This window comes from Paraburkholderia sp. RL17-347-BIC-D (assembly GCF_046027915.1).
Lineage (GTDB): Bacteria > Pseudomonadota > Gammaproteobacteria > Burkholderiales > Burkholderiaceae > Paraburkholderia.
The window spans coordinates 1-57,671 of record NZ_JARESS010000007.1 but is presented as its reverse complement, the minus strand read 5'-3'; the positions used below and the strand labels follow the sequence as shown (position 1 = coordinate 57,671).

General features: G+C 62.0%; 51 protein-coding genes and 3 pseudogenes (1 of these 54 running past the window's edge). 30 read left to right on the top strand and 24 right to left on the bottom strand.

The window, feature by feature from the left end:
• The 4 genes from P0D96_RS11900 to P0D96_RS11885 form a co-directional block, all read left to right on the top strand.
• A protein-coding gene (locus P0D96_RS11900; protein ID WP_408177443.1) for an MGH1-like glycoside hydrolase domain-containing protein crosses the window boundary here: on the top strand, positions 1-1,961 show its 3' portion. The gene continues 847 nt to the left of window position 1, outside the view; only the last 1,961 of its 2,808 coding nucleotides appear in the window; its start codon lies beyond the left edge, outside the window; it ends in the stop codon at positions 1,959-1,961.
• A gap of 149 nt (positions 1,962-2,110) precedes the next feature.
• Positions 2,111-3,721 carry a glucose-6-phosphate dehydrogenase gene (gene zwf / locus P0D96_RS11895; RefSeq protein ID WP_408313540.1) on the top strand — a complete coding sequence of 537 codons (1,611 nt, stop codon included), beginning with the start codon at positions 2,111-2,113 and terminating at the stop codon, positions 3,719-3,721.
• A 152-nt stretch (positions 3,722-3,873) separates the two neighbouring features.
• Positions 3,874-4,653 (top strand): ROK family protein, encoded by a 780-nt coding sequence (locus P0D96_RS11890; RefSeq protein ID WP_408313538.1) that lies wholly within the window; start codon positions 3,874-3,876, stop codon positions 4,651-4,653.
• A 39-nt stretch (positions 4,654-4,692) separates the two neighbouring features.
• The gene (locus P0D96_RS11885) at positions 4,693-5,262 is read left to right on the top strand and encodes a YbhB/YbcL family Raf kinase inhibitor-like protein (RefSeq protein WP_408177440.1); all 570 of its coding nucleotides are present in this window, start codon (positions 4,693-4,695) and stop codon (positions 5,260-5,262) included.
• Positions 5,263-5,293: 31 nt separating this feature from the next.
• On the opposite strand, the gene P0D96_RS11880 is transcribed toward P0D96_RS11885, so the two are convergent.
• A complete protein-coding gene (locus P0D96_RS11880) occupies positions 5,294-6,289 on the bottom strand; it encodes an aldo/keto reductase (RefSeq protein WP_408313536.1) in 996 nt (331 codons plus the stop codon).
• Positions 6,290-6,743: 454 nt separating this feature from the next.
• Here P0D96_RS11880 and P0D96_RS11875 point away from each other — a divergent pair, with 454 nt between their 5' ends.
• From P0D96_RS11875 to P0D96_RS11850, 6 genes are all read left to right on the top strand, one after another.
• Positions 6,744-8,945 carry a TonB-dependent receptor gene (locus tag P0D96_RS11875; RefSeq protein WP_408313534.1) on the top strand — a complete coding sequence of 734 codons (2,202 nt, stop codon included), beginning with the start codon at positions 6,744-6,746 and terminating at the stop codon, positions 8,943-8,945.
• A gap of 67 nt (positions 8,946-9,012) precedes the next feature.
• The gene (locus P0D96_RS11870; RefSeq protein ID WP_408177438.1) at positions 9,013-9,696 is read left to right on the top strand and encodes a Fe2+-dependent dioxygenase; all 684 of its coding nucleotides are present in this window, start codon (positions 9,013-9,015) and stop codon (positions 9,694-9,696) included.
• A complete protein-coding gene (locus P0D96_RS11865) occupies positions 9,693-10,415 on the top strand; it encodes a PepSY-associated TM helix domain-containing protein (RefSeq protein WP_408313533.1) in 723 nt (240 codons plus the stop codon). The genes P0D96_RS11870 and P0D96_RS11865 overlap by 4 nt, the downstream gene beginning before the upstream one ends.
• 329 nt (positions 10,416-10,744) lie before the next feature.
• Positions 10,745-15,688 (top strand): response regulator, encoded by a 4,944-nt coding sequence (locus P0D96_RS11860; protein ID WP_408313532.1) that lies wholly within the window; start codon positions 10,745-10,747, stop codon positions 15,686-15,688.
• A gap of 106 nt (positions 15,689-15,794) precedes the next feature.
• Complete coding sequence (locus P0D96_RS11855; protein WP_408313530.1) at positions 15,795-16,484, top strand: nitroreductase; 690 nt, start codon at positions 15,795-15,797, stop codon at positions 16,482-16,484.
• Between the two features lie 51 nt (positions 16,485-16,535).
• Complete coding sequence (locus P0D96_RS11850) at positions 16,536-16,847, top strand: high-potential iron-sulfur protein (RefSeq protein WP_408313709.1); 312 nt, start codon at positions 16,536-16,538, stop codon at positions 16,845-16,847.
• 35 nt (positions 16,848-16,882) lie between these two features.
• Here the strand turns inward: P0D96_RS11850 and P0D96_RS11845 are convergent, their stop codons facing one another.
• Entirely contained in the window at positions 16,883-17,233 is a 351-nt protein-coding gene (locus P0D96_RS11845) for a DOPA 4,5-dioxygenase family protein (protein WP_408313528.1), read from the bottom strand.
• A gap of 35 nt (positions 17,234-17,268) precedes the next feature.
• Positions 17,269-17,725, bottom strand: a pseudogene (locus tag P0D96_RS11840) (GNAT family N-acetyltransferase).
• Positions 17,726-18,102: 377 nt separating this feature from the next.
• Between P0D96_RS11840 and P0D96_RS11835 the strand changes: the two are divergent.
• The 9 genes from P0D96_RS11835 (at position 18,103) to P0D96_RS11795 (ending at position 24,331) form a co-directional block, all read left to right on the top strand.
• Complete coding sequence (locus tag P0D96_RS11835) at positions 18,103-18,387, top strand: hypothetical protein (RefSeq protein WP_408177434.1); 285 nt, start codon at positions 18,103-18,105, stop codon at positions 18,385-18,387.
• Positions 18,388-18,531: 144 nt separating this feature from the next.
• Entirely contained in the window at positions 18,532-18,804 is a 273-nt protein-coding gene (locus P0D96_RS11830) for a DUF1488 family protein (protein ID WP_095421882.1), read from the top strand.
• Between the two features lie 1,030 nt (positions 18,805-19,834).
• A complete protein-coding gene (locus P0D96_RS11825; protein ID WP_132379168.1) occupies positions 19,835-20,308 on the top strand; it encodes a hypothetical protein in 474 nt (157 codons plus the stop codon).
• 164 nt (positions 20,309-20,472) lie between these two features.
• Entirely contained in the window at positions 20,473-20,823 is a 351-nt protein-coding gene (locus P0D96_RS11820) for a hypothetical protein (protein WP_408177432.1), read from the top strand.
• A 238-nt stretch (positions 20,824-21,061) separates the two neighbouring features.
• Positions 21,062-21,415, top strand: a complete 354-nt coding sequence (locus P0D96_RS11815) for a YciI family protein (protein ID WP_132379166.1) — start codon at positions 21,062-21,064, stop codon at positions 21,413-21,415.
• A gap of 150 nt (positions 21,416-21,565) precedes the next feature.
• Positions 21,566-21,979: a YciI family protein gene (locus tag P0D96_RS11810; protein WP_408177431.1), complete on the top strand. Its 414-nt coding sequence runs from the start codon at positions 21,566-21,568 to the stop codon at positions 21,977-21,979.
• 44 nt (positions 21,980-22,023) lie between these two features.
• On the top strand, positions 22,024-22,551 hold the full coding sequence (locus P0D96_RS11805) for an SRPBCC family protein (protein WP_408177430.1): 528 nt from the start codon (positions 22,024-22,026) through the stop codon (positions 22,549-22,551).
• Between the two features lie 93 nt (positions 22,552-22,644).
• Positions 22,645-23,052, top strand: coding sequence for a VOC family protein (locus tag P0D96_RS11800; RefSeq protein WP_408177429.1), 408 nt, complete (start codon positions 22,645-22,647; stop codon positions 23,050-23,052).
• Positions 23,053-23,056: 4 nt separating this feature from the next.
• Positions 23,057-24,331: an RNA polymerase sigma factor gene (locus P0D96_RS11795; protein WP_408313525.1), complete on the top strand. Its 1,275-nt coding sequence runs from the start codon at positions 23,057-23,059 to the stop codon at positions 24,329-24,331.
• 119 nt (positions 24,332-24,450) lie between these two features.
• On the opposite strand, the gene P0D96_RS11790 is transcribed toward P0D96_RS11795, so the two are convergent.
• The 5 genes from P0D96_RS11790 to P0D96_RS11770 all read right to left on the bottom strand — a co-directional run bounded on the left by P0D96_RS11790 (position 24,451) and on the right by P0D96_RS11770 (position 28,464).
• Positions 24,451-25,029: a DUF4337 domain-containing protein gene (locus P0D96_RS11790; RefSeq protein ID WP_132379156.1), complete on the bottom strand. Its 579-nt coding sequence runs from the start codon at positions 25,027-25,029 to the stop codon at positions 24,451-24,453.
• Between the two features lie 182 nt (positions 25,030-25,211).
• Positions 25,212-25,388, bottom strand: a complete 177-nt coding sequence (locus tag P0D96_RS11785; RefSeq protein ID WP_132379154.1) for a DUF1427 family protein — start codon at positions 25,386-25,388, stop codon at positions 25,212-25,214.
• 55 nt (positions 25,389-25,443) lie between these two features.
• Positions 25,444-26,409 carry a quinone oxidoreductase family protein gene (locus P0D96_RS11780; RefSeq protein WP_408313522.1) on the bottom strand — a complete coding sequence of 322 codons (966 nt, stop codon included), beginning with the start codon at positions 26,407-26,409 and terminating at the stop codon, positions 25,444-25,446.
• Between the two features lie 146 nt (positions 26,410-26,555).
• Complete coding sequence (locus P0D96_RS11775; RefSeq protein WP_408313520.1) at positions 26,556-27,386, bottom strand: AraC family transcriptional regulator; 831 nt, start codon at positions 27,384-27,386, stop codon at positions 26,556-26,558.
• A gap of 133 nt (positions 27,387-27,519) precedes the next feature.
• Positions 27,520-28,464, bottom strand: a complete 945-nt coding sequence (locus P0D96_RS11770) for an AEC family transporter (RefSeq protein WP_408313518.1) — start codon at positions 28,462-28,464, stop codon at positions 27,520-27,522.
• 137 nt (positions 28,465-28,601) lie between these two features.
• On the opposite strand from P0D96_RS11770, the gene P0D96_RS11765 reads away from it, so the two are divergent.
• Complete coding sequence (locus P0D96_RS11765; protein WP_408313516.1) at positions 28,602-29,468, top strand: LysR family transcriptional regulator; 867 nt, start codon at positions 28,602-28,604, stop codon at positions 29,466-29,468.
• A gap of 9 nt (positions 29,469-29,477) precedes the next feature.
• On the opposite strand, the gene P0D96_RS11760 is transcribed toward P0D96_RS11765, so the two are convergent.
• On the bottom strand, positions 29,478-30,146 hold the full coding sequence (locus P0D96_RS11760; protein WP_408313514.1) for a VC0807 family protein: 669 nt from the start codon (positions 30,144-30,146) through the stop codon (positions 29,478-29,480).
• Between the two features lie 191 nt (positions 30,147-30,337).
• On the opposite strand from P0D96_RS11760, the gene P0D96_RS11755 reads away from it, so the two are divergent.
• On the top strand, positions 30,338-30,871 hold the full coding sequence (locus P0D96_RS11755; RefSeq protein ID WP_408177423.1) for a GNAT family N-acetyltransferase: 534 nt from the start codon (positions 30,338-30,340) through the stop codon (positions 30,869-30,871).
• A gap of 75 nt (positions 30,872-30,946) precedes the next feature.
• Here the strand turns inward: P0D96_RS11755 and P0D96_RS11750 are convergent, their stop codons facing one another.
• Entirely contained in the window at positions 30,947-31,687 is a 741-nt protein-coding gene (locus P0D96_RS11750; RefSeq protein WP_408177422.1) for a GNAT family N-acetyltransferase, read from the bottom strand.
• Positions 31,688-31,795: 108 nt separating this feature from the next.
• On the opposite strand from P0D96_RS11750, the gene pdxR reads away from it, so the two are divergent.
• Together pdxR and P0D96_RS11740 are read left to right on the top strand one after the other, a co-directional pair.
• Positions 31,796-33,319, top strand: a complete 1,524-nt coding sequence (gene pdxR / locus P0D96_RS11745) for a MocR-like pyridoxine biosynthesis transcription factor PdxR (RefSeq protein WP_408313511.1) — start codon at positions 31,796-31,798, stop codon at positions 33,317-33,319.
• Positions 33,320-33,546: 227 nt separating this feature from the next.
• Positions 33,547-33,879, top strand: a complete 333-nt coding sequence (locus tag P0D96_RS11740) for a hypothetical protein (protein ID WP_132379516.1) — start codon at positions 33,547-33,549, stop codon at positions 33,877-33,879.
• Between the two features lie 48 nt (positions 33,880-33,927).
• Here P0D96_RS11740 and P0D96_RS11735 read toward each other — a convergent pair whose 3' ends face one another.
• A complete protein-coding gene (locus tag P0D96_RS11735; RefSeq protein ID WP_408313509.1) occupies positions 33,928-34,734 on the bottom strand; it encodes an aminoglycoside phosphotransferase family protein in 807 nt (268 codons plus the stop codon).
• A gap of 186 nt (positions 34,735-34,920) precedes the next feature.
• Here P0D96_RS11735 and P0D96_RS11730 point away from each other — a divergent pair, with 186 nt between their 5' ends.
• Entirely contained in the window at positions 34,921-35,508 is a 588-nt protein-coding gene (locus tag P0D96_RS11730; protein WP_132379140.1) for a flavin reductase family protein, read from the top strand.
• 16 nt (positions 35,509-35,524) lie between these two features.
• Here P0D96_RS11730 and P0D96_RS11725 read toward each other — a convergent pair.
• Both P0D96_RS11725 and P0D96_RS11720 read right to left on the bottom strand, forming a co-directional pair.
• Positions 35,525-35,611: pseudogene (locus P0D96_RS11725) on the bottom strand (phosphotyrosine protein phosphatase); the annotation flags it as partial.
• 7 nt (positions 35,612-35,618) lie between these two features.
• Positions 35,619-36,104, bottom strand: a complete 486-nt coding sequence (locus tag P0D96_RS11720; protein WP_408313506.1) for a GNAT family N-acetyltransferase — start codon at positions 36,102-36,104, stop codon at positions 35,619-35,621.
• Between the two features lie 366 nt (positions 36,105-36,470).
• Between P0D96_RS11720 and thrS the strand changes: the two genes are divergently transcribed.
• The gene (gene thrS / locus P0D96_RS11715) at positions 36,471-37,685 is read left to right on the top strand and encodes a threonine--tRNA ligase (protein WP_408313504.1); all 1,215 of its coding nucleotides are present in this window, start codon (positions 36,471-36,473) and stop codon (positions 37,683-37,685) included.
• A gap of 264 nt (positions 37,686-37,949) precedes the next feature.
• On the opposite strand, the gene P0D96_RS11710 is transcribed toward thrS, so the two are convergent.
• From P0D96_RS11710 to P0D96_RS11675, 8 genes are all read right to left on the bottom strand, one after another.
• Positions 37,950-38,681, bottom strand: coding sequence for a maleate cis-trans isomerase family protein (locus P0D96_RS11710; RefSeq protein WP_408313502.1), 732 nt, complete (start codon positions 38,679-38,681; stop codon positions 37,950-37,952).
• Between the two features lie 24 nt (positions 38,682-38,705).
• Positions 38,706-40,085 (bottom strand): isoxanthopterin deaminase, encoded by a 1,380-nt coding sequence (locus P0D96_RS11705; RefSeq protein ID WP_408313707.1) that lies wholly within the window; start codon positions 40,083-40,085, stop codon positions 38,706-38,708.
• Positions 40,086-40,165: 80 nt separating this feature from the next.
• Positions 40,166-41,506 carry a nucleobase:cation symporter-2 family protein gene (locus P0D96_RS11700; RefSeq protein ID WP_408313500.1) on the bottom strand — a complete coding sequence of 447 codons (1,341 nt, stop codon included), beginning with the start codon at positions 41,504-41,506 and terminating at the stop codon, positions 40,166-40,168.
• An 89-nt stretch (positions 41,507-41,595) separates the two neighbouring features.
• On the bottom strand, positions 41,596-42,684 hold the full coding sequence (locus P0D96_RS11695) for a CobW family GTP-binding protein (protein ID WP_408313498.1): 1,089 nt from the start codon (positions 42,682-42,684) through the stop codon (positions 41,596-41,598).
• Between the two features lie 40 nt (positions 42,685-42,724).
• Complete coding sequence (locus P0D96_RS11690) at positions 42,725-43,315, bottom strand: UbiX family flavin prenyltransferase (RefSeq protein ID WP_408313496.1); 591 nt, start codon at positions 43,313-43,315, stop codon at positions 42,725-42,727.
• Positions 43,312-44,706 carry a UbiD family decarboxylase gene (locus P0D96_RS11685; protein ID WP_408313495.1) on the bottom strand — a complete coding sequence of 465 codons (1,395 nt, stop codon included), beginning with the start codon at positions 44,704-44,706 and terminating at the stop codon, positions 43,312-43,314. The genes P0D96_RS11690 and P0D96_RS11685 overlap by 4 nt, the downstream gene beginning before the upstream one ends.
• A 75-nt stretch (positions 44,707-44,781) precedes the next feature.
• Complete coding sequence (locus tag P0D96_RS11680; protein WP_012428924.1) at positions 44,782-45,708, bottom strand: amidohydrolase family protein; 927 nt, start codon at positions 45,706-45,708, stop codon at positions 44,782-44,784.
• Positions 45,708-46,664, bottom strand: coding sequence for an amidohydrolase family protein (locus P0D96_RS11675; RefSeq protein ID WP_408313493.1), 957 nt, complete (start codon positions 46,662-46,664; stop codon positions 45,708-45,710). Before P0D96_RS11675 ends, P0D96_RS11680 begins: the two co-directional genes overlap by 1 nt.
• A gap of 241 nt (positions 46,665-46,905) precedes the next feature.
• Between P0D96_RS11675 and P0D96_RS11670 the strand changes: the two genes are divergently transcribed.
• On the top strand, positions 46,906-47,793 hold the full coding sequence (locus P0D96_RS11670; protein WP_408313491.1) for a LysR substrate-binding domain-containing protein: 888 nt from the start codon (positions 46,906-46,908) through the stop codon (positions 47,791-47,793).
• Here the strand turns inward: P0D96_RS11670 and P0D96_RS11665 are convergent.
• Complete coding sequence (locus tag P0D96_RS11665; RefSeq protein ID WP_408313490.1) at positions 47,780-48,676, bottom strand: LysR substrate-binding domain-containing protein; 897 nt, start codon at positions 48,674-48,676, stop codon at positions 47,780-47,782. The two genes, P0D96_RS11670 and P0D96_RS11665, sit on opposite strands and share 14 nt — an antisense overlap.
• A 148-nt stretch (positions 48,677-48,824) precedes the next feature.
• On the opposite strand from P0D96_RS11665, the gene P0D96_RS11660 reads away from it, so the two are divergent.
• The 4 genes and pseudogenes from P0D96_RS11660 to P0D96_RS11645 all read left to right on the top strand — a co-directional run bounded on the left by P0D96_RS11660 (position 48,825) and on the right by P0D96_RS11645 (position 53,000).
• Positions 48,825-49,352, top strand: a complete 528-nt coding sequence (locus tag P0D96_RS11660; RefSeq protein WP_408313488.1) for a (2Fe-2S)-binding protein — start codon at positions 48,825-48,827, stop codon at positions 49,350-49,352.
• The gene (locus tag P0D96_RS11655) at positions 49,353-51,611 is read left to right on the top strand and encodes a xanthine dehydrogenase family protein molybdopterin-binding subunit (protein WP_408313486.1); all 2,259 of its coding nucleotides are present in this window, start codon (positions 49,353-49,355) and stop codon (positions 51,609-51,611) included.
• Positions 51,612-51,830: 219 nt separating this feature from the next.
• Positions 51,831-52,133: a hypothetical protein gene (locus P0D96_RS11650; protein ID WP_408313484.1), complete on the top strand. Its 303-nt coding sequence runs from the start codon at positions 51,831-51,833 to the stop codon at positions 52,131-52,133.
• 421 nt (positions 52,134-52,554) lie between these two features.
• Positions 52,555-53,000: pseudogene (locus tag P0D96_RS11645) on the top strand (VOC family protein).
• A gap of 422 nt (positions 53,001-53,422) precedes the next feature.
• Here P0D96_RS11645 and P0D96_RS11640 read toward each other — a convergent pair.
• Together P0D96_RS11640 and P0D96_RS11635 are read right to left on the bottom strand one after the other, a co-directional pair.
• Positions 53,423-54,874 (bottom strand): hypothetical protein, encoded by a 1,452-nt coding sequence (locus P0D96_RS11640; protein ID WP_408286253.1) that lies wholly within the window; start codon positions 54,872-54,874, stop codon positions 53,423-53,425.
• Positions 54,875-55,409: 535 nt separating this feature from the next.
• Positions 55,410-57,671: SdiA-regulated domain-containing protein (locus P0D96_RS11635; RefSeq protein WP_408313482.1), on the bottom strand; the 2,262-nt coding region annotated here is incomplete at its 5' end.

Genomic DNA, 57,671 nt, shown 5'->3' with positions numbered 1-57,671 from the left:
CGTTCAAAGACGGCTTCAACGATTACCTCGTGCACGGCGATGAACAGGCGATTCGCCGCGACGCGGGCACCAAGGCCGGCGCGCATGCGGCGATCGAGCTCGAACCATATGGACGCGCCGTGGTGTACATGCGCTGGCGTCCGCAGTCGAGTCCTGACGACGTGCAGCTCGATGCCGACGCGATCTTCGCGCACCGCATCGCCGAGGCTGACGAATTTTATGGCGCGCTGCAACACGAGATCACCGACCCCGATGCGCGGCTCGTGCAGCGCCAGGCACTCGCCGGCATGCTGTGGTCGAAGCAGTACTACCAATACGACGTGCAGCGCTGGCTCGACGGCGATCCGCTTCAGCCGACCCCGCCCGCCGGCCGCAAACGCGGCCGCAATATGGACTGGCGGCATCTGTGCAATGCGGACATCGTGTCGATGCCCGATAAGTGGGAATACCCGTGGTACGCGTCGTGGGACCTGGCGTTTCATGCGGCCGCATTCGCGCTGATCGACCCGGCGTTCGCGAAACGGCAGTTGCTACTGCTGGTAAAGGACCGCTATCAGCATCCGAACGGTCAGATCCCCGCCTATGAATGGGCGCTCGGCGACGCCAATCCGCCTGTGCATGCGTGGGCCGCGTGGCGCGTGTATGAAATCGACCGCGCGCTCACCGGCAAGGCGGATCGCGATTTTCTGGAACTCGTGTTCCATAAGCTGTTGCTCAATTTCACATGGTGGGTGAACCGCAAAGACGCCGACGGCCACAATATTTTCCAGGGCGGTTTTCTCGGGCTAGATAACGTCGGGATCTTCGACCGCTCGTCGCCGCTGCCGACCGGCGGCCACATCGATCAGTCCGACGGTACAGCGTGGATGGCCGCGTACGCGCTCGACCTGATGCGTATCGCGCTGGAACTCGCGTACGCTAATCATGTGTTCGTCGACATCGGCGTGAAGTTCTTCGAGCACTTTCTGTATATCGCCGAGGCCGTGAGTTGCGACGACGGCTGCGAAACGGGCCTGTGGGACAACGAGGACGAGTTCTTCTACGACAAGCTGCACCTGCCGGACGGCAGCAGCATTCCTATGCGGTTGCGCTCGATCGTGGGTCTGATTCCGCTATTTGCGGTGCACGTGCTCGAAGAGCGTCTGCATGGCGGCTTGCCGTGTTTGCGCGAACGGCTTGTCTGGTTCCTCGAACATCGTCCCGATCTGGCGAAGCTGGTTTCGCGCTGGAACGAGCCGGGCAAGGGCAATGCGCTGCTGCTCTCGCTATTGCGCGGGCATCGCATGAAAGCGTTGTTGCGCCGCGCGCTCGACGAAAGCGAATTTCTTTCCGATCATGGCGTGCGGGCACTGTCGCGGTACCACCGCGATCATCCGTTCGTGTTCAATCACAACGGCGACAGTTTTACCGTGAAGTATTTGCCGGCCGAATCCGATACGCGTGTGTTCGGCGGCAATTCGAACTGGCGCGGTCCGGTGTGGATGCCGGTGAACTATCTGTTGATCGAGTCGCTATACGAATTTCACCGCTATTACGGTGAGGATTTCAAAGTCGAGTATCCGACCGGCTCGGGCGAGAAGTTCTCGCTGAGCCACATCGCCGACGAACTGGCGCGCCGCTGCACTACGCTGTTTCTTAAGAACAAGGACGGCGAGCGTCCGGTCATGGGCGCTTATCCGCTGTTGCAGGCCGACCCGCGTTCGCGCGATCTGATCCTGTTCCATGAGTATTTCCATGGCGATAGCGGACGCGGCGTGGGCGCTTCGCATCAGACCGGCTGGACCGGGCTGGTCGCGTTGCTGTTGCAGCCGCGCGCGATGAGCGCGTCGGGCAATGTGCCGCTGGCGGGTGAACCGGATCAGGCGCCGATTCCGACTTCACCTTCGGCGCAGGCCACAGCGCCTGCGCGCCCGGCGGAGCCCGCGTCTGTCCCCGAGCCGGCGCACGCATCGGCGAAGTAGTGCGCGGCGGCGCAAGCGAGTGAGGTTGCACAAGCCATACAACGTCGCATAGTGAACAGGTTGCGTGGCTGTTTTTGAACTGTGTGCGTTCAAGCGTGGTCTTTCATGTACCGCCACGTCCGTTCCATTGGTTTCCAAAAGTGAATCCCATGTCGACTACATCGAATACCCCAGCAGCCGATCGCCCCGCCGCCAGTCAACAACCGAGCTGCAAAGTCAGCGCGAGCCCGCAGGAAGCGCCCGCCTCGCCGCCCGGCAAGCGGCCCGCGCCGCCGTGTACGCTGGTGATCTTCGGCGCCGGCGGCGACCTGACCAAGCGGCTTTTGATGCCGGCGATGTACAACCTCGCGGTGGATGGCCTGCTCGACGACGGCATGAAAATCATCGGTGTGAATCATGGCGAGCGCGAGACGAGCGTGTGGCGCGAAGATCTGCACAAGTCGCTCGAACAGTTTGCCGCCGACAAAGCCAGCACTTTCCACGCCGGCAAGCTCGACGACAAGGCTTGGGACTGGGTCGCGCAACGCCTCGAATACATGGCCGGCGAATTTGAAACCGACGATGTCTTCACGAAGCTCAAGCAAAAGCTCGAGCAGACGCCCGGCGCCAACGTGATCTTCTATCTCGCGGTCAGCGCGCGCTTTTTCAAACCGATCGTCGAGCATCTCGGCAAAGCCGGTCTACTGAAAGAGGGCGACAGCGGCGGCGGTTTCCGCCGCATCGTGATCGAGAAACCGTTCGGCACCGATCTCGCCTCGGCGCGCGATCTGAACGCGCATATCCTGTCGTACGCGAAAGAGACGCAGGTGTATCGCATCGATCACTTTCTCGGTAAGGACACCGTGCAGAGCATTCTCGCAGTGCGCTTCGCCAACGCGCTGTTCGAACCGATGTGGCGGCGCGAATATATCGACAGCGTGCAGATCACAGCGGCGGAAACCATCGGCGTGGAAGGGCGCGGCAAGTTCTACGAACAGACCGGCGCGTTCCGCGACATGCTGCCGAACCATCTGTTCCAGCTGCTCGGCATGGTCGCCATGGAGCCGCCCAATTCGTTCGACGCCGAAGCCGTGCGCGACAAGAAGGCCGAAATCTCCGACGCGATCAAGCCGCTGACGCCGGACGATGTCGTGTTCGGTCAATACGAAAAGGGTCCGGCCGGTGTCGGCTATCGCGAGGAACCGGACGTCGCGCCGGACAGCACGACGGAAACGTACGCCGCGGCGCGCGTGTTCGTCGAGAACTGGCGCTGGGCCGGCGTGCCGTTTTATCTGCGCACCGGCAAACGGTTGGCCGCGCGTCGCACGGAAATCTCGGTGCAACTAAAGCCGGTGCCGTTTCGCCTGTTCCGCGACACACCCGTCGATGCGCTCACGCCGAACGTGCTGACCTTGCGCATCGATCCGGCTCACGGCACGAGCTTCGACTTCAACGTTAAAACGCCGGGGCCGGTCATGCAGATCGGCGCGGTGCAGTCGTCGTTCGACTATGCCGACTTCTTCGCGGAACGCGCCAACGTCGGCTATGAGACGTTGCTCTACGACTGCATGCTCGGCGACGAGACGCTGTTCCAGCGCGCCGACAGCATCGAAACGAGCTGGTGCGCGGTGGACGACGTGCTGCATCCGAAAGCCGTCGGCGCGATGCCGGTGCATGGTTATGCGGCCGGCAGCGAAGGCCCCGCGGAAGCAGACGCGCTATTGGCGCGCGACGGTCACGCATGGCGGCCGTTGAAAAGGGATGCTGTGCAGAAGAAGTAATTCAACGAGTCGCACCAACACAATCGGGGGACACCGTGGTGACACGCAAGACGACACCTAAGACGGCAAGCAAGACGGCTAGCAAGACGACCCGCAAGGCACCAGGCAAGACGCCAAGCAAGACGACACGCAAAACGTCAAGTAAGACGAAAGTGACCACCAGCACCGAGCGGATTCTGGCAATCGACGTCGGCGGTACCGGCCTGAAAGCCGCGATCATAGACGCCGACGGTAAGATGAAAACCGAGCGCCTGCGGGTGGCGACGCCACATCCGTGCACGCCGGATCAACTCGTCGACGCGCTGGCGAAGCTGGTTGCGCCGCTCGTCGAACAGGAGCCGCCTACGCTGATGTCGATCGGCTTTCCGGGCGTGGTGCGCAACAACCGCATTCTGACCGCGCCGCACTTCGGCGTGGAAGGCTGGCACGACATTCCGCTCGCCGATTCGCTGGCGCAGCGCCTGGGCGGCTTGCCGGTGCGCATGATCAACGACGCCGAAATGCAGGGCTTCGCCGCGATAGAAGGCCACGGCCTCGAATTCGTGCTGACGCTCGGCACGGGCGCGGGCACGGCGATGTTTCGCGACGGCGAGCTGATGCCCCATCTGGAGCTCGCGCATCATCCGGTCAGCAAGAAGGGCGTGGCGTACGACGAATACATCGGCGACGCGGCACGTGAAAAAGCCGGGAATAAACGGTGGAACCGGCGCGTTGAGAAGGTGATCGGGATTCTGGACGCGCTGGTGAACTACGACAAATTGTGGATCGGCGGCGGCAACGCGGCGCGCCTCACGATCGATCTGCCAGCGAACACGGCCACCGTTTCGAACGATGCGGGTATCGAAGGCGGCGCGCGTTTATGGCATCCGAGGTCCGTGCGTGAGACGCGGCAATTGCCGGAAGCGAATGAGCGGACGGGCCGCTTCAAGTGAGGTTGGACCACCACTGAACCCTAGCCGGAGTAACAAACGATGATTCGCAGCAGTCGCTTCAGCGTCGCACGACGCCTGTTATCGGTCGGCGTGTCTGCCGCGCTGGCGCTTGCCGCGGTGCATGCCCGAGCGGCAGAAGTCTTCGTGGTGACGTCACCGGGTTTGGCCGACGGCGGCACGCTGGATTCGAGCCACGCGGCGAGCGCGAACAATTGCGGCGGCGGCAATGTGTCACCGGCTCTGCAATGGCGGAATGCGCCAGCCGGCACGAAGAGTTATGCGGTGACCCTGTTCGATCCCGACGGCGGAAAGGGTCTGGGAATCGTGCACTGGGTGCTATATGGCGTCGCGCCCTCGACGACTTCGCTTGGCGCGGGCGGCAGCCAGCCGCCCGGCAGCGTCGCCGGCACGAATCGGACGGGCGGCACGGGATATTACGGACCATGCCCGCCGGTGGGGGACAACCCGCATCACTACGTCGCGCAGGTCTATGCGCTCGATCTGCCGCCGGATGCGCTGCCGCCCGGTTTGACGCGGGACGCGTTGTTCGCCGCAATCAAGGACCACGTGATTGCGGCGACGAGTACGGTGCTGCGTTACGGGCGATGAACGCGGCGGCCGTCGCGACAGGCGACTACGCTTATCGCGCCGCGTCACCCCAACGGTATTCAATGCTGGTTTCATCGAGCTGCGTCTTGATCTGCTCATCGAGCACGAGCTCGGACGCAGCGAGCGTGTCGCTCAATTGCTCGGCGCGGCTCGCGCCGATAATCGCCGACGTGACGAGCGGATTCGCCAGCACCCAGGCGAGCGAAACGCGCGTCAGCGATTCGCCGGTCGGCGCCACGATCGCTTTCAATTGCTCGATCGTCTCGAACTCGCGCTTGTGCCAATACCGTTGCTGATACATCGCGCCGGCCTTGCCGACGGTTTCGGTGAAACGGCCGGACGTCGGCGCGGCATCCAGTTGGTGCTTGCCTGTGAGCAGGCCGCCCGCGAGCGGGTTGTACGGCATCACGGCCAATTGCTCTTCGGCCGCGAGCGGCAACAGTTCGCGCTCGATCTGGCGGAACAACAAGTTATAACGAGGTTGCACGGAGACGAAGCGCGCCGCGCGCAACACATCGGCGCGGCCCAAGGCGCGCGCCAGCCGGTAAGCGAGAAAGTTCGATACGCCGATATAGCGCGCCTTGCCTGATCGCACGATCACGTCCAGCGCCTCGAGCGTTTCGTCGAGCGGCGTATGCGCGTCGTCGGAGTGGAGCTGGTAGAGGTCCACGTAATCCGTGCCGAGACGTTGCAACGAGGCGTCGATTGCATTCAGCAGATGTTTGCGCGACGCGCCTTGGTCCCACGCCGATGGTCCCATCTTGCCCACCGCTTTCGTCGCCAGAATGAAGTGCTCGCGCTTGCCCTTCAGCCAGCGCCCGACGATCTCCTCCGTGCGGCCGGCAATGTTCTCGCCGCCACCGAGCGGATACACATTCGCGGTGTCGATGAAGTTCACGCCGGCATCCGCCGCCGTATCGAGAATGCGATGGGAAACATCTTCTTCGGTCTGCAAGCCAAAGGTCATCGTGCCGAGACACAGGCGTGACACGGTCAGGCCGGTGCGGCCGAATTTGCGGTATTGCATGGTCAACTCCGGGAATGAACGGAACAGTTCGATAGGCAGTGTTGCAAAAAGGATAAACGGAGTCGGGATTTAGTGCCGGCAGCGGACACTGGCAGACGTTATTAAATTGAAAGCTTTCCGGCAGCGTCTTTTTTACTTTCGAGCTCAAAAGCCTTTCGTTTCAACATACAAGACATTACAGAAATGTAATAAATAGGCCTGGCAAAGGCCTGAAAAATTACAAATGCCATACATCCGTAAAAAATAGAAACAATTCTGTTACTAGGGGTAAGGCGTGTCGCGATTGATGCGGTTTTATGCGTGTGGAATGATAGCGATTCTCATTTAACCAATAGCCAGCCATCCCGTCGTTTGTGCCTTGCGCACGAGACCGGCAGCCAGCCAATTGCGACTTTGTCATCGATTCCATCTCAGGTATGCGAATCCGGCAAGCGCATCTCCGACGGGAATTCCCATGTTCAACCACACGCCGCTTGCGACTGCGTTAGCGTTAGCTTTTGCCGTTCCCTTTGCGACTCCGGCGGTCGCACAGACTGCTCCGCAAACCACTTCGCAGCCGCCGGCCGCGAATGCAAATGCGACGACGACGACCACCGCGACCGACAGCGGCACCTTGCCGACCATCGGCGTGGCGGCGCAGGCTGAACAACAGGACTTCCAGGCGGAGCGTTCGACGGTGGGCGCAAAGACGCCCACGGCGCTGCGCGATATTCCGCAGACCGTCACCGTCATCAACAAGGCCGTGCTGCAATCGCAAGGCGCCACTTCGTTCCAGGACGCGCTGCGCAATGCGCCAGGCGTGACGATCGGCGCGGCTGAAGGCGGCCAGATCGGCAACAACATCAACCTGCGCGGCTTCACCGCGCAGAACGACATCTATCTGGACGGCTTCCGCGATCGTAACCAGTACTATCGCGACACGTTCGACCTCGACCAAATCGAAGTGCTGTACGGGCCGTCTTCGATGCTGTTCGGCCGCGGCTCGACGGGCGGCGTGATCAACCAGGTCAGCAAGAAGGCGAACCTGCATGACTCGGCCGAAGTCACGGGCATGATCGGCACCGATGACAAATATCGCAGCACTGTCGACGTGAACCATAAGCTGACGGATACCTCGGCGATTCGCCTGAACGCGTTCGGCCAAAGCCTCGGTTCGACGCGCGACGAGATGAAGAACAAGGACTACGGCATCGCGCCGGAAGTGCGCTTCGGAATCGGCACGCCGACCGAAGTGACGATCTCCGCGCTGATCCAGCACAACTACGACATGCCGGACTACGGCGTGCAGGCGTTGAACGGCCGCCCGTCGCCGGTGCCGAAGAACACGTTCTACGGCTTGACGACCGACCGCACGATCCAGGACGTGCAGACCGTCACTGCCGCGATCAAGCACAAGTTCTCGGACAACCTGATCCTGACGAACCAGACGCAGTTCTCGCACTCGATGACCGACGCGCGCGAAACCGCGCCGCAAGCGGTATTGACGGGCCCGCTCGCTACCAGCCCCGCGTTGAGCAACGGCAATTTCACGACGCTGTCGCCGTCGCAACTGTTCATCAAGTTGCAAAGTCACGACCGTGTGATCCAGAACCACTCGCTGTACAACGACACGATGCTCCAATACAAGTTCGTCACTGGCCCGATCAAGCACGACCTGATCGCCGGTGTCGACCTCGGTCACGACAGCTATTCGAACCAGGCGTACACCCGTAACAACTTGCCGGTCGTGACGATGGTGAACCCGGCGTATCTGTCCAACCCGGCCGGTGTGACCACCACGGTCGGCAACTACGCCGATTCCGGCGCGAACGAAATTGGCGCGTACGTGAACGACACCGTGTCGATCGGCCAGCAGTGGAAGGTGGTCGGCGGTTTGCGCTGGGATCGCTTCCAGGCGCAGATCCACAACTCGATCAGCCTGCCGAGCTATGCGACGCAGACCAACTTCTTCACCAGCGTGCGCGCCGGTGTGATCTATCAGCCGACCGACTGGCAGTCGTACTACGTGTCGTACGGCACGTCGTTCAATCCCTCGCTCGAAGCGCTGACGGTGACCAACCTCACGCAGAACCTTGCGCCCGAGTCGACCAAGTCGTACGAAGTCGGCGGCAAATGGGATCTGCTCGGCGGCAATCTCTCGGTGACGTCGTCATTCTTCCGCGAAGAAAAGACCAACGCGCGCACGCAGGTCTCGCCGACCGAATACGAACTCGACGGCGACATCCGCGTCGACGGTTTCCAGGCGGGCGTGACGGGCCACATTACCGACAAGTGGCAAGTGTTCGGCGGCTACACCTACATGGACGCCATCATCCTGAAGGCGCGCGACGGTACGCAAGGGCACGTGCCGGCCAACACGCCGCGCAACACGCTGATGTTCTGGACCACCTACGCGCTCACGCCGCACTGGGAAATCGGCGGCGGTCCGACCTATATGTCGCCGCGCTACGCATCGAATACGAACTACGTGCAAGTGCCGGGCTACACGCGCTGGGATGCGACCGCTGCGTACCACGCGAAGAAATACGACATCCGCCTGAACCTGCTGAACTTGACCAACAAGTACTACTACGACGCGCTGATTCCGTCGGACGGCGGCCGTTCCGTGCCGGGTATCGGACGTACCTTGCTGGCGACGTTCGACTACCGCTTTTGATATGCGTTGAACGGATGCGTTAGGCTTGCCGTTTTCGAACACGGTAAGCCGACGCAAAGGAAACACCATGTTGCTGCACATTCCGAATGTACTGAGTGCCGAGCAGTTGCGGCTCGTGCGCGAACGGCTCGATCAGGCGGGCGACGCCTGGGTCGACGGCCGCGCGACCGCCGGCTATCAGGGCGCGCCGGTCAAGCGTAATCAGCAGATCGCCGAGCACACGCCGATTGCGCGCGAACTCGGCGACGTGATTCTCGCGTCGATCGAGCGCAACCCGCTGTTCATCAGCGCGGTGTTGCCGAACCAGGTGTATCCGCCGCTGTTCAATCGTTACGAAGGCGGCATGCAGTTCGGCAGTCACGTCGACGGTGCCGTGCGCGTGCTGCCCAACGGCGTGAAGCTGCGCACCGATGTCTCGGTGACGCTGTTCATTTCCGACCCCGCCGACTACGACGGCGGCGAGCTCGTAATCGAAGACACGTACGGCGTGCAGCAGGTCAAACTGCCGGCCGGCGACATGATCGTCTATCCGGCGACGAGTTTGCACCAGGTCACGCCGGTCACGCGCGGCGCGCGGATCGCGAGTTTCTTCTGGGTGCAAAGTCTCGTGCGCAGCGATACGCAGCGCGCGATGCTGTTCGACATGGACACGGCGATTCAACGGCTGAACGCCACCAACGCCGACGATACCGCGCGCCGCAGCCTCGTCGGCATCTATCACAATCTGTTGCGGACCTGGAGCGAGACGTGAGCGTACCCGAGGCAATCGACATTCAATCGCCCGTGGGCATCGAGCATACGACGCGTGAGCCGCGGCGGCTGGATGACGACGAATTGAAAGCGCGGCAGCAGCGCTCGCGCCGCGCCACCTTCGTCAAATGGCTGCGCAAGGTGCATGGCTGGGTTGGCTTGTGGGGCGCGGCGCTGGGTCTGTTGTTCGGCACCACGGGGTTCCTGCTGAACCATCGCGGCGGCCCGCTCAAAGTATCGACGGGCGAGCCGCAAGTGGCGGTGTTGCAGGTGCCGTTGCCGCAACCCGCGCCGGAGTCGCCGCGCGAGTTGGGCAAATGGCTCAAGCACGAACTGAAACTGACGGGCACGCCAGGACGCGTTCAGAAAGAGCCGGCACATCCGGTGGCCTGGGGCGAGCGCAGCGTCGTTCAGCCGGAGCACTGGCAGCTCAACTTCGCGTCGCCGCATGAGAACACGTCCGCCGAGTACTGGGTGGGCAACGGCTATGTGACGGTCAAGCGCAGCGAGAACACGTTTCTCGCGATGATGACGAACCTGCACAAGGGCGTCGGTCTGAGCGTCGGCTGGGTGCTGCTGATCGATACGCTCGCAGGCAGCATCATTTTGCTGTCGCTCACCGGCGTTCTGCTCTGGACGGAGTTGAACAAACGCAAGACCATCGGCGCGGTGTTGGTGCTGGGATCGATCGTCGCCGCGGTGTGTGTGGGCTTGTTGTAAAGACGCTGCGGGCATTGCGTGAGCGAGAAAAACCGGTCGCATGCGGAAGGCATTGCGATCGGGAAATTTGCCTGTCCCAAGGCGCTGCATCAAGGTACGTTTTACCTGCATTTCCGTTTCATTTCGCGGTGTCCCGTCGACCCCGCCCAATCCTCTGCTTAACGTGCAGTCCCACGCCGCGAAAAGCCCGCTGTGCCGGGCTTTTGCGCCTCGTCTCATCTTCCTCCGGCATACCGCTACGTGCGAGAATCGCGCTACATCAATTGCGTGGTGATCGTTAGCCATCCGTCGTATCAGGCACCGCTTTTGCAATAGCGGTCCGCACGAATATGACCCGCCGCGTCGAGGAGATCGCGTTGAAACAGCCGGACCGCTTCATGTCGGATGCACCGCCCGCCGGCCTGGCCGCCCCGTCCTTTCTTGCCGGCGGCGGCGAGCTGGGCGCGCTGATCCGCGCCTACGACTGGACGCAAACGGCGCTCGGCGCGCCCGATACCTGGCCGCAAGGTCTGAAGATCGCGATCCGCATCATGCTCACGTCGCGTCAACCGATCTGGATCGGCTGGGGCGACGAGCTGCTCTATTTCTACAACGACCCGTACAAATCGATCATCGGCGGCAAGCATCCGGTCGCGCTCGGTCAACCGACTCACGTGGTGTGGCGAGAAATCTGGACCGACATCGAGCCGCTCCTGGCTACCGCGCTGGCGGGCGCCGAGGGCATCTTCGTCGAACAGAAGCTGTTGATCATGGAGCGCAACGGCTTTCCCGAGGAGACGTATTACACCTTCTCGTACAGCCCCATTCCCGGCGAGAACGGCGAACCGGGCGGCATCATCTGCGCCAACAGCGACGACACCATGCAGGTGGTCGGCGAACGGCAACTGGCGCTGCTGAAGGAACTGGCGGCGGTCAGTCCGGACGGCCGCGACTGGCGCGAGGCGTGCGAACTCAGCGCGCGCGCGTTGCAGTCGAATCCGCAAGACTTGCCCTTCGCTTTGCTATACGCAGCCGAATCCGGCAGCGACACGGTCACGCTGGTCGGGGCGTGCGGCATCGAGCCGGGCCATCCGGCCGCACCGCAGACAATGCGTGTCGGCGATTCGCTCTGGCCGGTCGCCGACGCGCTCAAGATCCAGGCGCCGCAACTGGTGCGTGACTTGACGCAGCGCTTCGGCACCGCGTTGCCGAGCGGCCCGTGGCATCTCGCGCCGGAGCAGGCGGTCATCCTGCCGGTGTCGCCCGGCAGCGAGTCGACGCAGACGGTGGTTCTAATCGCCGGCCTGAACCCTTGCCGCATTTTTGACGACGCCTATCGCAGCTTCCTGAACCTGGCCGCCGGCCAGATCGGCGCGGCGATCGGCTACGCGCAGGCGTATCAGGAGGAGCGGCGGCGCGCGGAAGCACTGGCCGAAATCGACCGCGCGAAAACCACGTTCTTCTCCAACATCAGCCACGAATTCCGCACGCCGTTGACGCTGATGCTCGGCCCGCTCGAAGAATTGCTCGCCAAGCCGCAGCAGGCCGCGAACGGTGACAGCGCACAGACGGACAGCGATATCGACGACCGCGCGCTGATCGAGATCACGCATCGCAACGGCTTGCGTCTGCTGAAGCTCGTCAACGCACTGCTCGATTTCTCACGGATCGAGGCGGGCCGCATCGAGATTCACACGGAACCCACCGACATCGCCTCCTTCACGGCCGAGCTCGCGTCGCTGTTCCAGTCCGCGATCGAGGCGGCCGGCCTGCGTCTCGAAGTGGAGATTCCGGCCACGCCCGTGGTCGTGCAACTCGACCGCGAGATGTGGGAAAAGGTCGTGATGAACCTGCTGTCGAACGCATACAAGTTCACGTTCTTCGGCACGATCCGCGTCGTGGTTCGCGCTGACGAAGGCGGTGGCGTCGAGGTCAGTGTGACCGATAGCGGTATCGGCATTGCGGAAGAAGAAGTGCCGCGCCTCTTCGAGCGCTTTCATCGCGTGGCGGGCGCACCGGGTCGCTCCGTCGAAGGCAGCGGCATCGGGCTCGCCATGGTGCAGGAACTGGTGAAGCTGCACGGCGGCACGGTGCGGGTCGACAGTGTGCTCGGCGAAGGCGCGTGCTTTACCGTTTCGCTGCCGCGCGGTGCCGTGCTGTCCCGGCCCGAGGATGCAATCGTGCATGCCGCCATGAGCAAGCACGCGCGCACCTATGTCGATGCCGCGTTGCGCTGGAGTCCGGAGAACGAAATTCTCGCCGACGCGTCGATCGGCGCAACGCCGGCCGGCGAGGTATCGCCCGAGGCTGCGCCGGTCGCCGCCGCGCGGCTGCTGGTCGTCGACGACAATGCGGACTTGCGCGAGTACATGAGCCGCATCTTGCGAGCGGCGGGCCACGACGTGCGGCTCGCCACCGACGGCCAGGCCGCGCTGGAAGCCGCGCGCGCGGAACCGCCCGATCTGGTGCTCTCCGACGTGATGATGCCGCGCCTCGACGGCTTTGGCCTGCTACGCGCACTGCGCGCCGATCCGGACTTGCGCGACACGCCGGTGCTGATCCTGTCCGCGCGTGCGGGAGAGGAAGCGCGCGTCGACGGCATCGAGCATGGCGCGGACGACTATCTGACCAAGCCGTTCTCTGCGCGCGAACTGCTGGCTCGCGTATCGGGCAACCTGCAACTCGCGCGCTTGCGCCGCGAGACGGAGATGAAGCTGCGCGAGGAATCGCGCACGCTGGAGATTCTCAATCGCGTCGGCTCGACCGTGGCGGCTGAACTCGATCTGAACCGCGCGGTGCAGATCGTGACCGACGCGGCCACCGAACTGACCGGCGCGGCATTCGGCTCGTTCTTCTACAACGTGCTCGACCAGAAGGGCGGCAGCTACATGCTGTACACGCTGTCCGGCGTGCCGAAGGAAGCGTTCGAACGATTTCCTATGCCGCGCAACACGGCGGTGTTCGCGCCCACGTTCCAGGGCGAAGGCATCGTCCGCGTCGACGACATCACGCAGGATCCGCGCTATGGCCACAACGCGCCGCATCGCGGCATGCCGGAGGGCCATCTGAAGGTGCGCAGCTATCTGGCCGCGCCGGTGCAGTCGCGCAGCGGCGAAGTGGTCGGCGGCTTGTTCTTCGGCCACCCGGAGCCCGGCGTGTTCACCGAGCGTGCCGAGCGGATCGTGGCCGGCATCGCCGCGCAGGCGGCGATTGCCATCGACAACGCGCGCTTGTATCAGGCGGCGCAAACCGAAATCGCCGAGCGCACCAAGGCGCAAAGCGCGTTGCGCGATCTGAACGAAACGTTGGAGCGCCGCGTGATCGAGACGGTGGCGGACCGCGACCGTCTGTGGGAGTTGAGCGAGGATCTGCTGGTGGTGGCCGATATCGAAGGCCGCTTGCAGCGTGTGAGTCCTTCGTGGAGCACGGCGCTCGGTCATAACGTGCATTGGCTGATGTCGCGTTCGTATGTCGATCTGGTTCATCCGGATGACGTAGAGACTGTCCGCACGCATCTGGCCGAATTGCGCAGAACGGGCGTGCCGGTGCGTTATGAAAACCGTTTCAAGCGGATCGACGGCACATGGCGCTGGGTCGCGTGGACGCTCGCGCTCGATCCCGACTCGGCGCGCATTCACGGCGTAGGCCGCGACGTCACCGCCGACAAGGAAACCACCGAGGCGCTGCGGCACGCCGAAGAAGCGCTCCGGATGGCGCAGAAAATGGAAGCGATCGGCAAGCTCACGGGCGGCGTCGCACACGACTTCAACAACCTGCTGCAAGTGATCGGCGGCAATCTGCAATTGCTGGCGAAAGACGTGGCCGGTTCGGAGAAACCCGAGCAGCGCGTGCGCAATGCGCTGGCGGGCGTGGCGCGCGGCGCGAACCTCGCCTCGCAACTACTCGCGTTCGGGCGGCGTCAGCCGCTCGCGCCGAAGGTCGTCAATCTCGGCCGCTTCGTGCGCGGCCTCGACGACATGCTCAGGCGCGCGCTCGGTGACGGCGTCGAAATCGAAACGATCGTGTCGGGCGGCTTGTGGAATACGCTGGTCGATCCGTTCCAGGTCGAGAACGCGCTGCTGAATCTGGCGATCAACGCGCGCGACGCCATGAACGGCCACGGCAAGCTCACGATCGAAGCCGGCAACGCCGCGCTCGATGACGCCTACGCCAAGCGCAACGCAGACGTTACGCCGGGCCAGTACGTGATGCTGGCGGTCACCGACACGGGCTCCGGCATGCCGCCGGAAGTGCGCGAGCGCGTGTTCGAGCCGTTCTTCACGACCAAGCCCGAAGGTCAGGGCACGGGCCTCGGCCTGAGCATGGTGTATGGCTTCGTCAAGCAATCCGGCGGCCATGTGAAGATCTATAGCGAGGAAGGCCACGGCACGACGATCCGCATTTATCTGCCGCGAGTGCGCCAGGAAGAAGACCTCGAAACGAACATCGACGCCGGTCCTGCCAAGGGCGGCACGGAAACCATTCTGGCGGTCGAGGACGACGAAGAAGTACGCACGACCGTGGTCGAAATGCTCTCCGATCTCGGCTACCGCGTACTGAAGGCGAAAGACGCGCAAAGCGCGCTGGCAATCGTCGAAAGCGGCGTGCCGATCGACATGCTGTTTACCGATGTGGTGATGCCCGGTCCGCTGCGCAGCACCGAACTCGCCCGCAAGGCGCGCGAACGGTTGCCGGCAATCGCGGTGCTGTTCACGTCAGGCTATACGGACAACGCGATCGTGCATTCGGGGCGGCTCGATGAAGGCATCGAATTGCTCAGCAAGCCCTACACGCACGAAGCGTTGGCGCGCAAAGTCCGCTATGTGCTGCAAGCGCAGAATCCGCAGGCCGCGGAAATTGCCGAGGCCGAGCAGCATCTTCTCGAGATCGATCCGCCCGTAATGCCGGACAGCGCCGATAGTTTCGTCGCTCAGACGCGGCTGCGGATTCTGCTGGTTGAAGACGACGAGCTGATTCGCGTGAGCACCGCCGAATTGTTGCGCACGTTCGACTTCGACATTCTGGAAGCCGAAGGCGAGCATGACGCCAAGCAGCTTCTCAGCGAGCACGCGATCAGCGTGATGTTGACTGACGTGGGGCTGGCGGGCAAGTCGGGCATCGACCTGGCGCTCGATGTGTGCCGCGAGCGCCCCGATCTGCGCGTGATCTTTCTGACCGGCTACGACCTCGTGCTGACGCCGGAGCAGCGCGCGGTCTTGCCGCACGCGATCCTGTTGCGCAAGCCCTACGATCCGCTCGATCTCATCGATGCACTGAAAACGCCGCTGCGCTAAAACCGCTGCGCACGGCCGGCGTTGCCGGCCCGCCAGCGGGAAAGTGGGCGCTCGCGCTAGAATTCTCGCAGACCGCCACAACTGCTGGCTCCGCCGGAATTCGCCGATGACCACACCCGCCAACGATGTCGACGCCGCGCTCGTCACGCGGCGTTCGATTCGCGCCTTTCTGCCCACGCCGGTGTCGCGCGCCGACATCGAAGCCATTCTTGAAGCCGCCAGCCGCGCGCCTTCGGGTACCAATACGCAGCCGTGGAAAGTCTACGTGGTGAGGGGCGAGTCGCTGGCGCGTCTCTCGCAAGCCTTGCTTGCCGCTTACGACGACCCGCAACGCGACGCGCTGTATCAGGAAGAGTATCCGTACTATCCACATCGATGGGTGTCGCCGTATATCGATCGGCGCCGCAAAATCGGCTGGGATCTGTATGGCCTGCTCGGCATCGAGAAGGGCGACAAGGCGCGCATGCATGAACAGCATGCGCAGAACTACCGCTTCTTCGGCGCACCGGTGGGTTTGTTCTTCACCATCGACCGGGTGATGGAGCGCGGCAGCTGGCTCGACTACGGCATGTTCCTGCAGGCGATCATGACGGCCGCGCGCGGACGGGGTCTCGATACCTGTCCGCAGGCCGCGTTTACGCCGTTTCATCGGGTAATTGCCGAGCATCTCGGCTTGCCGTCGCAAGAGCAACTGGTGTGCGGCATGTCGCTCGGTTTCGCCGACGAAAACGCATTGGTCAACACGTTACGCACTGAGCGCGAACCAGTCGGACGGTTCACGCGATTTCTCGATTGACGGCGCTTGATCGCGATCGAGGCAATTCCCCCCACCTTCCATCGGACCCATATGAAAACATCGCGTCGCCATTTTCTGCTGCTGAGCGTGAGCGCGGGCTCGGCGCTCATGCTCACCCGTGCGGCCTTCGCCGATACGGCGAACAAACTCAGCGAAACCGATCCAAAGGCGCAAGCCGTCGGCTATAAGGAGGACGCGTCCAAGGTCGACAAAGCGAAATTCCCCGGCTACGCCTCCGGACAAACCTGCGCCAACTGCTCGCTGTTCCAGGGCAAAGCCAACGACGCATACGGCGGGTGCACGCTGTTCGGCGACAAGCAGGTCGCGGCGCCTGGCTGGTGCAGTTCGTACTCGAATATGTGAACCGCGAGAGTCGCCGCTCGAGCTTCGAGCGGCGCCTAGTTCAACGCGCTCAGCACCAATTCATGCGATCGGCCGATCCATACGGACGCGTCGCGGTGATCGCGTAGCGCGTCGCCGGTATTGGGGTGCACGAAGATATCCAGTGTGCCGTGATTCAGCGTGAGCCAGCCGACCAGCTCGGCGAATTGCGCCTGCGTGAACGCGAGTTGATACGACCACATGGGATGCGGTCCCACCGGGCGCTCGTGAAAGCGGCCCAGTTGCAATTTGTCGCCCCAGTGCGCGTCGATCTGCTCGCGGAAAGTCCACGCGGCGTCGCGGCTGCTCGCATCGAAATACACGTGGGCGTGCCAGCTTGCGATGGCGGAGGTGTCGCGAAAGGTCATAACAGGTCCGTTGTGTATCAGTCTTTATCCGACATTCATTCTGCTTCAATTTCCGCCGGCGCGCGCGGCGCGCGCCTCATGTGAAACTGTCTCTCATCTTCGCCGACGATCTCGAAGCCGAGGCGCTCGTATAGGCGCCTCGCGGGATTGCCTTTGAGCACCTTGAGGGTGACCGGCAATGCGTCGGCCTGCGCGGCGCGCAACACCGTATGCAGCGCGCGTTCGCCGATGCCGCGCCCTTGAAGCGCCGGCGTGATCTGCAATTGCACGACGACCCACGCGGCGCCGGTGCGATGCGCTTTGAGCAAACCGGCCGGCGCGCCGCGCCGTGTCATAACGGTGCAGCAGACGCGCGCGATGCTCGGTATCGTCCGACGGTTCGCCGACGCGTGCCAGGTGCTCCGTCATGGTCGCCTTGCGCAGCTCGAATAGAAAGGCCTCGTCCGTGTCCAGCGCCGGACGCAGGGTGAAGACAGGCTCTTGAACGGACATGTTGGTAACGTTTCCGGCGTGCCGGCGGCTAGTAAGAATGGCCGTGAATTGTCGCGCCAGCAGTGCTTTTTTACCACGCGGTTATGTTTGCGCCTCTCGACTTGGCTGTTCTCCGGTCGTGCCGATGCCGCCGGCCGATGGTCCGCGCGATGACGGATTCGCGCGCTGCCGCGTGCGCGGCTTCAGACGCGGTCGGCGTTTGCGGCGTGCCGAAGGCGTCGTGTCGTCTGCTTGCGGTGCGCTCGCGACGTTTCGCGCGACGTGTTTGGTGCTCATTGGCATGCGCTTTGCTTTTGCCTTATCCGCGAATTGCTGGCGCGTGCGGGTTCGAACGTCGAGCCGCCGAGGAACGACGCCAACCTGGCATAACAACGAAAATGCTGAATACGAAACCACATACGGTCACGCACGGGGTCGACGGCGACGCGATGACGCTCGTCTTTTATCCCGATACCGGTTGTCTGCGCTTCGTCGATGCGCGCGGCACGTGCCACGAGCTTCGGCCGCCGCATTCCTGGTTCGCGCTTTCGTCCGCGTCGCGAGGCGCCCGGCGCGGCACGCAAGCCATGACGGAAGGATTAAACGCACTGCTGCATGAGTTCTGCGCGAAACGTCCGCGCTGGTTGAGCGCGCATGCTCCGGCCCACTCGACGGTGGTCTAGCGCACAGTGAGCATGGCTGTGGCGCGATAGCGTGTATTGGTCAGTCAAAAGAACTCGACGCGCGGTTTCGCGTTTGTATTCAGTTTTTTTCGGTGTCGTTCGTTCAAGACGGCGAGCGGCTTAACGAACTTTGCGAGGTGGGCCATGGAGATTATCGAGCTTGAACCAAGCGTCTCGGCAGACGGACGCGCGGTGATTTTCCAGCTTTCGACGCGAGGACGGGACCTCGAGTGCGCCGTCACGCGTGAGGCCTTGGAACAGCATTTCTGGTTGCAACGCGACGCCGGCGAGGAACGCGTACTGAAGACGTTCGCGGACGGGCGCAAACGCATTACCGCTGTGGCGGAAAGAAAAATGCTGGCGCGTCCAGGCGAAAAAGTGCTGCTGACGATCAGCGATTTCGCCGCCCGGGGTTGATGAGTTTAGGCTGCTCATCTTGCAAGCGCATATGCTCAAAGTTCAGCGAGCGACGGTGACGGGGCCGTCGCTCGCGTCGTTGCCGATCCGATCGGCGCTTTTCGGCCGCCCAGTTGAGGTCGCCGACTACGTATCGGCGCGGTAATTAACCGCGCGTATCGCCCGTGGCGGCGCAGGCTGCGCGCCGCTCACCTCTGAGGAAATCGGTCTGTTACGCCGATTCGCCAAACTGGCCTGTCAAATCCCTTCGCTTCGCCCAATTGCATTCGCAGGTGCCGCAATACACTGTTTTCCATGGAGCGACAAATCACCGAGCCCCATCGACGCGGTCTTCCCCCCGCGTTGTTTTGAACCGTACCGTTGATGGCAGTTTGCCGCGGTTGTCGAACGCGGCAGGGCAGTAAAGCAGTAGGTAGTCGAAGCAATGCAAACGGCGCGCGATCCATGTAATTTGCGCGTGAATCAGCAGGGGGTTGCAGCCAGGCGATGTTGAAGGCAAAGGACCCGGCTGTGATTGCAGTGAGCAGTTCCGTAACGAATGTTTTTTGCAGCAGCAATATAGGCAGCACGGTTTTATTTGCGGTGGTAGTTCAAGCAACACAGCTTTAGCAGATGTAGTTCAAGTACTAACAGCTTTTTAGTTTGCGGTGGGTATAGGTCGGCAAGCATCCACGCGCGAGTACGACTGTTCCATCCTGTCAGACCCTGTTCCCTCGCGGGAACAGGGTTTTTTTTCGTCGTGACACGCGACGCGACTTGCAATTGGCAAGTTCGAACCGATATGCCAGCGTTGCGCTACGCGGTGCGCTTTTGGGCGGCATCGAACAGCCGGCCGGCCGCGTAGTATGAGATGCTTCATACAAACCGGACTTGAAGTCGTTTAAGTCTGTCTTAATAGTTGCTTGCGATGATGGCTGCACAGACTCACATCAGGGCCTGTCAAGCCGCCGGCGTATCGGCGGCGTTTGCCACCGGAGAGCAGAAGAATTCGGTGGCGAAGCCGAGAGTTAGAGAAGGAGGTTGAACCGATATGTCCAGTAAATCGCGAGTCCGCAAGCACAACCAGTCGGCCATGTCCCCGTTGTTGCGCGCGTTGACCTATAGCCGCACCGCCCATGAGCCGGTTACGTCGGCGATGCTTCTGCAGTGCTACGCCGCCCTCGATGCATTCCGGCACGGCCACGGCTCGCGGAATCTGCATATGACCTTGAGCCGGCATTTGCTGGTGTCGCAAGAACTTGCGCGCCTCGGACTCGGCGAGGACGTGTTGTCCGACATCGAGAGCGCGCATGCGGCGATGGTTCAGCTCGACGCGCGCGAACACGACGAAGGCGCGTGGGCCCTGCAAGACGGCGAATACGCCCGCCTGTGCACGGCGTTGGCGATTCTCGACGGCCAACTCTCCGTGGCATCGTTGAGCGAGATTGCTAGTGCGGAAGCGAGAATGATCGAAGGATTGATGCGGTCCGCGCAGGTCCAGGCGATTGCGGAAGCGGCGGTCTGAACCGCACGCACGGGTTTCTTCTTTCTCATACGCGCAGATGAAACGCCCCATGTGGGGCGTTTTTTTTCGGCCGCATGCGCGTGCTAAGGAACAGTGCTAATCGTTGTACGCCGTCAAATCGTAGAGCGCGAACCCGTCCTGCCCGCCGTTCAATTGCACCAGCCGTGAACCTCCCAAAGCCGGTCAGGACGGTCGCCGGGGCCGTCGGCGTGCTCGACGAGCCCGATCCGGGACCCGAGCTGGAACTGGAACCACCACCGCCGCACCCGCTGAACTGGAAAATGGCCAAGGCCACGATGGCGGCAATGCCGGTGCGCACTAACGATCGATGCATGATTTTCCCCGCTGCTCTGATCATTCGATTGCTTGTGAATCGGTCATCTTTTTGCGGGCAGATTTTGCTGCCGATTACGCACAATCTGGACCGTGCATCGTCGTTAGATGGAAGGCCGATTATCCGCGGGTGTCAACGCGGTAAAACGAGCGGCAATTTCGCCGCGTCTTCAGCGCATTGAGGGAATATTTCAATGCGGCGATATCGTGTCGCACGGTAAAAAAACAATCCCCCTGCCGTTTGGATATTACGAGTCTCCGTAAGACGTCCGATTGGCCACCGCGCCAGCGCCGGGTCAGGTTTGCCGGAGGCTTTCATGCTTGTTAGACTGCCTCTCGCAAACTCACCGCAAGCGCGTTTTTGCCTTCATACGCCTCCAGGGCGTTCACGTCTGCGGCGCGATCAAAATCGGAGACGCCATGTCTTATATGCTGCTCATCGTCGAACCCCCTGATCAACGCATTGAACGCGGTGAAGCTGCGGGCCGCGAAGTCTATGACCAGATGGTCCGTTTCGCCGCCGACCTGAAAGAGCGCGGTAAACTGGTCGCGGTCGAATCGCTCACTTCGTTGAACGACGCCGTGCGCGTTCAGGTGCGCGACGGCCAGCCGAAACTGCTCGATGGCCCGTTCGCCGAAGCCAAGGAAATGGTCGGCGGGTTCTTTCTCCTCAATTGCGAAACCCGTGAAGAAGCCGTGGCGATAGCGCAGACCTGCCCGGCGGCAACGTGGTGCACGGTCGAAGTCCGCAAGCTCGGACCTTGTTTCCTCTAGCCGATTCGCGCATCGGCAGCATGTGTTCTCGGGGTTTTCCCTGGCGGATCGGCGAGTGTGTCGATCCGGCTGTGCGTTGCTCGTCGTGTGAGTAAGAAGCCGGCCCACGGGCGCGGCGCTCCCTCTCAGAACGACAAAGGAGTAACGGCGATGCGATTCATGATCCTCGTAAAAGCGACCGCTGCCAGCGAAGCCGGCGAGATGCCGGAAGCGTCCCTGATGGCCGCGATGGGCGCGTACCACGAAGAGCTCGCCAAGGCCGGCGTGCTGCTCGACGCGACCGGCCTGCAACCGAGTTCGAAAGGCTGGCGGGTTCGCTACAGCGGCGGCAATCGCTCCGTGGTCGACGGTCCGTTTCCGGAAACCAAGGAACTGATTGCCGGCTACACGCTGATCCAGGTGCGCTCGCGTGAAGAAGCCATGGAATGGGCGCGGCGCTTTCCGGCGCCGTTCGGCGAGCAAGCGGATGGCGAAATCGAAGTGCGTCAATTGTTCGAACTCGACGACTTCGAACCGAGCCCCGAGTTGGACCGGTTCCGTGAACTGGACGCGGGCAAGCGCTAAGGCGGGAACGCGAAGCCCGCTCCGGCTTTATCGAAGGATTCATCATGCTCAAGACCATGCTGATTGCCGTGGTTGCGGCCGTGGGCCTGCTGTTGGTCTACGCGGCGACTCGGCCCGACACCTTTCGCATTGAACGCAGCGTGCGCATTCAGGCGCCGCCCGAGCGGATTTATGCGCTGATCGACAATCTCCACCAGTTCAACTTGTGGAATCCGTTTCTGCGCAAAGACCCCGCGGCCCAAGGCACCTATAGCGGCACGCCGAACGGCAAGGGCGCGCGTTATGCGTGGCAAAGCGACAAGGTCGGCGTGGGGCAAATGGAGATCGTCGATACGGCGGTGCCCTCGAGCGTGACGTTCAACCTCGATTTTCTGAAGCCGTTCGAAGCGCACAACATGGCCGAATTCACGTTGAAGCCTGAAGCGGGCGCGACGGAAGTGACCTGGGCCATGCACGGACCCACGCCGTTCATGTCGAAGCTGGTTCAGGTGTTCTTCAACATGGACAAAATGGTCGGCAAGGATTTCGAAGACGGCCTGAACAATCTGAAAACGCTCGCCGAGGCGAGCTGAACACGGCGCATGGCGGCCGGAGCGGCGCAACGCTCGCACTGAGCGCGAAGCGCCCAAGCCGTCCGAACCACAACCGGATCACTGGACTCCATCATGCATAAGCAGATCTACGTCAATCTCGCGGTCGACAACCTCGAACGATCGAAAGCCTTCTTCAGCGCGATCGGTTTGAGCTTCGAACCGCAATTCACGAACGAACAGGCGGCCTGTCTGATCCTCGGCGAGAACATCTACGCGATGCTGCTGGTCAAGGACCTGTTCAAGTCGTTCACGCGCAAGTCGCTGTGCGATCCGAAGGAGAGCACGGAAGCGCTGGTGGGGCTGTCGTGCGAAAGCCGGGCGGAGGTCGATGCGCTGGTCGCCAAAGCGCTCGCCGCCGGCGGCACCGTGCCGCGCGCGCCGCAGGATTATGGTTTCATGTATGGGCACGGCTTCGAGGATATCGACGGCCACATCTGGGAGCTCATCCACATGGACCCGAACGCCAAGACGGCGGGCTGAGGCTGTGACCACGGCAGCCACCCACCGTGCCATCGAGGCAGTCTGGCGGATCGAATCCGCCAAGGTCATCGCCCACGTCGCGCGGATCGTGCGCGACGTCGGGCTCGCCGAAGAACTGGCGCAAGACGCGCTGGTGGCCGCGCTCGAACATTGGCCCGACGCCGGCGTGCCCGACAACCCGGGAGCATGGCTGATGGCGACCGCAAAGAACCGTGCCCTCGACCGCTTGCGGCAGGAAGCGCTGCACGCCCGCAAGCGCCAGGAGCTGGGTCACGATCTCGACGCGATGGAGGCTCACCTCGTGCCCGATTTCGTCGATTCCCTCGATGCCGCCCGCGCCGACGATATCGGCGACGACCTGCTGCGGCTCGTGTTCACCGCGTGCCACCCGGTGTTGTCGACCGATGCGCGCGTCGCGCTCACGCTGCGCCTGCTCGGCGGCCTCACCACGGATGAAATCGCGCGCGCGTTTCTCGTGCCGGAGCCGACTGTCGCACAGCGTATCGTGCGGGCCAAGCGCACGCTGTCGGCGGCCAAGGTGCCGGTCGAGGTGCCGCAGGCGGACGCACGCGCGCCGCGGCTTGCCTCGGTGCTGCAGGTCATCTATCTGATTTTCAACGAAGGCTATTCGGCCACGGCCGGCGACGACTGGATGCGGCCCGCGCTCTGCGAGGAAGCGCTGCGGCTCGGCCGCGTGCTGAGCGGTCTCGTACCCGACGAGAGCGAAGTGCACGGCCTCGTCGCGCTGATGGAGATCCAGGCCTCGCGCACGCATGCGCGCACGAATGCGCAGGGCCGTCCGGTGCTGCTGCTCGATCAGGATCGAAGCCGCTGGGATCCGCTTCTGATCCGTCGCGGGCTGGCCGCGCTCAACAGCGCGCATGCGCTGGGCGGCGCCAGCGGCCCGTACGCGTTGCAGGCAGCGCTCGCCGCCTGTCACGCTCGTGCGCGTCGCGCGAGCGATACCGACTGGACGCAGATCGTCGCGTTGTATGACGCGCTGGCGCAAGTGGCGCCATCGCCGGTGGTCGAGTTGAATCGCGCGGTGGCGGTCGGCATGGCGTTCGGTCCGGCGGCCGGCCTGGAGATCGTCGATGCGCTGGCAAGCGATGCCGCGCTGGCGAACTACCACTGGCTGCCGAGCGTGCGCGGCGATCTGCTGGCGAAGCTCGGACGCGTGGAAGAAGCGCGCGCCGAGTTCGAACGTGCCGCGGGGATGACGCGCAATGCACGCGAGCGCGAGTTGTTGCTCGAACGCGCGCACGGCATCGCGCATTGAGCCTTGAGTCTTAGCGTTGTAACCGCTACCGGATCAACTGACGCACGCCCAACGCGACGAACCGCGGACCCATCAATCACACTGCACTCCTTCTTTCGCGCCGCGCGGCGCTTCACTCATCAAGCCGAGAAAAACGCCAACGCGCCGGTGATCACGCCCGCTCCCGCCACCACGAACGAGAGATTGCGCAACCACTTCTTGCGTGTCAGCAACGTGATCGCGCACAAGGCGATCGCCACCTGAATCAGCGTGGTGGCCTGCGCCCAACGATGATGCCCGTGTAGCAACGCTTCGCTGCGGGCGTCGTTATCGACGACTTCCTTTTCGATCGCTTCGGCTTTCGCGCGGATCGGCTCTTTCTGCTGCTTGTATTTGTCGACGTCGGCGAGGAATTTCGCATGCGCGTCCGTGTTGCCGGTGGACAGCGCCGCGCCGAGTTCGGCGAGATTTTGCTTCTCGCCCTTCGCCTGGTAGTAGTTCCACTGGTTCGACGCTTCGGTCTTTTTGATGGCGGCTTCGTTCTTGTAGTACAGCGCAAGATTTTCGCTGTTGCCGCTCTGGTACGCGCACAGGGCGCCGATCGTCGCGAGGATCGCCGTGATCACGGCCATGCGGCTCGCAAACGGATCCGCGTCGTGATGACCGGCGTGTTCCACGGCATGGTCGTGCGGACCATGCACTTCATATTCTTCAGGCATCTGATTCTCCGAGGCAAAGCTTTTCTTGTCGTATGCGGGCGGCGCACGAGCCCGTCGGGCTCAATCTTAGCGTGTGACGCAGGGTGACGGAAAAGGTGCCTCTTGGAGATGCGGCTGCGTCGGCGTTTATTCGACGGCTACGCGGAACTCAACGCGAGCGAAGTGCAGCGGCAAGATGCGAGTCAATGAATGCCTGACGCCAGCCAGGTCCGCACCAACGGAATCATATGTTCGCCGCCAAGCATGCCGAGCAGCCCGACCAGCGCGATGGTCGGCGGCGCGGGCGACTTCACTTCCATCACGCTGTAGAGGAGGCCGACCACGACACCCGCGGCCAGCGAGATCAAATACGCTTTCATGACTGTTGTATCCAGATGAGAGGCGGGCTGCCACGCCCGCCGGTCGCAATGGCGATTACATCGTGATGACGACCCGGCCGCGTGTGCCGGCGGCCACGGCCTCGTAGGCGTCGCGAGCGCGTTCGAGCGGGAATGTCTGCGCGATGGCCGGTCCGGTCAGCTTGCCGGTTTCGAAGCCCTCGACTAGCGCCGTCATCAACGGCGCCGATTCCGCGACGCCTAGCTTCGCGCTATCCACACCGAGCAACTGCGTCTCGTTGTGATAGAAGTCGATCAGATCGAATTCGACGCGGCGCTTGCCCGTGCCGCTGATTTCGAGCACGCGGCCACGGCGTTTGACGAGGCTCAATGCCATCTCGAACGCCACGCCGCCGACCGTGTCGTACACCACGTCCGCACCCGCGCCGTCGGTCAGCGCCCTCAAACGGTCCGTGGTGTTTTCATCGAACGGCACGTACTCGTCGATCAGGCGGCCCGCCGGCGTATCCGCGTCGAGCGGATGACGGTCCACGGCGATCACACGGGCGCCGCGCGCCTTGGCGATCTGCACCACCGCACCGCCCACGCCGCCACCGGCGCCGATCACGGCGATGGTCTCACCCGCTTGCAACTGCGCGTACTCGACCGTGCCGAGCCAGGCGACCACGAAGTTCACGCCGATCGCGGAGGCTTCGGCATGGCTCAGCGTTTTGGGTTTGCGCGACAGTGCCGCGAGTGGCACCTTGATGAACTCGGCATGCGTGCCGTCGCGCGTGAAGCCGATGTCGCCGCCGGTGCCCCACACTTCGGCGCCGAGCCAGGTTTGCGGACCGTCCACCACCACGCCGCTAAAGTCACGCCCCGGCGTGCGCGGCAGCACCGTATGTCCGAAATGCCCGGAGACGTTCTTGACGTCGCTCGGATTCACCGAGGCCGCCTTGACTTGCACGACGACGTTGTCGGCGTCGGCTTGCGGCGTCGGCAGTTCGATGTGGTCGAGCACCTCGGGGCTGCCGAAGGATTTGAACTGGATGGCTTTCATCGTATGTCGCTCCAATTGGATTCCGGGCTGCGTTGCGCAGTAGATTGAACGTTAGTCTAGGTGACCGGCACGCAGGTGTTGAGACAAAGACTTTCGAAATTCGGACAAGCAGTTGGCGACCCACGCCCGTGGCGCTGCGAAGCGGATCAACTTTGCTGGCTCTTCGCGGGTTCGGGCGCGACCGTGGACGCCGGCTCGCTCAACGTGCCGCTCGGATCGAAGCCGGTCGGCGGCGCGCCCAGTTCGCGCCGGAACATGTCGCTGAAGCTGCTCGGCTGAAAACCGAGCGAGCGCGCGACGCTGCTCACCGGCCGTCCTTCGGCGAGCCAGGAGACGGCGACCGCCAGTTGCACCTGGCGGCGCCATTCGGCAAAGCCGACGCCCAGTTCGCGTGTGAAGAGGCGCGCCAGCGTCCGCACGCTCGCTCCGACCGACGCCGCATGCTGCTCGAAGCTGATTGCGATCGACGGATTGTCGATCACCGCGCGGCATAACGCCTCGAGCCGCCGGTCCGAGGCATCGGGCAACGCGATGCGCAGCGACGAGCGCGGCGCGTGTCCCAGTTCCAGCATGGCGAGACGGTACGCGGCGTCGAGATAGGTCTGATCGCGCGAGTCGCTGCTTTCATGCTCCGCGATCGAGGTGATCAGTTCGCGCAGCAGGCCGTTCACCTCGAACACGTCGCTGCGCCGGCTCAGATGACCGACATTGCGCGCGTGGAGATAGAGATTGCGCATCTCCACCTCGCTCATCATGTGGATGGAGTGCAGGGTGCCGGCCGGTAGCCAGACCGCGCGTTGCGGCGGCACCACCAGCGCTTCGCGGCCGACCTCGACCCACATCACGCCCGATACCGCATACAGCACCTGCGCCCACGTGTGCGAGTGCGGGTCGATACGCAGCCCGCGCGGATAGTGCCGGGCGAGCGAACGGGCGTCGGCGTCGTCGTGGAGTTCGGGGGGGCGGGCTTTGGGCACGGCGGCTCGGTTCAGGCTTCGCGCATGGCGGATGAAGATCGCGGACCGTGTCGATCCGTTTGCGAAGCATAGCGCGAGGCGCGGGCCTGTGCATGTTGCGCGCCGGTCGGCGCTCAGATGCGCTTAGGTGCGCTTACGTGCGATGGCCCATCAACAGCAGCAGCAACGAGAGGGTCACGATCGAGCCTACAGTCGACAGCAGGATCGTCCGCGAGGTGATGTGGGCTTCACGTTCGTAGAACTCGGCGAGCATGAAGGGGCCGGTGCCGGTGGGCAACGCGGCGAGGATGACCGCCATTTCGACCAGCGTGGACGAGAGCCCAAACACGCGCGCCGCAAGCCACCATGTCAGCGCGGGCTGTACGAGCAGCTTGACGCCGGTCAGCAGCCAGGAAATGCCTCGTGCGCCGGCCTCGGATGGGCGCTTCTCCGCGAGGAACAAGCCGAGGCTCACCAGCGCGCACGGACTCGCCGCGCCGCCCAGCAGTTTCAGAAAGGTTTCCGCGCTGGGCGGCAACGCGACATGGAGGCTGGCGAACAGCACGCCCACGATCGGCGACACGATCAGCGGATTGCGCGCCAGCGAGCGCAGCACTTTCAACCCCAGCTTATGCGGCGTGCGCTCGGTCTGCAGACCCACTTCGATCAGTACGATCGCAACCGCGAACAGCACGCAGGCAACGAGGATCGTGGCGATCGTGGTCGGCGTCAGACTGGCCGAGCCGAACGCGATCATGCCCAGCGGGAAACCGATATAGCCGGTGTTCGGATACGAGGCCGCAATCGCATCGACGCTCGCATCAGCGAGATGCCGGCCGCTCATCAAGCGCATCGCCAGAATCAGGACGAACACGCTGACACACGCAATCGAAAATGTGGCGACGAACGCCGGCTGATAGAGCTGCTGCCAGGTGGCGTGGGCCATGATGTCGAACAGCAACGCCGGCAGCGCCAGCCAGACCACGAAACGGTTCAGTTCCGAAGCCGAGTTCGCCCCGAGCACATTGCGCCGGCGGCAGGCGAAACCCGCGAAAATCAGACCGAAGACGGGGAGCAGGATTTCGAGGGTGGCTAACATCGGCGCAAAAATGTGGGGAGAAATGGCGATCCGCCAGCGTAGTGGCTAGCGGCGATACAATCCAATACTGTTTTTTGTGCTCAACAATACCTTTTTTGCATTGTCATTTCCCATGAGTCATTTCCCATGAGGCCGTCGTGATCGATATCAAGCCGCTGCGCTACTTCGTGACGCTTGCCGAGACGCGCCATTTCGGCCGGGCGGCGGTGCGTCTGAATCTGTCGCAGCCGCCGTTGAGCCGGCAACTGGCGGCGCTGGAAGCGAGCGTAGGCGTGACGCTGGTCGAGCGTAGCCCGCGCAGCGTGACCTTGACCGCCGCGGGCGAGCGCTTCTATGCCGATGCGAAAGCGATTCTCGCCTCCGTGGAGCAAGCGGTCAGCAACGCGCAAGCCGCCGCGCATGGCGACGCCGGCAAGCTCGCCATCGGCTTCACGATGTGCGCGGCGTACAACGTCGTGCCCGGCTATGCGCGGGCTTTCGGCGCGGCCTATCCCGAAGTCGCGTTGAACCTGCGTGAGGTCGTCTCCAACGATCTCGCCGCGCAGGTGCTCGTCGGTCAGATCGACGCGGCCATCATGTTCCCGACCGTGCCGGACAAGGGGCTCGCCACGCGCACGATTCTCAGCGAGCCCTTGTGCGTTGCGCTGTCGCGCAGTCATCCGCGGGCCCGCGCGCGGCGTCTGAAAATTGCGCAACTGGCCGGCGAACCGTTCGTGCTTGCATCCGAGGACGTGGCGCCCACTTTGCGCGCGACGATCCTCGAGCATTGCCGCTCCGGCGGCTTCGAACCCGACATACGTTTCGAAGTGCAGTTGCAGCAGACGGTGCTGAGTCTCGTCGACGAAGGGGTGGGCGTGGCGCTGGTGCCGGCTTCCATGCGCAAAGCGCAACTCGCGGGCGTGGTGTTCCGGCCGCTGGTCGATGCACCGCTGATCGAACAGGTGCTGGCGTGGTCGCCGGTGAATCGCAATCCGTGTCTGGCGCGCTTTCTCGAGTTGGCGTGAGGGCAGCGTTTATGAACCGGCGAGGCGGTTTGTCTGCTCCACGGTGTCGTCGGGATAGCGCAGCGCATCTCGCTTGATGAGCCGGCGGCACCAGAAGGTCCAGGCCGTCAGGCCGGCATAGACGCCGTACCTCAGCACGGTGGACGCGATGGCCGAGCGCGGATCGTCGGGCCATTGCCAGACGATCAGACTGCGCAAGATGTTCTCGCCCGTCATGCCGATGCCCCACACGAGCGTCATCAAGCGGATATACGCGACGAGCGAGGGACGCTCGCGCCAATGCTTTTCGAAGCTCTCGACGCTGCGATGATCCTCGCGTGACATGGTCGAGCGCGCGAGATAAAACACTAGCGGTTTTGGCAGCGCGAGCGACACCAGGAACGATACGCCGATCATGCCGGAGACCATCGGGTCTTCGATCTCGCGCAGTCGCGTGTTGCCGCCGAAGCCGACGCTGAGTGCCAGCAGCGAGAGCACGATGCCGACCAGCACGAGCGCGCTGAGCGCGTCGAAATGGCGATAGCGCAGCAGGTCCCAGCTCATCCACGCAATCAGCGGCAGCGCCGACGCGGCCAGCGCGCCGAGCTGGCCCCAGTGCGGGAACGCGAGCCGGTAGGCGAGCCAGGGCAAGGCGACGTTCACGATCAGCGCGGTGAGGTAGCGCAGGCGAAGTTTCATCGACGGAGCGGTGGTGAGCGTGGCAACGATGCGCGGACGTATCCGGCGAGTGTAGGGCGAAGTCTCTTCGCATGCCATAGCTTGCGGCGCGGGCGGCCAGGATATTGGCAACGCACATGGCGCGCAGAAAATCTGCGATGATCGAGCGCACTGATTGCCGAGCCATTTCATCCACTATCTGCTCTTACGCAATGTCGATTGCTCCCCCGCTCCTCACCACCTCCCGCCTCACCCTGCGTCCCCACACGCGCGACGATTTCCTCGAGAGTTACGCGATGTGGTCCGATCCCGAGGTGATCCGCTATATCGGCGGCAAGCCCTTCACGCGCGAAGAAGTCTGGGCGCGTCTGCTGCGTTACGCCGGTCATTGGGCGATGCTGGGCTATGGCTATTGGGTCGTGCGGGAAAAGGAGAGCGGCCGGTTTCTCGGTGAAGTCGGCTTTGCCGACTACCATCGCGAGATCGAGCCGTCCTTGTTGGCGCCCGAAGTCGGCTGGGCGCTGGATCCGGCCGTGCATGGCCGTGGCTACGCAACCGAGGCCGTGCGTGCCGCGCTGGAGTGGGCCGACCGGCAGTGGCCGGATGGGGAAACGGCCTGCATCGTCGCGCCGGAGAATCTGCCGTCGCTGCGCGTCGCTCATAAATGCGGTTATCGTGAGCAACTTCGGACCACGTATAAAGGCAAGCCGACCATCGTGCTGCGTCGGCGGGCACATGCGGTTTGAGCCAACGCGCGGCGAGCGCCGTTGTTGCCCGTTACATCGAGCGATCCGTGCGCGCCGTCCGGCTCGACAATCACCTCACCGCGCGTCGCCGCTCGCTACTGCCCGCTGCTGTGCGATCAGATCCACCAGCCGTTCGACCTGTTGCCCTTGCGCATCGAAGTTGCCGGCATCGAGCCAACGCGCATAGCTCGGACGGAGCGCAGGCCATTCGCTATCGATGATCGAAAACCACGCGGTGTCGCGATTGCGTTCGCGATACACGATCGCCTGACGGAAGATCCCCTCGAACGTGAAGCCGTAGCGCAACGCCGCCGTGCGCGACGGTCCGTTCAACGAATCGCACTTCCATTCGAAGCGCCGATAGCCGAGCTTGTCGAACACCTGCGTCATCAGCAGAAACATCGCTTCGGTGGCGATGCGCGTGCGCTTCAGACGCGGCGAATAGGTGACGTGGCCGACTTCGATCACACCGTTTGCGCGGTCGATCCGCATCAGCGCCAGCGTGCCGACCGCCTTGCCGGTCGTCAGATCGATCACCGCGTAGTGCAGCGGATCGGCGGACGCGGCGGCGCGCGTCAGATGCTCGCGATAGGCGGCGAGACTTTCGAACGGACCGACTGCCAGGTAGGTCCAGTCGCGGCCATCGGCGGCCGAGCTGTACGCGTCGTATAGATCCTCGGCGTGACGCTCCACGTGCACGGGTTCGATCCGGCAATAGCGGCCCACCAGCGGCTCGCGGCCAGGCGCCTGAGCGCCGTTCCAGCCCGGCACGGGGGCGCCGATCGGTTGGTCGAACGCGTTACGTCTGGGTTCCATGTCTGTTCTCCTGGCGGTTACGAATGATCGTCGATGATGGAGAACGATACGGCAAACGTGGTATGTTCAAAAGATCCACGTCAACGTCATTTGATAGATCCAGCCGCGATGATCGAGATCATTGGCCCGCTTGCCAGCCCGGCTGCATCCACGGCCGCCGGCAGCGGCGCAAAGCCCGAGCCGCTGCAAAAACAACTAATCGAGCGCTTGCAGCAGGCGATTCTCGCTGGGCGTTTGCCGGCGGGATCGCTGCTGCCGTCGTCGCGCCTGCTGGCTGCGGAAATGGGCGTGTCGCGCAACACGGTGGTGATCGCGTACGAGCATCTGGCCGCGGTCGGTTATGTGGTCGCCGACAAGAAGGGCACGCGCGTGAGCCCACTCTCCAGCCCATCCGCCCGCGGCGAGCCGCGCTCGCACCCTGCCGCGCCGGAGGTGGCCTACGCGGCGCGCGTCGGGCAGTTCGCGGCCACCCGCACCCACGCCGACAACACTTTGCCTCTGACGCCCGGCACGCCCGCCTTGGACCGTTTCCCGGTGACCGCGTGGCGGCGCGCACTTGAACGCTCGATGGAGCGTGCGCTGCCCCTCGCGCTCGGCTACGGCACGCCGGCCGGCGAGCCGGCGTTGCGCGACGCCATCGCCGCGCACTTGCGAATGGCGCGCGGCGTGCGCTGCGAAGGCTCGCAAGTGGTGATCACCGAGGGCGCGCAGGAGGCGCTGAACCTGTGCGTGCGCCTCTTCACCAATCCCGGCGACGTCGCATGGGTCGAGGACCCCGGCTATCGCGGCGCGAAAGCCGCGTTCAATCTGGGCGACCTGACCACGCTGCCGATCCCCGTCGACACCGAAGGCATGGCGGTGCCATCCGACGCGTGGCGCACGCAGCCACCCACGCTGATCTACACGTCGCCCGCGCATCAGTATCCGACGGGCTCGGTGCTGTCGGTGGCGCGCCGTCTCGAGCTGATCGCGCAGGCGAGGCGCAGCGGCGCGTGGCTGATCGAGGACGATTACGACGGCGAGTTCCGCCACACCGGCGAGCCGATCGCCAGCATGCAAGGGCTCGTCGAGGATGCGCGGGTGTTGTACGTCGGCTCGTTCAGCAAAACGATGTTTCCCGCGCTGCGCATCGGCTTCGTGGTGCTGCCGCGTCCGATCGCCGCGCACACCGCTGTCGCTGTGCAGGAGATGCTGCGCGGCGGGCATCGGCTGGAGCAACTGGCGCTGGCGCAGTTCATCGAGAGCGGCGAGTTCGGGCGGCATCTCGGGCGTATGCGGCGTCTGTATCGCGAGCGCCAGCAGGCGTTGCGCGATGCGCTGAGCGCGCATTTCGCGCCGTCGCAGATTCTCGGCGGCAATTGCGGCATGCATCTGACGCTGCGCTTGCCGCCGCGCATCGACGATCAGACCCTCGCCGAACGCGCGCTCGCTCACGGGCTCAATCCGCGCGCGCTGTCCGGTTTCGCGTTACAGCCGTGCGCGGAGACGAATGGGCTCGTGATCGGCTACGGCAGTACGCCGGCTGAGCGGCTGGCGACGGCAATCCGTGTGCTGGCCGGGCTGGTGGCCGAGTTGGACGGCAAGCCGAAGCGTCAGCCGGCCAGGCAATCGGCCACGAAGATGCGCGTGTAACTTTTTGCGTTTGTCCGCGCGGCCCATGTCGCGCTATCGTGTCGCTTATGCGCGGCGATTTCGGAGTGTGCGTCATCGACGGATCGCCCGCAGCTCATGTCGCACGCGCCGCACTGCAACATCGCGTGATATGCGGTGCCGCAAATGCTCGCCGGGTCGCTGTTGGCTCGGGCATGAAGAATGCCTTTGTTGTGGTTATCTATGACGATCTATCGACCGGAGACGACATGAAGGAAATCGAACCGACCCCGTGGTTTGAGCTTGAGGCCCACACGCCCGTCCGTGAAGGCTGGTACGAGGTGCAGTTGACGAGCGGGGACACGGCTTTTGCGAAGTTTGGCGACGGCGTATGGACCGAGAAACCGTTGCTGGTATTTACACACTGGCGCGGCTTGTCCGCCGATCCATCGAAAGCCGGCGAAGGCGAGACCGAATCGATCGCCGCCGAGGCCACCGCGGCCCAAGGCGTGCGCGCCGCGTGGAACGCGTTCTTCCCGGGACTCGGCGAGGAACAGCACAAGCCACTGGATGCCGTGCCCAACGGCAAAGCGCCGCACTGATGTACGCCGGGCGGCGGCTCGCGAGTTGCCGCCCTGATCTGTCTGACCTTACCCGCGCTCGAGCGCTTCGGCAGCCAGCTTGCCGATCTCCGTATCGATGTCGGGCGTCTCGCCCGTCTCGAGAATCCACGCCGCGGACAAACCGGACCACGCCAATATCCATTGCAGCAAACGGCGCCGATCGAGCCCGGCATGCCGCGCGACTCTTTCGACGCGACGCTCGAACCATCCCAGTCGCAACGCCGACTCCGCGTCCGGATTGCAGAAAATGTTTGCGTAGTCGAATCCGCGTTCGCCGAAGAGGCCTTTCGGGTCGATGGCCAGCCAGCCGCACGGGCCGAAATCCAGCACGTTGCCGTGGTGGATGTCACCGTGCAATACCACCAGTTCTTGCGGCGCGGCGAGCAAGGCTTGCGCGACGGTGGCGCTGTTCTGCAACCAGCCACCGTATTGTTGCGCGGCGGGCCAGAGGCTCGCGAACCAGCGTGGCAAATCGATCAATTCGGGAAGCGGTTTGTTTCGCGGCGCGTGGAGGCGCGCGGCGGTGGCGCAGAGAATGTCGATGGCGCGGTCGTCGGCGTCGCTGTTGCCGGTGCGCGCCAGGTCCGCTAGCGTGTGGCTGCTTTGCGCACGCTCCAGCAGGAGAGCGTCGGCATCGTGGGCGAGTATGCGGGCCGCGCCTTCGCCGTCCCACCATACCATCAGCCGCGCGCCGAATTTCTCTTCGGGTTCCTGCGCGACTTTTAGCATCGCGGGAATGCCGTGTCGGCGCACGGGCAGGAGCCGGCTGCTGTGCGTGCGAATCGGCTCGCCATCCTGCCGCAGATCCCATTTGACGATGTACTCGGTGAACATTTGAGCTTCAGTTCGCGAGCAGGGCGATGTTGCTGTCAGGGGTATGCAGGCAGGCGATGCGCACGGTCTCTCCAATGAGTTCGACGGTTTTTCATTCTCGCCTAAATCGACACGCAGTGGCGCGCGCAGCGCGCATCGAGGCCCGCCGCTACAATCACTCTCATTCATCTGACGCGGAACCTACGTATGAAAGTCACCCGAGAACCCGTAGCCTTGCCGCGGGCCACGCAGCTACTGAATCATGGACCGGTCACGATCATCACCAGCGCGCACGGTGGCCGCTCGAACGTGATGGCGGCGTCGTGGGCGATGCCGCTCGACTTCAATCCGCCGAAGGTGGTCGTGGTGGTGGATAGCCGCACGCTCACGCGACAACTGATCGAGGCGAGTGGCGTGTTCGGACTGCAACTGCCGAGCCGGGGATTCGCTGCGCAAACGCTGGCGGTGGGCTCGAACGCGGGCACCGAACTCGACAAGTTTGCCGCCTTCGACCTGGAGACGTTCCCCGCGCAACAGATCGACGTGCCCATGCTCGCGGGTTGCATCACGTGGATGGAGTGCAAAGTCATTCCGGACGACAGCCAGCGTCACGATCTGATCATCGGGGAAGTGGTCGCGGCGTATGCGGATAGCCGCGTGTACTCGAACAACCGCTGGCATTTCGGCGACGATCCCGATCTGCGCACCTGCCACTACGTGGCTGGCGGGACGTTCTTTGCCACGGGCGATGCGTTCGAGGTGGACGCCGTGGCGAATGGCGCGGCGAGTGAGTGAGGCTCGGCGCGCGCGGCTATTTGCATCGAAGGAATTTGCCCGCCTTCAATTCCAGTAGCGCGACGAGTTCCGGCTGCATGAATGCGTAGTCGTCGGGAATGTCGCACCACTCATACGTCGCCCTCGGCAAACTTCTTCAGCGCACCTCCCGCCAACCGATACCGCACCCATTCGCTTTGCGCGCTCGCGCCGATCGATTCATAGAAGCCGATGGCCGGCTCGTTCCAGTCGAGCACACTCCATTCGAAGCGGCCGCAACCGGTATCGCGGGCAATGCGCGCGAGGTGGCGCAGCATCTGTTTGCCCGCGCCGCTGCCGCGCGATGACGGCGACACGTACAGGTCTTCCAGATAAAGCCCCTGTTTGCCGAGCCAGGTGGAATACGAAAAAAAGTAGACGCAAAAGCCGATGGGCTCGCCGTTCATCTCGCAGATCAGCGCCTTCGCGCTGGAGCCGGCGGAAAACAGGCTTGCTTCGATGTCGCCGACGGTCGCGACGACTTCGTGCGCCGCCTTTTCGTACACTGCGAGTTCGGTGATGAAGCGAAGAATCAGCGCCGAGTCGGCGGCGTGAGCGGGACGGATATGGATAGTCAAGGTTGGATGCTCGATTGATCGGTTGAGTTGCAGAGCGAAGTTTCGCGCGGACGCGTCAGCTTCGGATCAGACATACATCGTAGCGTTTAACGTGCTGTTCTGACCAGAGCGCGACGAGAATGCGATTGACGCCTCGTCACAAAATCGTTTACTGTCGATCCATGGACTTCCACTCGATTCCCTTCGCTGCCGTCACCACCACGACGACCACCTTCACAGGCGGGTCGTCTGGAGGTTGCGCGCGCTAGAAGCACGAAGCTGTGGCAAACCACCAAAGGCCCCGCCGGAAACGGACGGGGCCTTTGGCGTTTCTGGACCTCCGTTTGCGGCATCCATTCGTGGCAACCGATCAAATGGAGCAAGACTGTGAACGACCTCGACCATCGTGTATTAGGCAATAAACTCGACCTCTTTCATCAACAGGAAGAAGGCGCGGGCATGGTTTTCTGGCACCCGCGGGGCTGGGAACTGTATCGCGTACTCGAAGATTATGTGCGTGCGCGCATGCGTCGCGCAGGATTTCGCGAGATTCGCACGCCGCAATTGCTGGCGCGATCGCTGTGGGAAAAGAGCGGGCATTGGGAGAAGTTCGGCGCGGCCATGTACTCGTTGGCCGATGCGGAAGAAGGCCGCGCGCTCTGTCTGAAGCCGATGAGTTGCCCATGTCATGTGCAGGTGTTCAACCAGCGCGTGCGGTCGTATCGAGAGTTGCCGGTCCGTTATAGCGAGTTCGGCGCTTGTCATCGCGACGAGCCGTCGGGTTCGCTCGAAGGACTGAAGCGCACGCGTGCTTTCGTGCAGGACGACGCGCATGTGTTCTGTATGCCTGCGCATATCGAAGCGGAAGTCGGCCGCTTCTGTGCGCTGTTGCGTACGGTCTATGCGGACCTTGGTTTTTCCGGGTTCAAGGTCGCGCTAGCGACGCGGCCGGCCATACGCGCGGGCAGCGATCAAACGTGGGATCGCGCGGAAGATGCCTTGGCGAAGGCTGCGCGTGCCGCTGGTCTTGAGTTCGATGTGCTCGAAGGAGAGGGCGCTTTTTACGGGCCGAAACTCGAGTTTCATCTGACGGACAGCCGCGCGCGGAGTTGGCAATGCGGCACGATTCAGCTCGACTTCGTGCTACCTGAGCGGCTCGACGCGGAGTTCGTCAACGAGCGTAATGAGCGTGAGCGGCCCGTGATGATTCATCACGCGGTGCTCGGCAGTATGGAGCGGTTTATCGCGATGCTGCTTGAGCATCATGAGGGATGGTTGCCGGTGTGGCTGGCTCCTGAACAGGTCGTCGTGGCGACGGTCAGCGACGCAAATATCGGCTACGCGCAGGAGCTTATGCAGGCGCTTGACGACGCGGGTGTCAGGGCGGTGCTCGATAGCCGGCCCGAGCGGCTGGAAAAGAAGATCTTCGATGCGCGCGAGAAGCAGGTGCCGCTTCTGGTCGTGGTGGGCTCGCGCGATGAGCGGGATCGGACGATCAGTATTCGCATGCGGGATGGGCGGCACGCGACGGTTTCATTTGTGGAAGGTGTGGAACGGTTGATGTTGATGGCGCCGACGCCTGCGATGGTGTCGAGGCTCTGATGTGGTGAGTGCGGCTCGCGTATCCAGCTCTGCCGGCGGGACCGGACGGCGAGCCCCTGTTGCTTCTGAGTAGCATCAGCGGCGAGGAAGAGCTGTCGAGAATCTTCCGCTATGTACTGAATGTGCGCACGTCGCCCGACGCGAACCTCACGGCCGATGAGTCGGCCTTTCGCATAGCTTCCGACGGTGCATCGAGCTGCGCCTCCGGGCGCTTTAACGCAACGGAGCGCTTGGGCACGATACGTCACCATTCGAACATAGTGATTACCGCACCTCCGCAAATAACCGCCCCCACCGCGCCAGCGGCTCCGTATCCACCCCCGCCATCCTCAACGCCTTCCAAACCACCGTCGCCACCGTGTCATACGCAGGAATATCCGTAGCCATCTCAAACGCGCGCACCAAATGCGCTGCATGCAGATTCGTACAGAACGTCGTCACCGCATCCGGTCTCGCGAACGCGGCCTCGCGCATCATGATCGCGAGCTGGGTGTCGGGCACTTCAGCAAAGCTGAAATTATCCTGCAGCCCCAAATGCCGCTCCGCCACGCATTCAATGCCACGCTTCTCGTAGTTACGGACGATTCGCTGCTGAACATCATCGGTATAAGGCGCCACCAGACCGAATCGTCGCACGCCGGTCTTCTCGAAGATCTCGTTGAGCGCCAGCACAGAAGTCGTCGCAGGAATGCCTGTCGCCTCCGTAATCTGCCGACACAACGCGTGATCGCGCTCGAACCCCAGCCAACCCGCCGACGTGCCGCTCCAGCCGATCACGTCCACCCGCGCATCGGCCAGTTGACGCGCGGCCGTCAGAATCCGGCTCGCGTCGAACTGGCCGAGCGCCCGCTCGGACAACGCGATCTCCGTCACCGAGAAGCGAGCAAAGTGCGCGCTGACGTGCGGCAGTTCGCTCAGCATCGCCGCGGTAATCGGCTCGAGCGCCGTATTCGACGACGGCGTCAGAATACCGAGCCGGATTCGTTTGCTTTGCATCGCAGCGCGTCCTCTACTCTTACCTTAGTCGGCCAGCAGCGATTTCACGCCCTCGGCGGCTTCATAGCGAAGCGCGTCGAGATCGAGACCCGGAATCACGCCGTTATCCACCACCACGCGGCCATTCACCACGTTGTAGCGAACGCGCGCCGGCTCTCCCGCCGTCACCGGCGCCACCGCGACATCGTGAAAGCCGTTGAAGCGCAGGTCGCTGATGTCGTAGAGCACGAAGTCCGCCGCCATGCCGACTTCGAGTGTGCCGACCGCGTCGAGACCGAGCACGCCCGCGCCGCCTGCACTGCCCCAATGGATCGTCTCCTCCACAGTGGTCGCCGACGCGCCCTGCGCCGCGCGATGCACGAGCCACGCGAAATGCGCTTCGTTGGTCATGCTGCCCGATTCGTTCGACGCCACGCCATCCACGGCCAGCGACATCGGCACGCCTGCGGCCGCCATCTGAGGCGCAGGTGCGATGCCGCTGCCTAACCGCGCGTTACTGACAGGGCAATGCGAGCAACCACTGCCGGTTTCGGCGAGCATCGCGATCTCGCTCGCTTGCAGATGCACGAGGTGCGCGAACCACACATCCGGTCCGAGCCATTCGTGATCGGCGACGAATTCGACCGGCAGTTTGTTGAAGCGCTCCTTGCAAAAATCGACATAACGGGTCGTCTCGGACAGATGCGTATGCAAGCGCAAACCCATCCGACGAGCCGCGCGTGCGACTTCAGGCAGTAGCTCGGGCGGCAAGGAGAACGTCGGCGTGGTCGGCGCGACGACAACGCGACGCATCGAAGCATCGCCGGCATCGTGATAGCGCGACTTCAAACGTTCGATGTCGGCGAGCATCTGATCGAGCGTCTCGGGCTTGAGCGCGACTTTGGAAAAGCCTGGATGATCGCCCGCCGCCTGCAATGCGCCGCCACGGCACAACACGAAGCGCATGCCGAACGAAGCCGCTTCGTCGAATAGCAGATCGCCGGTTTCGGTGCTGCCGTCCGCGTGATAGAGATAGTGATGATCGGCGCAGGTCGTCACGCCGGAGAGGAGCAGCTCGGCAAGACCCAGGCGAGCGGCAACGCGCGCCAGATCCGGCGTAAAGCGCGCAAGACGCGGATACGGCACGGCGGCCAACCATTCCTGCAAATCCGCATTGATACCGGACGGCACGGCCTTCAAGAGGTTCTGAAACAGATGATGGTGCGTATTCATCCAACCCGGATAGACCACACAGGAACGCGCGTCGATCACGCGTTCATCGGCACGAGGTTCGAGATTCGGCGCGATGGTTGCGATACGTCCTTGGCAAATCCGCAGATCGACCTGACCGAGCCTTGCGCGCTCGCCGCTCATTCCGCTCATCACCGCGACAGGGTTTTTGATCAGCAACGCTTCAGTTTGCATGCTCACGATTCGATATCCTTTCAGTTACTGCGAAGCGGCCGCCTCTGCAAAGACGGCCGCGCCCGTCATGCAACATCCGCTTATTCGCGGACCATGTTGTGCGCCGGCACCACGTCCTCTTCATGCGCGCCGTTGAGCACCGCGTTCAACACAACGGAAACGAGGCATGCCAGCACTACGCCGCTATGCAGGAACGGTTGCGTCCAGTCAGGCATGTGCTTGAAGACCTGCGGAGCCATGACCGGAATCAGCGCGGTGGCGATCGTAAAGCCGACGATCAGCACGTTGTAACGATTGCGCTCGAAGTCCACTTTCGCCAACGTCTGCACACCAGCCGCGACCACTACACCGAACATGGCGATACCTGCCCCGCCGAGTGCAGCGGAAGGCGTCGAGGCAACCACCGCGCCGATCTTCGGTACCAGCGCCACCACGCACATCAGCACGCCGCTGATCGCCACTACCCAGCGACTGCGCACGCCAGTCAGGATGACGAGCCCGACGTTCTCCATGAACGCGATGAACGGAAAAGCCGCGAACATGCCCGCAATCGCGCTCGCGAGACCGTTGGCACGCATGCCGCGCACCACGTCCTCCTCGCTCACTTCTTTATCGACGATGTCGCCGATCGCGACGAACAGGCCCATCGATTCGACCATCTGCACCACCATGACGACGATCATCGTCAGCACCGGCACCAGCGAGAACACGGGCGTGCCGAAGTGGAACGGCAGGGGCATGGTGAACCACGGCGCTTGCGCCACGCTCGTGAAGTTGCCCATGCCGAGCGAACACGCCAGAATGCCACCCGCAATCAAACCGATCAGCACCGACAGATTGCGCAGGAACGCATTGGCGAATCGGTTGATCGCGAGAATCACCAACGCGACGAACAGCGTGACGCTCAGGAAAGGCAGTGCACCGAACTGCTGTTGCGCGGCCTCGCCACCACCGGCCCATTGATACGCGACGGGAAACAACTGCAAGCCGATCACGGTCACGATGCAGCCCGTCACCACAGGTGGAAAGAACCTTCGTAAGCGCCCGACGAGCGGCGCGGCGAACATGGTGAACAGACCCGCGCCAATCACCGCGCCGCACACGCCGGCAAAGCCGACGCCCGGACTCGTGCCGATCGCGATCACCGGCCCGACGCTGCTGAATGCGACGCCTTGCAGAATCGGCAGGCGCACACCGAACTTCCAGACGCCGACGGTTTGCAGAATCGTCGAGATACCCGAGCAAAACAGCGCCGTGCTGATGAGCACGGTGGTGTCGGCCGGCGACATCTTCAGTGCCGACGCGACGATCAGCGGCACCGCAATGGCGCCGATGTAAGCCACTAGCATGTGCTGCAAACCGAGCGTGAGCATCTGGCGCTTCGGCAGAATCCGATCGACGGGGTGTATGGCGGTGTTCATGACATGTCTCCAGACTATTGTTTTCGATCGGAGCGCGCCGCACGAATCTCGCCATGCGGCATCACTTCGCGCGCCGACCGGATCTCCCGTCAGGCCGCAACCGGCACGGCAAGACAGGCATGGAAGCGGTCGGTCAGCGCGGCGCGATCGAGATCGCGTCCGATGAATACGATTCGGCACGAACGCGGCTCACTGCCCCACGCTTGCGCCGCGCGCAGTTCGATGACGTTGTGCACGCCTTGCAGCACGTAACGATGGGACTGGCCTTGCACGGCGAGAATGCCTTTCATACGGAACAGGTTCGCGGTATCCGAGTCGCGCAACTCGGCGAGCCACGCTTGCAGCGCGTCGAGGTCGATATCCGCATCGACTTCAATACCGACAGAGGACACGCTTTCATCGTGCTGGTGGTGGGCGTGATCGTCGTCGTGATGGGCATGTTCGAGCTCATGTGCATGCTCTTCGTGGCCATGCACGTGTTCTTCTTCATGTAAGCCATCGGTCTCGACGAGAATCTGCGAGAACTCGTTCGCGCCCACGCCGAGAATCTTGCCGAGATCGATCTGCGCATAGCTCGACTCGACGATTTCCGCCGTGGCGTTGAGTCCGCGAATGCGTTGCGTGAGCGAAGCAATATCGTCCGGTCCCACCAGATCGACCTTGTTGATCACGATACGGTCCGCGCACACAATTTGATCGACGGCCTGGTTGTCACTGCCGTCGAGCACCAGATCGTCCAGATGGGCGGCGATATGCTTCGCATCCACCATCGTGACGACGGCGTCGAGGCTCACTTGTTTGGCGATTGGATCATCGAGAAAGAAAGTCTGCGCAACCGGATACGGATCGGCGAGCCCGCTCGTTTCGACGATGATGTGATCGAGCCGGTCCGGCCGCTCCACCAGCATGCGCACGATTCGCACCAGATCTTCGCGCACCGCGCCGACACAGCACACGCAGCCGTTCGTCATTTCATAGATCTCTTCGGTCGATTCGAGCACGAGGCCACCGTCGATGCCGATTTCGCCGAACTCGTTTTCGATCACGGCGATCTTGCGCCCGTGCTTCTCGCGCAGGATGTAGTTGAGCAGCGTCGTTTTGCCGGCGCCGAGAAAGCCGGTCAGCACCGTGACGGGGATTTTCTCGACTTCGTTGTGGGTGGTGTGAATGTGATTCATGGCTCGTCTCCGTTTCTTCGTTCGTACTACGGTTCGGCTATCAGGCGATATTCGGTTCTTGTGTTTCGACTTCTCGCCAGCGTTTGACGGTGCCCGCTTCGAGACCGAACAGATCGAGCACGCGGCCTAGCGTGTGATCGATCATCTGGTCGAGTGAAGCGGGACGCGTGTAAAACGCCGGCACGGGTGGCGCGACGATCGCGCCCATTTCGGTTACTGCAATCATGTTGCGCAGATGCGCCAGCGTGTACGGCGTTTCGCGCGCCAGCAGCACTAGCGGGCGGCGCTCTTTCAACGTGACATCGGCGGCGCGTGAAATCAGACTCGACGACATGCCGCTGGCAATTTCGGCGAGCGTCTTCATCGAGCAAGGCGCGACGATCATGCCTAGCGAGCGGAACGAGCCGCTGGAAATCGCTGCGGCCATGTCGTCGCAACGATAGGTGACGCTGGCGAGCGCGCTGACGTCGGCGAACTTGTAGTCGGTCTCGTGCGTCATCGTGAGCAGCGCGCTGCGTGAAATGGTCAGATGCGTTTCGATATCGAGTTGACGCAGCAATTGCAGCAGACGAACGCCATACGTAAAGCCGGAAGCGCCGCTGATGCCGACTACGAGTCGCCGCGCGCTCATCGCTGTGCTCCGGCGGCGTGGGCCAGAATGTCGAGGGCCTGTTGTGCAGCGCGTTCGCTTATGCGAGCGCGGATGCCGTCGAAATGCGAGCCGCGTGTCGCGTCGATACCCATACGCGACGTGGTGCCTGCCGCGGACGACGAAGGGTCGAGCGGACTGCCCGGCAAGCCATCGACCATAAATACGTCCTGATGCGGCTGAAAATGCGTGGCGATGGCCCACAGCACCTGCGAGTCGTTGGTGATGTCGATGTCGCTATCCACAGCGACGACGTTCTTGAGGTACGGATCCCAGCCGAGCAGCGCCAGCATGATCTGGCGTGCTTCGCCGTCGCGCGTCTGATTCAACGCGACGTAGCAGTGAAAATGCGTACCGGAGTTGGGGTAGTGCAGCGCGGTGACCGATGGGAAGCGCGCCTTCAGCTTCTCGCTCATCTCCGCTTCGCGCGGCAAGCGGGCTAAAGTCAAATGTTCTGCGTAAGGACCGCCGACTACATCGACGAGCCATGCATCGTTACGGCGCATCATCGTGTCGACGCGCAACACGTTGTTGGTCGAGCGGTCCGATGAATAACCGGTGAATTCGCCGAACGGGCCTTCTTCGGCGTGAGCTGAAGGATCGATCGTGCCTTCCAGCACGAATTCGGCGGAAGCGGGCACGCCGATGCCATAACGCGGCGTGCGCACCAGCTCCAGCGGCGCGCCGAACAGACCGCCTGCAATCGCGCGTTCGTCGGTGCCGAACGGGACGCGCGCGGCGGCGGCCAACATGAACAGCGGATGCGCGCCGACCACCATCGCGACTTTCAATGTGTCGCCGCGTGCCTGGGCGGCTTGCAACATGCGCCAGAGGTGGCCGCGCGAATGCAGGCTGGTGGCCAAAGCGTCCTTCGCGTGCCGCATCGAGCGGTGATAGCTGAGGTTCGCCACGCCCGTGACCGGATCTTCGGCGACGATCACCGCGTTCGTAATGTACGGGCCGCGGTCGGTTTCGAAGTGGCGGATCATCGGCAGCTGCGCGAGATCGACGGCATCGCCTTCGATTACCCGATCCAGCACGGGACCGTTTGCCACGAACACCGGCGCGATAGGCGCATTGGCGCGTTGTTGATAGGCATCGAACAAGCCGGACGCATCGACATCGAACAGGCGCGCAATGCGTGTACGTGAAGCAAAGAAATTGGTGACGAGAGGCGTTGCGATCCCATCGACCTTGTCGCAGATCAGCATGGGATGCTGCCCGCGCGTCGCGAGTTCGGCGACGACCGCCGTGACGTCCTGATCGGCGGACAGCGGCCGCGAGAGCGTCAATACATCATCGGGATAGTGCTCGCGATACGCATGCGCAAAGCGATGAAAATCTTGCGTGGCGCGGAAAAGGTTATCCGCCATAGTGAACTCCGTGTGAGACAACCAAGGCAAGCGCGGCACTGACCGCGCTTGCTTTAAACCATCAGCCAGTCAGCGTTAAGCCGGCTGCGTGACGTCATTCACATAAGTCGCCTTCAAACGCTTCTCCGCTTCGGCGAGATCCTTCGGCGGCTTGGTCGGCTCGATTCCGACCAGACGAGCGATGTTGTTGCCCATGTAGTCTTCGAGGCCATCCTCATCCAGATTCATGCCTTGCGGCGCGGGACCACACAGCATTTCGAGTTCGCGCAGCCACATGCCCGGCTCGTTCGGCGGCGAATCCGTGCCGAACACGATCTTGTTGCGCGGTAGTTCGCGAGCGAATTCGACGATGCGCGACTGATAGCACCAACCCGATTCGCAGTAGACGTTCGGCGTATCCATCGCCATCCAGAAGGCTTCGAACGAGTAGTTGCCGCCCGTCTGAATCCCGAAGTGACCGATGATGAAATTCACCATCGGGAATTCGCGGATGATCGGATAGAACTGCGTCGGAATCGTGTACGGTCCGTCGCCGGTGTGGATTAGCACGACCACGCCGAGCTCGGCGCACTTCTTCATCGCGGGACGCAACCAGTCGAGCGCGCGATCTGGACGGTAGCCGTGCATATTCGCGTGCAGCTTGAGCATCTTGAAGCCGTACTCCTTCACGTGGAATTCGAGCTCGGCCGCACCGTTCTCCGGGCCCCAACGCGGGTTGTACGTGAAATTGCCGATAAAGCGATCCGGGTACTTCTGCGTCAGTTCGGCGATATACGACATGTAATCGCGAATGCCTTCACGGCCGCGGCGATTGCCATCGCGATAGCCCGTGTTGCCCGGCGGCGGCTGAATGAAACCCATGTCGATACGGCGCGGCTTGCCGTTGATGATGTACGGACCGTCCATCATCTTCAGCAGGCGTTCGCCGGTGAACGGCTCACCGGTATGGCGCCACGCTTCGTCGACGAGATTGGTGGGATGCAGATGGGTATCGATGATCATCAGCGGGCTCCAGCGTAGTCGGCCTGGCCCGCGTGTTTCTTCGCGGCGCCGGAATGGTGTTTCAGATAGGCTTGCGCTTCTTCGACGCTTCTCGGCGGCGCGCTCGGCTCGATGCCGATCATGCGGGCGAGGTTGTTGCCGAGATAGTCTTCGAGCGTGTCTTCGTCGAGATTCAGGCCTTGCGGCGGCTCGTGACACAACACTTCGAGCAAACGCAGCCACATGCCTGGCTCGTTCGGCGGCGTGTCGGAACCGTAGAGAATCTTGTGCGTGGGCAGCACCTTCGCGAATTCGACGATTCGCGATTGCAGGCACCAACTCGATTCGCAATACACGTTCGGTGTGTCGAGCGCCATCTGATACGGCTCGAAGCAATACACGCCTCCCGTCTGCACGCCGAAGTGCGCCATGATGAAATTCACCGACGGGAATTCACGAATCAGCGGATACCACTCGCTCGGAATGCTGTACGGGCCGTCGCCGGTATGCAGCTTCACGAGCAAACCGAGGTCCGCGCATTTGCGCAACGCGGGGCGCAGCCAGTCGAGCGCGCGGTCGGGACGGTATGCATGCATGTTGGCCTGCAACTGGACCATCTTGAAGCCGTGTTCCTTCGCGTAAAACTCGATGGCTTCAGCACCGTTCTCCGGACCGCAACGCGGGTTGTAGACGAAACAGCCGAGCAGACGGTCCGGGTATTTCTGAACGCATTCCACGGTGTACGCCATGTAGTCGTCGATCGACTCGCGGCCGGAGCGTTCGCCGTCGGTCCACGTATAGATGGTGTTGCCTTGCGGCGGCTGAATGAAGGCCTTGTCGATGCGGCGAGGCTTGCCGTTGATGATGTAGGGGCCGTCCATCACCTCGATCAGACGCTCGCCGGAAAATGGCTCGCCATCATGGCGCCACGCGAGGTCGACCAGGTTGGTCGGATAACAGCTAGTGTCGATGATCATGTACTCGATCTCCTTGAGAGGAACTGGTGTATCCAGTTGCCGGATCGCGGGCAGGCGCATCGATGGAACTCAGCCCGTTGGGCTTGCCCATGCGGCCCTTTGCAAGGCGCAGTGTTCGTGCGCCTTCCCCTCGCCGGCATCGAGTGTCACACTGATGTGCACTGCTGCTTGCGATGCAGTCTCACAAGATAAAAACGCTCTGTACAATATTTTTTAACCACGATCTTGATACGTTTGCGATATGGACATCCGGCTGTTGCGTTACTTCGCGGTGCTTGCCGACGAACTGCATTTCGGCCGGGCAGCCGCGCGGCTGCACATTTCCCAGCCGCCGCTGAGTCAGCAGATTCGCATCCTCGAAGAGGAGATGGGCACGGCACTGTTCATGCGCTCGCAACACCGTGTCGAACTCACCGAGGCAGGGAAAACACTTAAAGAACAGGTGCCGTTGATCTTCGCGCAGTTCGAACGCGCGATCGATCTGACGCGTTGCGCGGGGCGTGGCGAAGTAGGGAGCCTCGAGATTGGCATCATCAGTTCGGCGATGGTCGAGCCCATTCCGCGCGCGCTACGGGTATTCGCGGAGAAGCATCCGCAAGTGCGGTGGACGCTGCATGAGATGACGCCGGCCGCGCAGATTCTCGCGTTGAAAGAGCGCCGGCTCGATGTCTGTTTCTTCCGCGTCTCGCATGAAGACCCGGAGATTCGCAGCGAAGTGGTGATGCGTGAGTCGGCGGTGGTCGCGTTGCCGTTGGGGCACGCGCTGGCGTCGCGCGGAGAGATTGCGTTGCGTGAGTTGGAGACCGAACGCTTCGTCTCGTTCGGTTTGCGGCAGTCGCAATTGGCGCGCTTTCTACAGGACTGTTGTGTTGAGGCAGGGTTTACACCGCGGATCGAACAGGAAGTCGTCGAGGTGCATACGTTGTTGTGTCTCGTGCGCGAAGGATTGGGCGTGGCGTTGCTGCCTTCGTCCGCGCGGCAGTTGTCGACGGGTGGTGTCGCGTTCGTGCCGGTGGCTGCGCCGCGCCCCGAAGTGTCGCTGCACGCGCGCTATCGTGCCGAGACGCCTTCGCCGGTGTTGTCGCTGTTTCTCGAAACCGTGCGGGAAGTGGCGGCTAGTGTGAGCTGACCGTTTGCGCGACAAGGTCGCGGATCACTTGGATCAGCGGCGCCACACGCCCCGCTTTCTCGCGCGGCCATACGGCGTAGAGGTTGTAGTGCGTCGGAATTTCCACTTGCGTGAGTTCGACCAGATTGCCGTTGCGTTGGGCGTCGGCGGCGAGCAGGCCACGCGCCAAACCCGCCCCCACGCCTGCGCTGGCGGCGGCGATCAAGCCCGCGGCGTTGTCGAAAACCGCGACGGCGTCGGGCTCGACCTCGGGCAGCCCCGCAGCGGCGAGCCAGGGAATCCACGAACGCTTCGTATAGCCGAGCAATGGCAGCTCCAGTAGCTGCTCGGGCGTGAGCGGCACGCTGAGCCCGCGTGCCTGCAACAGCGAGGGCGCGCCCACAGCAGTCAAACGGTCGCCGCAAATCAGCGCGTTTTCGAAGCCGTCCCATTCTCCATACCCATATCGCAACGCAATATCCACGCGCTCGAACGCGCTGCGGTCACGACGCGGTGTGGACAGCACCGTGAGCGATGTCCCGCTCAACGCGCCGAGCAAGGCCGGCAAACGCGCCACCAGCCAGCTCTGCGCGAGTTCGGGATCGACGTCGAGCGTGATGGACTGCTTGACCGTGCGCTCTTTTACCGACGACAACGCGCGATCGATTTGCTCGAAGCCATCCGCCAACTGATTCGCGAACAGCACGCCCGCATCGGTCAATACCACGCGGCCGCTTTCGCGCACGAAGAGCGGCTGGCCGACGAACTCTTCGAGCGTGCGGATCTGCTGGCTGATCGCGCTATGCGTGAGCGACAACTGCCGTGCGGCGCTCGAAAAACTGCCGACGCGCGCTGCTTGCAGGAAGGCCTGCATCGACTGGATAGACGGATAGCGCTTCAACATGGTGTTAGCCGGACTTACGGATGATAGAAGAAATGGTCGCTGGCGTTGTGCTTAACGGCTTTCAATAATGACCGCAAGCACGCGGCCCTTGTCACGTATCCACTCCTGCAATGCGCCGCGCTGCACAACGATATTCAGGAGACAGCGCATGATCGAGATCGTGGTCAACGACACGCGGCACTCGCTCGACAATGTACCGGAAGACATGCCCCTGTTGTGGGTATTGCGCGACCGGCTCAAATTGACCGGCACGAAATTTGGCTGCGGCGGCGGCTTTTGCGGCGCGTGCACGGTACATCTGGAAGGTGAGGCAGTGCGCTCCTGTTTGCTGCCTGCTGTGGCCGTTGCCGGCAAACGCATCACGACGATCGAAGGGTTGTCGAAGGACGGCCGGCATCCACTGCAACTCGCGTGGGTCGCCGAGGATGTGCCGCAATGCGGCTACTGCCAGTCCGGTCAGTTGATGCAGGCGGCCGCGTTTCTCCAGGACAAGCCGACCGTCAACGACGAAACCATCACGACGGCGATGTCCGGCAACATCTGTCGATGCGGCACGTACTCGCGGATTCGCAAGGCGATCAAGCGGGCGGCGTCGGGTGATCCTGCGCTGGCGGCTGTGGAGATGCCTGCTTGCGCGTCCGCCTGCTCGTCTCACGTTACGAACGAGGAGGCTTGAATGCGCAACGACAAAGAAGCGCTGACCAGCGTTCGCGGCGCTGCTCGCCGTCGCTTCATCAAGCAGAGTTCGGCGCTGTTGGCCTCGGGTCTCGCGATCGGCTTCCAGTTGCCCGATGCCTTCGGCAAGGGCGACAACAAAAGCGGTGATCCCAAACCGCAGGCCGGTGAGTTCGAACCGAATGCGTGGGTGCGCGTGCTGCCGGACGATACGATCAAGCTGGTCGTCCACAAACATGACTCCGGCACGGGCACGCGTACCGCGCTCGCTGCGATGGTCGCGGAAGAACTGGACGTCGATCTGTTTCGCGTCGATGTGATCACGCCGGAGAATCCGTTCTACGGCGATTACATTCATCCATTGTGGAAGGTGTTTTCGACGGGCGGGAGTACGAGCGTGTCGCTGGAATACGAGCGCTTGCGACGTGCGGGCGCGACGGCGCGCGCGATGTTGATCGCCGCTGCGGCGAAACAATGGAATGTGGCGCCGGCGACGTGTTCAACGGAGAACGGCTTCGTGGTCAATCAGGCTAGCGGTAAGCGTGCGAACTATGGATCGCTTGCGCAGGTCGCGGCGCAAATGCCCGCGCCGAAAGATGTCGCGTTGAAAGATCCGTCGCAGTTCAAATACATCGGCAAATTACGGAAGAAACGCGGCGCTGCGGAGAAGGCGCGAGGCGCGTTTCCGTACAGCATCGACGTGTCGTTGCCGGACATGTTGGTCGCTGTCGTCACGCGCGCGCCGGTGATCGATGCGCGCGTGCGCAGCGTGGATGCTAAAGCGGCGTTGGCCGTGCCGGGCGTGCGGCAGGTTTTGCAGATTCCTGGGCGGCCCGACATTCTCGGTGGCAATCAGGCCGGCGTGGCTGTGTTGGCCGATGACTATTGGTCGGCGCATAAGGGACAGGCAGAGTTGCATGTGGAGTGGGAAGACAGTCCGCTGGAGACGTTTGATAGCAGCACGCTGGTCGCGCGTCAGGCGGCGTGGCTCGATGATCCTGCGGCGCGGGTGGTGCCGACTGTTCAGAGTGGGGATTTGAAGACTGCGTTTGCGCACGGGGCGCGGGTGATTGAGGCTTCTTATTCAATGCCTTATAAGGCGCAGTGTCCGCTTGAGCCGATTAACGTGACTGCGTGGGCTAAGAAGGACGGTGCAATTGAGTATTGGGGTGGGCTGCAAGTGCCTTCAACGGTGCAGGAGGCGGCTGAGGTGATCGGCGGTATCCCGGCGAATCGTGTGGTGCTGCATGAGCTTGTTTCAGGTGGCAGCTTTGGGTCGCGTGAGTCGAAGTACTGGCTTTTTGAAGTGACCTGGCTGGCGTTGAAAGTTGGGAAGCCGGTTAAGTTGATGAATAGCCGTCAAGATGAAATGCGGGCGCTTTATTACCACTCGGCGAGTTTTCATCGGGCGAAGGCTGGGCTCGATAAGCGCGGGAATCTGGCGACGTTGCAGTTGCGGGCGGTGATGCCTGCTTCGCCGGAACAGTGGGAGCCCGGGTACTTCGATCGGCCGGACCGGATGGACTACAGCACGACTGAAGCGATCAGTAAGTATGAGTTCGCTTATGGGGCGCCGCATGTGGATATTGGTTGGGTTCGGCATGAGACCGGTGTGCCGACTGGGTGGTATCGGGCGGTGAGTTATATACCGAATGTGTTTGCTGTTGAGTCGTTTATGGATGAGGCCGCGCATGCGGGACGTCGGGATCCGGTTGAGTTTCGGCTCGCGCATATGAAGGATCCGCGGCATCAGGCTGTTTTGCGGGAGGCGGCGAAACGGGCTGGGTGGGGGAAGGCGTTGCCTGCTGGGACTGCTTTGGGCGTGGCGACTAATCAGGCTTATAGCAGTTATGTTGCTGTTGTGGCGCGTGTTGCTCGGAAAGGCGATGGTGTTGTAATCGAGAAGCTGACCTGTGTCGCGGATTGTGGGTTGGCTGTTTCGCCGGGTGGGGTCGAGGAGCAGCTTTATGGCGGGTTGATGTGGGGGTTAGGGCATGCGACGGCGGATCGCATCGATATTCGGCATGGGCAGGTCGAACAGAAGAACTTTGATACGTATCGGGTGATGCGGATGAGTGATATGCCGGAGATTGATATTTTGATTGTGCAGGGGGATACGTCGAAGCCTGGTGGGGTGGGGGAGTTGTCTAGTCCTTCGGTGGCGCCGGCGATTGCTAATGCGGTGTTTAGGCTTGCTGGGCGACGGTTGAGAGAGACGCCCTTCGATCTCGCGAAGGTGGGTGGGAAAGGGAAAGCTTGAACTGCGGGTGCGCGGTCACATTGTGGTATCTCAAGGGCTGCTTTTTTTGGCACCGTTTCGATGCTGCGTGCATGGCGTTTGGTTCCAAGGGTTTGTACTTATTTCTTCAACATTGTTTTGTTCTGCAAGTACTTAATTGCGAGCAGGCCACAGCCTAGACTGCAAGTACTGAAACGCAAACGGGCGTTTGCGGACAAACGAAGTCTGGAGGTAAGCATCATGAAACTCGTTCAATCGCTCATCGTCGTAGCTGCTCTTGCAATTCCGGCTGCCTCATCTTTTGCTCAATCGAACGAAGCGGTCGCTCCGACCAATGTTCAGGCCGCACAAACTAGCGTGAATCCAGGAAGTGGCGCTGCGACCGATTTGGGCGGCGTCGCTGACGGGACTTCAGCGTCGGGTAGCCATCATCAACTGCGTTCGTTCGGCACCGCCGTCGCCCAGTTGGGACATAAAATCCAAGGCTCTATTCGCCCGGACCCGAATGATGGAATGAAGCCCGTGTTTTTCGGCGGCGCATAAATTGACCGCATTGATTGCAGCCTTGTGTCGTTGATTGAGTGGTGCCAAGACGTCCTTGGTCTGTTGAGGGAATAACGTAGAGACGCGCAGATAAATCTGCGCGTTTTCGCTTTCAGGAATCCGCCGCGGGGCTTGTTTCGCTGAGTGACGAGTTTCGAGCGGGTCAATTGACTGCAACGGGTCGAGATGGAATGGATACCGCCCCTCCCTCCGGAGACCGGTCAACGGCGGAGCACTACGCCGGTGCGACGTCATATCGGGTCCGGATAGGGGCGGACGATCGCGGATGGCAGCTATCCTGTGCGCCTGGTGTGGTCTGAATCTCTCGCGCAGCTACTCGCGCGGATACCCCTGGGCTTGAGCGGTAGCTCAGGTCGGCAGCGTTACGATCGGCGCTTCAGCCAGGCGCCAAGGAGACATCATGACGGTGAAGCGTATGGACAACGTCGGCATTGTGGTTGAAGACATGGATGCCGCCATTGAGTTTTTTGCCGAACTTGGCCTTGAGCTCGAGGGGCGCGCCCCAATCGAAGGAGACTGGGCAGATGGCGTCACTGGATTGCGCGGCATGCGCGTCGAAATTGCCATGATGCGTACGCCGGACGGTCACAGCCGGCTCGAGCTGTCCCGCTTCCTTGCGCCACCTGTGGTCGCCGATCACCGTCGCACCTGGTGAACGCCCTTGGTTACCTACGCGTCATGTTTACCGTGGAGGACATCGACGATACGCTCGCCCGTCTCGGTAAACGCGGCGCGGAACTCGTCGGCAAAGTGGCTCAGTACGAAAACACGTATCGGCTCTGCTACAACCGGGGCCCCGAAGGAATCCTCATCGGGCTCGCTCAAGAGCTTGGGCATGGCGCCTAACCCTTCCATCGAGTGGACGTTAGCGACCGCTGCTTCCCGCTAGAGAAATTCGGAGCGCTGCTCGAGCGCTAAGGGTTTCCAGCGTTACGATCGGCCTGGTCGCTCTCGGGCTGCGCGCGGCCACTAAGGGACACTCGGCGAAGTGCCGCGAATCGTCGACAATCAACTTCCGTGTCACTGTGCTCGAGTAGGATCTAACCGGCTGGCGTCAAAGGTCGAAGCGTGGGAGCGGAGACATCGTTTAACGCAAGATGAGATTGAGCCTGTTCGTTCACCGAAGATCATGGTTTCTATGATCGGCTAGGGACAGTGCATTCTATATTGCGCGTGACGTTGCATCGATATCCGTGCTTATAGACACAAATTTAGGCAACTGTTCGTTTCTTTTCCAACTATCCGGTACGTCAACTGAGTGCGGTCTGTTACTGGAAGGCCGCCGCGGTCGATGCGACCTTCATTAACAACTGAGACTTCGTCGTTGCATATTGATTGGGCGGTTGATAGTCATGTGCGATTTGATACGCCATAGTTAAAGTTTCCTTCGCTTCACTTTCATCGCCGGCAACGTGAAACGCCTTGGCGAGCGAGAGCAAGCCATCAAGATTCATTGCTTTCTGTCTTTCAGAAAGCATCAGAGCCGAGGTCTTGTTGCTGCGCGAAAGGCGCAGACTTTCTGCGCTCATCTCCGACTTTGCCATCGCCTCAGCCAATACACCTTTCTCGCTGATCAATGACTGACGTTGCTCAATCGGCATAACATCAACGATGTTCAATATTCTTCGAAAATCCTCCTCAGACGCCTTCAAGTCGCCCTTCAGATGTTCCTCCCGAGCGATGTATGTCCACAACTCAATCTGCATATGGGTCTTCTGAGGATCTATCTTTCCGGCGAAGAACTTGGCGGTTGAGAAGTCTCCGCGATTCGATGCGTCACGGATTATTTGGCTCAACGTCTCATCTCGAACATCAACGTAAAGCGTAGGTCCCGGCAACTCTTGAAGAAAATCTAGAGCCGCATCTTTATTTCCGTTACGCGCTTCAAAACTCGCATACGCATCGATTATCAACGGTGCAGGAATCCGATGTCGAGCAAAGTCGAGCTGATTCGAGTCAAGTGCAAGTCTCCCGACCGATGCCCGAATCGCCTGCGCTTGACCTTTGTTGGCAATCGAACTGCAGGCGCCTAAAGCTTTGTCCATGAGGTCCAGCGCGGCTGTCGGCTGTGACTTTTGGAAACGGATTATCGCCAGATCCCGGTACGCCAACGCGGTGTCGGCAGAAGGCGGCCATCTGCGGGTAGCCTCTTCAAGCGATGAGACCATCCAATCCGGAACGCCGCCGGGAGCCGCGTTGGCGAGCGCAAAGGCGGCACGGTCAAAATCGGAAGGTGACGCTGGGTCAGAAGTTGCCGAGGTAATTGCTTCGTCAAATATGGAATGTGCCTGCGCTTTAAGGCCCAAATCTGAGTATATTAAGGCGGCATTGGTGAGAGTGTCGGTGCTCCACACGGGTTCTCGCGAGCCACTGCGCAAGATTGCAAGTGCTTCATTGAGAATATGCTCCTTCTCTTCGACCGACATGCTGGAGGGCGCGGAAACTACAGTGACAAGGGCAGCGGATTGGCACGCGCGACATAGCATCCGTGCGCTATCCAGGGCATCCGACGTGAAGCCGTCAAACGCCATCTCCTTCGGGAGCATGGGCTCGTTCGGGTCATTTTCGCGCGCCTCCAACAGGATCTCGCGTGTCGCTTCATGCCATCTGGCGGCCTTGAGGGCTGGTAGCGGGTTCGGTGTGGTTTGTGCCATTACTGCCGCATTTATACCGAGCATTAACAACGACGCGATCAGTTTTTTTTGACAGATAAAGATCATGGCAGACCAATAAGGTGAAGACGACGGATGCTGGTGCGCTCCGTAGAGAGTTCGTCACTTGAATAAACGCACTGCTGAAGATGTCTTCGAGAAGGCGTTGTTCGAGGTCGGTTGTATTGTGGCGCGGGTTTCAAATAATATTCAAGTTCAAAGTCGAGGACATCGGCTTCACGCCCGAAGCCTCTGGCGGACGGCAGGCGATAGCACCCGACGACTCTACAAGCATTGACCATCGCATACGGTTGTGACCTCGTAATGCACTCTACAACTGCCACCCGAGGACTCCCATCTACGTCGCAGCGTTTTCACGGCCGAGCTGAGCGGCCGCTATCCGGAAAGGTGACTGTCCCTTGTGGGTCGAACTGCGCCCATCGTCGTTCGGCTCAGGTCGCCCACGAGCGGACCTCCGCGGGCGTGATTCAATTCACCCCGCAGCCGACATTCGGTGCGAGTTCGGGTTCGTAGACCATAAAAAAAACCGCCCGACATAGTCGGACGGTTCTTCGCCATACTCATGCCGTAAAGCGGCAGGAAATTACTGTCCAGGTGAACCAATCGACGCAGGTTTAAGCGGTTCGGCTATGCCGCCGTGCACGCCAATCACCGCCTCAACATAGTTTGGCGTCGTTGTCGAAACCGTATCCCATACTGCGGAAACCTTCGCATTGCCACCGGCGAAGACGGCACCAGCATGATTTCCGGCGGCAACGAGGCTGGCATCTGCACCCGAGGCCGTTGGAATCGCTTTCGTCGTGCCGTCTCCCTGCGCTGCATTGATCGGTGTGCCGTAGTTCATTGCAGCCGCGACATTACCGTTCGCATCATAGACGACCACCGCATCGCCTTTACCCAAACCGATCGGATTCGCTGCATCGTTATTGACGTTCAACATCGCAACGACCGGAACCGTGCCAGCGAGGCCCCAGGTTGTGCGGAACGTATTTTCGTCCGTTCCGGGCACACCCGGCACAACGACCAGATGTTCACCCGGTGCAAGCATCGTACCGGCCACAAATGCCGCGCTATTGTTGGCATCGTTGACGTCAGCATGATTGTCGCCCCACTTCCAGCCGGTCAGATCAATTGCCGTGCTGCCATAGTTATAGATTTCAAAGAAATCCTGACCGCCGTCTGCGTTCGAGTTCACCTCCGAGATCAGCACGGTCGGCGCTGGCGCACCTGCTGCTGCAGTCGTGAAGCTCTGCGTCGTGCCTGCATACGCATTGCCATACAGGTCAGTGATAACGCCACCGGCCAATTGCACGGTGTAGCGAGAACTATCCTGCAATGGTGTCGTCAAGGTGATGCTCACCCGACCGCCGTTGAATTTGACCTGGGTCGTGTCGTCAACGGACACATTACGCGTATCAGAGCCGTTGCTGATAACAATGTTACCTGTGCCGGCCTGCACGACTTCGCTGAACGACAGTGTCATGTGGTTGCCGATGATGCCTGTCGCGCCATCGACCGGCGCAGTGCTGGTCAATGTCGGGGCTGTGTGGTCAACGGTACCAATCGCCTTGAACGAGAACGTCGATAAGTCGGACACGGCAGAGGTGTCGTTCCCCGCTGCCGTCTTGATCGCCCCCGTTGGATACGTGATGTGGTAGGTGGTGCCGGCAACCATGTAGAACTTCGGATGAATCTTCATCACATTACCGCTGAACGTCACTTGCGATGCGTCGGTTACGGGAATCGACCGCGTATCGTCAGCGCCGTTACTGAGAACGATATTACCCGCACCCGCCTTCACCGATTGATCGAACGTCAGGTAGAGGTTGCTGCCAATGCCGACATTGTTTGTGCTGGTGGTTGGCTTGAAGATGGTCAGGCCTGGCAGGCTCGGCCCCGCGGCCTGTTCACCAACCGCATAAATGGTCCCGTCCGGGCCCATCGTCACACCCTCGTTCTGAGCAGTGGCACTCATATACAAGCTGCTCAGCAACTTGCCGGTACGATCCATCTCGACGATCTTGCCATCCGGCGCGCCGATGATGATGATGTTGCCGTAATCCGGAGCGCTGCTCGGTACGATATTCGACAACGAGAAAACGTCATTGAACGCAGAAAGGCCCGTCACGGCCGCATCGAACAGCACCGGCGGATTGTCTGTCGTCGGCAAGATGGGCGTACCGTTCGATGCTGTCGCCGACCCGCTCGCAAAATTGATTGCGGCCTGGAAGATGATGGTGGGTTGCGACTGGCGCACGGCAATGTAGCCACCTGTTTTGGTATCGAAAGTAACACCCTCAATACCGACGTTGGCAACCGTCGTCCCCAGTTTGACGGACTGTACGTCTGCTCTGTGCAGTATTCCACCAGGAACGTAAGTGAACAGATCGACTTGACGGAGACGCTCTTCCACCAATACGAACTTGCCGCCACCGACATAGGTGATGCCTTCAGTGTCCTCGAAGTCGCCGGCATTGAGCGTCATGGAATCGATAACGTGACCATCGCTCTTTGCAACCTGCACCACTGAGGTCGCACCGTCGCCAATGACAAACAGCGAATCGGTATCCTTGTCATAGGTCACGCCGGACGCCTCTGCATTCAGCAGATTGGTGCCGGTCGTAGCGAACTGCAGAGGAAACATTGCTGTCTGCGTGTAGCTATTCAAATCATAGGTGCTTTGCGGATTGGCAAATGCAAGCGTAGGAATTTTGCTATCTACTACAGGCGCTACATTGCCGCCATTGTCACCAGCAGTGCTGCTGCTATTATCGCCCCCGCCACATGCACTAAGACCGGCTGCGAGAATCGCAGAAATTAAAAGTTTTATTTTCACGGTACGGTA

Coding starts and splice junctions, on each gene's coding strand:
- zwf (WP_408313540.1), top strand. CDS start 2,111: ATGTCGACTACATCGAATACCCCAGCAGCCGATCGCCCCGCCGCCAGT.
- P0D96_RS11885 (WP_408177440.1), top strand. CDS start 4,693: ATGATTCGCAGCAGTCGCTTCAGCGTCGCACGACGCCTGTTATCGGTC.
- P0D96_RS11880 (WP_408313536.1), bottom strand. CDS start 6,289: ATGCAATACCGCAAATTCGGCCGCACCGGCCTGACCGTGTCACGCCTG.
- P0D96_RS11875 (WP_408313534.1), top strand. CDS start 6,744: ATGTTCAACCACACGCCGCTTGCGACTGCGTTAGCGTTAGCTTTTGCC.
- P0D96_RS11870 (WP_408177438.1), top strand. CDS start 9,013: ATGTTGCTGCACATTCCGAATGTACTGAGTGCCGAGCAGTTGCGGCTC.
- P0D96_RS11860 (WP_408313532.1), top strand. CDS start 10,745: ATGACCCGCCGCGTCGAGGAGATCGCGTTGAAACAGCCGGACCGCTTC.
- P0D96_RS11855 (WP_408313530.1), top strand. CDS start 15,795: ATGACCACACCCGCCAACGATGTCGACGCCGCGCTCGTCACGCGGCGT.
- P0D96_RS11850 (WP_408313709.1), top strand. CDS start 16,536: ATGAAAACATCGCGTCGCCATTTTCTGCTGCTGAGCGTGAGCGCGGGC.
- P0D96_RS11845 (WP_408313528.1), bottom strand. CDS start 17,233: ATGACCTTTCGCGACACCTCCGCCATCGCAAGCTGGCACGCCCACGTG.
- P0D96_RS11835 (WP_408177434.1), top strand. CDS start 18,103: ATGCTGAATACGAAACCACATACGGTCACGCACGGGGTCGACGGCGAC.
- P0D96_RS11830 (WP_095421882.1), top strand. CDS start 18,532: ATGGAGATTATCGAGCTTGAACCAAGCGTCTCGGCAGACGGACGCGCG.
- P0D96_RS11825 (WP_132379168.1), top strand. CDS start 19,835: ATGTCCAGTAAATCGCGAGTCCGCAAGCACAACCAGTCGGCCATGTCC.
- P0D96_RS11815 (WP_132379166.1), top strand. CDS start 21,062: ATGTCTTATATGCTGCTCATCGTCGAACCCCCTGATCAACGCATTGAA.
- P0D96_RS11810 (WP_408177431.1), top strand. CDS start 21,566: ATGCGATTCATGATCCTCGTAAAAGCGACCGCTGCCAGCGAAGCCGGC.
- P0D96_RS11805 (WP_408177430.1), top strand. CDS start 22,024: ATGCTCAAGACCATGCTGATTGCCGTGGTTGCGGCCGTGGGCCTGCTG.
- P0D96_RS11800 (WP_408177429.1), top strand. CDS start 22,645: ATGCATAAGCAGATCTACGTCAATCTCGCGGTCGACAACCTCGAACGA.
- P0D96_RS11790 (WP_132379156.1), bottom strand. CDS start 25,029: ATGCCTGAAGAATATGAAGTGCATGGTCCGCACGACCATGCCGTGGAA.
- P0D96_RS11785 (WP_132379154.1), bottom strand. CDS start 25,388: ATGAAAGCGTATTTGATCTCGCTGGCCGCGGGTGTCGTGGTCGGCCTC.
- P0D96_RS11780 (WP_408313522.1), bottom strand. CDS start 26,409: ATGAAAGCCATCCAGTTCAAATCCTTCGGCAGCCCCGAGGTGCTCGAC.
- P0D96_RS11770 (WP_408313518.1), bottom strand. CDS start 28,464: ATGTTAGCCACCCTCGAAATCCTGCTCCCCGTCTTCGGTCTGATTTTC.
- P0D96_RS11760 (WP_408313514.1), bottom strand. CDS start 30,146: ATGAAACTTCGCCTGCGCTACCTCACCGCGCTGATCGTGAACGTCGCC.
- P0D96_RS11755 (WP_408177423.1), top strand. CDS start 30,338: ATGTCGATTGCTCCCCCGCTCCTCACCACCTCCCGCCTCACCCTGCGT.
- P0D96_RS11750 (WP_408177422.1), bottom strand. CDS start 31,687: ATGGAACCCAGACGTAACGCGTTCGACCAACCGATCGGCGCCCCCGTG.
- pdxR (WP_408313511.1), top strand. CDS start 31,796: ATGATCGAGATCATTGGCCCGCTTGCCAGCCCGGCTGCATCCACGGCC.
- P0D96_RS11740 (WP_132379516.1), top strand. CDS start 33,547: ATGAAGGAAATCGAACCGACCCCGTGGTTTGAGCTTGAGGCCCACACG.
- P0D96_RS11735 (WP_408313509.1), bottom strand. CDS start 34,734: ATGTTCACCGAGTACATCGTCAAATGGGATCTGCGGCAGGATGGCGAG.
- P0D96_RS11730 (WP_132379140.1), top strand. CDS start 34,921: ATGAAAGTCACCCGAGAACCCGTAGCCTTGCCGCGGGCCACGCAGCTA.
- P0D96_RS11710 (WP_408313502.1), bottom strand. CDS start 38,681: ATGCAAAGCAAACGAATCCGGCTCGGTATTCTGACGCCGTCGTCGAAT.
- P0D96_RS11705 (WP_408313707.1), bottom strand. CDS start 40,085: ATGCAAACTGAAGCGTTGCTGATCAAAAACCCTGTCGCGGTGATGAGC.
- P0D96_RS11700 (WP_408313500.1), bottom strand. CDS start 41,506: ATGAACACCGCCATACACCCCGTCGATCGGATTCTGCCGAAGCGCCAG.
- P0D96_RS11695 (WP_408313498.1), bottom strand. CDS start 42,684: ATGAATCACATTCACACCACCCACAACGAAGTCGAGAAAATCCCCGTC.
- P0D96_RS11690 (WP_408313496.1), bottom strand. CDS start 43,315: ATGAGCGCGCGGCGACTCGTAGTCGGCATCAGCGGCGCTTCCGGCTTT.
- P0D96_RS11685 (WP_408313495.1), bottom strand. CDS start 44,706: ATGGCGGATAACCTTTTCCGCGCCACGCAAGATTTTCATCGCTTTGCG.
- P0D96_RS11680 (WP_012428924.1), bottom strand. CDS start 45,708: ATGATCATCGATACCCATCTGCATCCCACCAATCTCGTCGACGAAGCG.
- P0D96_RS11675 (WP_408313493.1), bottom strand. CDS start 46,664: ATGATCATCGACACTAGCTGTTATCCGACCAACCTGGTCGACCTCGCG.
- P0D96_RS11670 (WP_408313491.1), top strand. CDS start 46,906: ATGGACATCCGGCTGTTGCGTTACTTCGCGGTGCTTGCCGACGAACTG.
- P0D96_RS11665 (WP_408313490.1), bottom strand. CDS start 48,676: ATGTTGAAGCGCTATCCGTCTATCCAGTCGATGCAGGCCTTCCTGCAA.
- P0D96_RS11660 (WP_408313488.1), top strand. CDS start 48,825: ATGATCGAGATCGTGGTCAACGACACGCGGCACTCGCTCGACAATGTA.
- P0D96_RS11655 (WP_408313486.1), top strand. CDS start 49,353: ATGCGCAACGACAAAGAAGCGCTGACCAGCGTTCGCGGCGCTGCTCGC.
- P0D96_RS11650 (WP_408313484.1), top strand. CDS start 51,831: ATGAAACTCGTTCAATCGCTCATCGTCGTAGCTGCTCTTGCAATTCCG.
- P0D96_RS11640 (WP_408286253.1), bottom strand. CDS start 54,874: ATGATCTTTATCTGTCAAAAAAAACTGATCGCGTCGTTGTTAATGCTC.